The sequence below is a fragment of the Mesorhizobium australicum genome (genome assembly GCF_900177325.1).
Classification (GTDB): Bacteria; Pseudomonadota; Alphaproteobacteria; order Rhizobiales; family Rhizobiaceae; genus Mesorhizobium_A; species Mesorhizobium_A australicum_A.
Map to the genome: position 1 here is coordinate 3672312 of NZ_FXBL01000004.1, position 53404 is coordinate 3725715.

At 65.2% G+C, this 53404-nt stretch carries 60 protein-coding genes and 1 tRNA gene (2 of these 61 only partly in view); 25 read left to right on the forward strand and 36 right to left on the reverse strand.

Features of this window, described 5'->3' with window-relative positions; genetic code table 11:
• From B9Z03_RS20575 to B9Z03_RS20595, 5 genes are all read left to right on the forward strand, one after another.
• Positions 1-270: the end of a cytosine deaminase gene (locus B9Z03_RS20575; protein ID WP_085465915.1), read on the forward strand. 1047 nt of this gene lie to the left of the window's left edge; the window shows 270 of its 1317 coding nt (coding positions 1048-1317); its start codon lies off the left edge, out of view; its stop codon occupies positions 268-270.
• The gene (locus B9Z03_RS20580; RefSeq protein WP_085465916.1) at positions 270-1667 is read left to right on the forward strand and encodes an FAD-binding oxidoreductase; all 1398 of its coding nucleotides are present in this window, start codon (positions 270-272) and stop codon (positions 1665-1667) included. The genes B9Z03_RS20575 and B9Z03_RS20580 overlap by 1 nt, the downstream gene beginning before the upstream one ends.
• Before the next feature lie 8 nt (positions 1668-1675).
• The gene (locus B9Z03_RS20585; protein ID WP_085465917.1) at positions 1676-2257 is read left to right on the forward strand and encodes an NAD(P)H-dependent oxidoreductase; all 582 of its coding nucleotides are present in this window, start codon (positions 1676-1678) and stop codon (positions 2255-2257) included.
• A gap of 7 nt (positions 2258-2264) precedes the next feature.
• Positions 2265-2852 carry an NAD(P)H-dependent oxidoreductase gene (locus B9Z03_RS20590; protein WP_085465918.1) on the forward strand — a complete coding sequence of 196 codons (588 nt, stop codon included), beginning with the start codon at positions 2265-2267 and terminating at the stop codon, positions 2850-2852.
• A gap of 93 nt (positions 2853-2945) precedes the next feature.
• The gene (locus tag B9Z03_RS20595) at positions 2946-4142 is read left to right on the forward strand and encodes a winged helix-turn-helix domain-containing protein (RefSeq protein ID WP_085465919.1); all 1197 of its coding nucleotides are present in this window, start codon (positions 2946-2948) and stop codon (positions 4140-4142) included.
• Between the two features lie 6 nt (positions 4143-4148).
• Here the strand turns inward: B9Z03_RS20595 and B9Z03_RS20600 are convergent, their stop codons facing one another.
• The 5 genes from B9Z03_RS20600 to B9Z03_RS20620 form a co-directional block, all read right to left on the reverse strand.
• A complete protein-coding gene (locus B9Z03_RS20600) occupies positions 4149-6197 on the reverse strand; it encodes an NADH:flavin oxidoreductase (RefSeq protein ID WP_085465920.1) in 2049 nt (682 codons plus the stop codon).
• 89 nt (positions 6198-6286) lie between these two features.
• On the reverse strand, positions 6287-6583 hold the full coding sequence (locus B9Z03_RS20605; RefSeq protein WP_085465921.1) for a type II toxin-antitoxin system RelE/ParE family toxin: 297 nt from the start codon (positions 6581-6583) through the stop codon (positions 6287-6289).
• Complete coding sequence (locus tag B9Z03_RS20610) at positions 6580-6801, reverse strand: hypothetical protein (RefSeq protein ID WP_085465922.1); 222 nt, start codon at positions 6799-6801, stop codon at positions 6580-6582. Before B9Z03_RS20610 ends, B9Z03_RS20605 begins: the two co-directional genes overlap by 4 nt.
• Positions 6802-6842: 41 nt before the next feature.
• Complete coding sequence (locus B9Z03_RS20615) at positions 6843-7304, reverse strand: DUF3828 domain-containing protein (protein ID WP_085465923.1); 462 nt, start codon at positions 7302-7304, stop codon at positions 6843-6845.
• A 22-nt stretch (positions 7305-7326) separates the two neighbouring features.
• Positions 7327-8880 (reverse strand): trimethylamine methyltransferase family protein, encoded by a 1554-nt coding sequence (locus tag B9Z03_RS20620; protein ID WP_085465924.1) that lies wholly within the window; start codon positions 8878-8880, stop codon positions 7327-7329.
• A gap of 177 nt (positions 8881-9057) precedes the next feature.
• On the opposite strand from B9Z03_RS20620, the gene B9Z03_RS20625 reads away from it, so the two are divergent.
• Positions 9058-9429 carry a DUF305 domain-containing protein gene (locus B9Z03_RS20625; protein WP_085465925.1) on the forward strand — a complete coding sequence of 124 codons (372 nt, stop codon included), beginning with the start codon at positions 9058-9060 and terminating at the stop codon, positions 9427-9429.
• Positions 9430-9453: 24 nt separating this feature from the next.
• On the opposite strand, the gene B9Z03_RS20630 is transcribed toward B9Z03_RS20625, so the two are convergent.
• From B9Z03_RS20630 to B9Z03_RS20640, 3 genes are read right to left on the reverse strand one after another with little or no spacing between them, the layout of a single operon-like run.
• Entirely contained in the window at positions 9454-9885 is a 432-nt protein-coding gene (locus tag B9Z03_RS20630) for a DUF6691 family protein (RefSeq protein WP_085465926.1), read from the reverse strand.
• 2 nt (positions 9886-9887) lie between these two features.
• On the reverse strand, positions 9888-10316 hold the full coding sequence (locus tag B9Z03_RS20635; protein WP_085465927.1) for a YeeE/YedE family protein: 429 nt from the start codon (positions 10314-10316) through the stop codon (positions 9888-9890).
• A gap of 39 nt (positions 10317-10355) precedes the next feature.
• The gene (locus tag B9Z03_RS20640; RefSeq protein ID WP_085465928.1) at positions 10356-11243 is read right to left on the reverse strand and encodes an MBL fold metallo-hydrolase; all 888 of its coding nucleotides are present in this window, start codon (positions 11241-11243) and stop codon (positions 10356-10358) included.
• 170 nt (positions 11244-11413) lie between these two features.
• On the opposite strand from B9Z03_RS20640, the gene otsB reads away from it, so the two are divergent.
• From otsB to otsA, 3 genes are read left to right on the forward strand one after another with little or no spacing between them, the layout of a single operon-like run.
• Positions 11414-12199 carry a trehalose-phosphatase gene (gene otsB / locus B9Z03_RS20645; protein ID WP_176247576.1) on the forward strand — a complete coding sequence of 262 codons (786 nt, stop codon included), beginning with the start codon at positions 11414-11416 and terminating at the stop codon, positions 12197-12199.
• Positions 12196-13995, forward strand: coding sequence for a glycoside hydrolase family 15 protein (locus B9Z03_RS20650; protein WP_085465930.1), 1800 nt, complete (start codon positions 12196-12198; stop codon positions 13993-13995). Before otsB ends, B9Z03_RS20650 begins: the two co-directional genes overlap by 4 nt.
• Positions 13992-15377, forward strand: a complete 1386-nt coding sequence (otsA, locus tag B9Z03_RS20655; RefSeq protein ID WP_085465931.1) for an alpha,alpha-trehalose-phosphate synthase (UDP-forming) — start codon at positions 13992-13994, stop codon at positions 15375-15377. The genes B9Z03_RS20650 and otsA overlap by 4 nt, the downstream gene beginning before the upstream one ends.
• Before the next feature lie 7 nt (positions 15378-15384).
• On the opposite strand, the gene B9Z03_RS20660 is transcribed toward otsA, so the two are convergent.
• The 5 genes from B9Z03_RS20660 to B9Z03_RS20680 form a co-directional block, all read right to left on the reverse strand.
• Complete coding sequence (locus B9Z03_RS20660; protein ID WP_085465932.1) at positions 15385-16017, reverse strand: helix-turn-helix domain-containing protein; 633 nt, start codon at positions 16015-16017, stop codon at positions 15385-15387.
• Positions 16018-16098: 81 nt separating this feature from the next.
• The gene (locus B9Z03_RS20665) at positions 16099-16434 is read right to left on the reverse strand and encodes a response regulator transcription factor (protein WP_085465933.1); all 336 of its coding nucleotides are present in this window, start codon (positions 16432-16434) and stop codon (positions 16099-16101) included.
• Positions 16435-16566: 132 nt separating this feature from the next.
• Complete coding sequence (fixJ, locus tag B9Z03_RS20670) at positions 16567-17175, reverse strand: response regulator FixJ (protein WP_085467790.1); 609 nt, start codon at positions 17173-17175, stop codon at positions 16567-16569.
• Positions 17168-18688 (reverse strand): PAS domain-containing sensor histidine kinase, encoded by a 1521-nt coding sequence (locus B9Z03_RS20675; RefSeq protein ID WP_432417010.1) that lies wholly within the window; start codon positions 18686-18688, stop codon positions 17168-17170. Before B9Z03_RS20675 ends, fixJ begins: the two co-directional genes overlap by 8 nt.
• 318 nt (positions 18689-19006) lie before the next feature.
• A complete protein-coding gene (locus tag B9Z03_RS20680) occupies positions 19007-19654 on the reverse strand; it encodes a phosphoribosyltransferase (protein WP_348529050.1) in 648 nt (215 codons plus the stop codon).
• Positions 19655-20178: 524 nt separating this feature from the next.
• On the opposite strand from B9Z03_RS20680, the gene B9Z03_RS20690 reads away from it, so the two are divergent.
• Complete coding sequence (locus tag B9Z03_RS20690; RefSeq protein WP_085465936.1) at positions 20179-20523, forward strand: BRA0787 family protein; 345 nt, start codon at positions 20179-20181, stop codon at positions 20521-20523.
• Between the two features lie 14 nt (positions 20524-20537).
• Entirely contained in the window at positions 20538-20696 is a 159-nt protein-coding gene (locus B9Z03_RS29930) for a hypothetical protein (RefSeq protein ID WP_176247577.1), read from the forward strand.
• 108 nt (positions 20697-20804) lie between these two features.
• Here the strand turns inward: B9Z03_RS29930 and B9Z03_RS20695 are convergent, their stop codons facing one another.
• The 3 genes from B9Z03_RS20695 to B9Z03_RS20705 form a co-directional block, all read right to left on the reverse strand.
• Positions 20805-21254 carry an RrF2 family transcriptional regulator gene (locus B9Z03_RS20695; RefSeq protein WP_085465937.1) on the reverse strand — a complete coding sequence of 150 codons (450 nt, stop codon included), beginning with the start codon at positions 21252-21254 and terminating at the stop codon, positions 20805-20807.
• A gap of 296 nt (positions 21255-21550) precedes the next feature.
• Positions 21551-22300: a right-handed parallel beta-helix repeat-containing protein gene (locus tag B9Z03_RS20700; protein WP_085465938.1), complete on the reverse strand. Its 750-nt coding sequence runs from the start codon at positions 22298-22300 to the stop codon at positions 21551-21553.
• 509 nt (positions 22301-22809) lie between these two features.
• Positions 22810-22885 (reverse strand) — tRNA-Ile (locus tag B9Z03_RS20705).
• A gap of 124 nt (positions 22886-23009) precedes the next feature.
• Here B9Z03_RS20705 and B9Z03_RS20710 point away from each other — a divergent pair.
• Entirely contained in the window at positions 23010-23735 is a 726-nt protein-coding gene (locus B9Z03_RS20710) for an SIMPL domain-containing protein (RefSeq protein ID WP_085465939.1), read from the forward strand.
• Positions 23736-23805: 70 nt separating this feature from the next.
• Here the strand turns inward: B9Z03_RS20710 and B9Z03_RS20715 are convergent, their stop codons facing one another.
• Together B9Z03_RS20715 and B9Z03_RS20720 are read right to left on the reverse strand one after the other, a co-directional pair.
• A complete protein-coding gene (locus B9Z03_RS20715; RefSeq protein WP_139832348.1) occupies positions 23806-24177 on the reverse strand; it encodes a hypothetical protein in 372 nt (123 codons plus the stop codon).
• A gap of 165 nt (positions 24178-24342) precedes the next feature.
• Positions 24343-24789 (reverse strand): YcgN family cysteine cluster protein, encoded by a 447-nt coding sequence (locus B9Z03_RS20720; RefSeq protein ID WP_085467791.1) that lies wholly within the window; start codon positions 24787-24789, stop codon positions 24343-24345.
• Positions 24790-24961: 172 nt separating this feature from the next.
• Here B9Z03_RS20720 and B9Z03_RS20725 point away from each other — a divergent pair, with 172 nt between their 5' ends.
• The 4 genes from B9Z03_RS20725 to B9Z03_RS20740 all read left to right on the forward strand — a co-directional run bounded on the left by B9Z03_RS20725 (position 24962) and on the right by B9Z03_RS20740 (position 29971).
• Positions 24962-27106: an OmpA family protein gene (locus tag B9Z03_RS20725; RefSeq protein WP_244561802.1), complete on the forward strand. Its 2145-nt coding sequence runs from the start codon at positions 24962-24964 to the stop codon at positions 27104-27106.
• A 178-nt stretch (positions 27107-27284) separates the two neighbouring features.
• Positions 27285-29396 carry a DUF294 nucleotidyltransferase-like domain-containing protein gene (locus tag B9Z03_RS20730; RefSeq protein ID WP_085465941.1) on the forward strand — a complete coding sequence of 704 codons (2112 nt, stop codon included), beginning with the start codon at positions 27285-27287 and terminating at the stop codon, positions 29394-29396.
• Between the two features lie 48 nt (positions 29397-29444).
• Positions 29445-29681 (forward strand): type II toxin-antitoxin system ParD family antitoxin, encoded by a 237-nt coding sequence (locus B9Z03_RS20735; protein ID WP_085465942.1) that lies wholly within the window; start codon positions 29445-29447, stop codon positions 29679-29681.
• Complete coding sequence (locus B9Z03_RS20740) at positions 29678-29971, forward strand: type II toxin-antitoxin system RelE/ParE family toxin (RefSeq protein ID WP_085465943.1); 294 nt, start codon at positions 29678-29680, stop codon at positions 29969-29971. The genes B9Z03_RS20735 and B9Z03_RS20740 overlap by 4 nt, the downstream gene beginning before the upstream one ends.
• Before the next feature lies 1 nt (position 29972).
• Here the strand turns inward: B9Z03_RS20740 and B9Z03_RS20745 are convergent, their stop codons facing one another.
• The 4 genes from B9Z03_RS20745 to B9Z03_RS20760 form a co-directional block, all read right to left on the reverse strand.
• Positions 29973-30845 carry an SDR family oxidoreductase gene (locus tag B9Z03_RS20745; protein ID WP_085465944.1) on the reverse strand — a complete coding sequence of 291 codons (873 nt, stop codon included), beginning with the start codon at positions 30843-30845 and terminating at the stop codon, positions 29973-29975.
• A gap of 55 nt (positions 30846-30900) precedes the next feature.
• Positions 30901-31296, reverse strand: coding sequence for a (R)-mandelonitrile lyase (locus B9Z03_RS20750; protein ID WP_085465945.1), 396 nt, complete (start codon positions 31294-31296; stop codon positions 30901-30903).
• 16 nt (positions 31297-31312) lie between these two features.
• Positions 31313-31597 carry an HlyU family transcriptional regulator gene (locus B9Z03_RS20755; RefSeq protein WP_085465946.1) on the reverse strand — a complete coding sequence of 95 codons (285 nt, stop codon included), beginning with the start codon at positions 31595-31597 and terminating at the stop codon, positions 31313-31315.
• 82 nt (positions 31598-31679) lie between these two features.
• A complete protein-coding gene (locus B9Z03_RS20760; protein WP_139832349.1) occupies positions 31680-31904 on the reverse strand; it encodes a hypothetical protein in 225 nt (74 codons plus the stop codon).
• Between the two features lie 175 nt (positions 31905-32079).
• On the opposite strand from B9Z03_RS20760, the gene B9Z03_RS20765 reads away from it, so the two are divergent.
• Positions 32080-32418 carry a hypothetical protein gene (locus tag B9Z03_RS20765; RefSeq protein WP_085465948.1) on the forward strand — a complete coding sequence of 113 codons (339 nt, stop codon included), beginning with the start codon at positions 32080-32082 and terminating at the stop codon, positions 32416-32418.
• A gap of 86 nt (positions 32419-32504) precedes the next feature.
• Here the strand turns inward: B9Z03_RS20765 and B9Z03_RS20770 are convergent, their stop codons facing one another.
• On the reverse strand, positions 32505-33116 hold the full coding sequence (locus B9Z03_RS20770; RefSeq protein WP_085465949.1) for a LysE family translocator: 612 nt from the start codon (positions 33114-33116) through the stop codon (positions 32505-32507).
• Positions 33117-33147: 31 nt separating this feature from the next.
• A complete protein-coding gene (locus B9Z03_RS20775) occupies positions 33148-33576 on the reverse strand; it encodes a VOC family protein (protein ID WP_085465950.1) in 429 nt (142 codons plus the stop codon).
• A 71-nt stretch (positions 33577-33647) separates the two neighbouring features.
• Here B9Z03_RS20775 and B9Z03_RS20780 point away from each other — a divergent pair, with 71 nt between their 5' ends.
• Positions 33648-34238 carry a TetR/AcrR family transcriptional regulator gene (locus tag B9Z03_RS20780; protein WP_085465951.1) on the forward strand — a complete coding sequence of 197 codons (591 nt, stop codon included), beginning with the start codon at positions 33648-33650 and terminating at the stop codon, positions 34236-34238.
• An 8-nt stretch (positions 34239-34246) separates the two neighbouring features.
• On the opposite strand, the gene B9Z03_RS20785 is transcribed toward B9Z03_RS20780, so the two are convergent.
• The 7 genes from B9Z03_RS20785 to B9Z03_RS20815 form a co-directional block, all read right to left on the reverse strand.
• Positions 34247-34546, reverse strand: coding sequence for a helix-turn-helix domain-containing protein (locus B9Z03_RS20785; RefSeq protein WP_176247578.1), 300 nt, complete (start codon positions 34544-34546; stop codon positions 34247-34249).
• Positions 34547-34613: 67 nt separating this feature from the next.
• Positions 34614-35036 carry a secondary thiamine-phosphate synthase enzyme YjbQ gene (locus tag B9Z03_RS20790; protein WP_085465953.1) on the reverse strand — a complete coding sequence of 141 codons (423 nt, stop codon included), beginning with the start codon at positions 35034-35036 and terminating at the stop codon, positions 34614-34616.
• On the reverse strand, positions 35033-35653 hold the full coding sequence (locus tag B9Z03_RS20795; protein WP_085465954.1) for a GyrI-like domain-containing protein: 621 nt from the start codon (positions 35651-35653) through the stop codon (positions 35033-35035). Before B9Z03_RS20795 ends, B9Z03_RS20790 begins: the two co-directional genes overlap by 4 nt.
• Before the next feature lie 118 nt (positions 35654-35771).
• Entirely contained in the window at positions 35772-37040 is a 1269-nt protein-coding gene (locus B9Z03_RS20800; RefSeq protein ID WP_176247579.1) for a TRAP transporter large permease, read from the reverse strand.
• Between the two features lie 5 nt (positions 37041-37045).
• The gene (locus B9Z03_RS20805) at positions 37046-37549 is read right to left on the reverse strand and encodes a TRAP transporter small permease (RefSeq protein WP_176247580.1); all 504 of its coding nucleotides are present in this window, start codon (positions 37547-37549) and stop codon (positions 37046-37048) included.
• The gene (locus B9Z03_RS20810; protein WP_085465957.1) at positions 37546-38541 is read right to left on the reverse strand and encodes a TRAP transporter substrate-binding protein; all 996 of its coding nucleotides are present in this window, start codon (positions 38539-38541) and stop codon (positions 37546-37548) included. Before B9Z03_RS20810 ends, B9Z03_RS20805 begins: the two co-directional genes overlap by 4 nt.
• 50 nt (positions 38542-38591) lie before the next feature.
• A complete protein-coding gene (locus B9Z03_RS20815) occupies positions 38592-39725 on the reverse strand; it encodes a M24 family metallopeptidase (RefSeq protein ID WP_176247581.1) in 1134 nt (377 codons plus the stop codon).
• 229 nt (positions 39726-39954) lie between these two features.
• Between B9Z03_RS20815 and B9Z03_RS20820 the strand changes: the two genes are divergently transcribed.
• Entirely contained in the window at positions 39955-40467 is a 513-nt protein-coding gene (locus B9Z03_RS20820; RefSeq protein WP_176247582.1) for a winged helix DNA-binding protein, read from the forward strand.
• A gap of 40 nt (positions 40468-40507) precedes the next feature.
• Here B9Z03_RS20820 and B9Z03_RS20825 read toward each other — a convergent pair whose 3' ends face one another.
• Positions 40508-41596 (reverse strand): citrate synthase/methylcitrate synthase, encoded by a 1089-nt coding sequence (locus B9Z03_RS20825; protein WP_085465960.1) that lies wholly within the window; start codon positions 41594-41596, stop codon positions 40508-40510.
• A gap of 75 nt (positions 41597-41671) precedes the next feature.
• Here B9Z03_RS20825 and B9Z03_RS20830 point away from each other — a divergent pair, with 75 nt between their 5' ends.
• Positions 41672-42883 carry a citrate synthase family protein gene (locus B9Z03_RS20830; protein ID WP_085465961.1) on the forward strand — a complete coding sequence of 404 codons (1212 nt, stop codon included), beginning with the start codon at positions 41672-41674 and terminating at the stop codon, positions 42881-42883.
• 116 nt (positions 42884-42999) lie between these two features.
• Positions 43000-43614, forward strand: a complete 615-nt coding sequence (locus B9Z03_RS20835; RefSeq protein WP_139832350.1) for a hypothetical protein — start codon at positions 43000-43002, stop codon at positions 43612-43614.
• A gap of 164 nt (positions 43615-43778) precedes the next feature.
• Here B9Z03_RS20835 and rpoD read toward each other — a convergent pair whose 3' ends face one another.
• Complete coding sequence (rpoD, locus tag B9Z03_RS20840) at positions 43779-45797, reverse strand: RNA polymerase sigma factor RpoD (protein WP_085465963.1); 2019 nt, start codon at positions 45795-45797, stop codon at positions 43779-43781.
• Positions 45798-46171: 374 nt separating this feature from the next.
• Positions 46172-48082 (reverse strand): DNA primase, encoded by a 1911-nt coding sequence (gene dnaG / locus B9Z03_RS20845; protein WP_085465964.1) that lies wholly within the window; start codon positions 48080-48082, stop codon positions 46172-46174.
• Between the two features lie 129 nt (positions 48083-48211).
• On the opposite strand from dnaG, the gene B9Z03_RS20850 reads away from it, so the two are divergent.
• The 3 genes from B9Z03_RS20850 to B9Z03_RS20860 all read left to right on the forward strand — a co-directional run bounded on the left by B9Z03_RS20850 (position 48212) and on the right by B9Z03_RS20860 (position 50095).
• The gene (locus tag B9Z03_RS20850) at positions 48212-48505 is read left to right on the forward strand and encodes a BrnT family toxin (protein WP_085465965.1); all 294 of its coding nucleotides are present in this window, start codon (positions 48212-48214) and stop codon (positions 48503-48505) included.
• Positions 48471-48806: a BrnA antitoxin family protein gene (locus tag B9Z03_RS20855; RefSeq protein WP_085465966.1), complete on the forward strand. Its 336-nt coding sequence runs from the start codon at positions 48471-48473 to the stop codon at positions 48804-48806. The genes B9Z03_RS20850 and B9Z03_RS20855 overlap by 35 nt, the downstream gene beginning before the upstream one ends.
• Before the next feature lie 104 nt (positions 48807-48910).
• A complete protein-coding gene (locus B9Z03_RS20860) occupies positions 48911-50095 on the forward strand; it encodes an MFS transporter (RefSeq protein WP_085465967.1) in 1185 nt (394 codons plus the stop codon).
• Between the two features lie 56 nt (positions 50096-50151).
• Here B9Z03_RS20860 and B9Z03_RS20865 read toward each other — a convergent pair whose 3' ends face one another.
• On the reverse strand, positions 50152-50493 hold the full coding sequence (locus tag B9Z03_RS20865) for an RcnB family protein (RefSeq protein ID WP_085465968.1): 342 nt from the start codon (positions 50491-50493) through the stop codon (positions 50152-50154).
• A 293-nt stretch (positions 50494-50786) separates the two neighbouring features.
• On the opposite strand from B9Z03_RS20865, the gene B9Z03_RS20870 reads away from it, so the two are divergent.
• The gene (locus tag B9Z03_RS20870; protein WP_085465969.1) at positions 50787-52445 is read left to right on the forward strand and encodes a Na/Pi cotransporter family protein; all 1659 of its coding nucleotides are present in this window, start codon (positions 50787-50789) and stop codon (positions 52443-52445) included.
• A 217-nt stretch (positions 52446-52662) separates the two neighbouring features.
• Here the strand turns inward: B9Z03_RS20870 and B9Z03_RS20875 are convergent, their stop codons facing one another.
• On the reverse strand, positions 52663-53404 hold the 3' portion of the coding sequence (locus tag B9Z03_RS20875; protein WP_085465970.1) for an aminotransferase-like domain-containing protein. Its footprint extends 647 nt past the window's final position; only the last 742 of its 1389 coding nucleotides appear in the window; its start codon lies off the right edge, out of view — the gene reads right to left on this strand; its stop codon occupies positions 52663-52665.

Genomic DNA, 53404 nt, shown 5'->3' on the forward strand with positions numbered 1-53404 from the left:
CGCATGGCGACGCGCATTCTTCAGTTCGACCATCCCGTGGCCGACTGGCCGCGCGCCGTCGGCGCCTTCCCGGCGAAGGCGATGGGGCTGGACGATGCCGGCACGCTCAAGGCAGGTGCCGGCGCGGACCTCGTCATCTTCCGCGGCCGCTCCTGGACAGAACTGCTCTCGCGTCCGGAAAGCGACCGCACAGTCGTGCGCGCCGGCGCTGCCATCGAGCGCATCATTCCCGATTATTCCGAACTCGACGACGTGGTGGGACGACCCTGATGGACATCGCTGCGCTGAAGGCCGATCTCGCAGGCATCAAGGTCGAGGACAACCCGGCCATCGTCCAGCAGAAGAGCCGCGACTTCTACTGGTACAGCCCTGTCCTGAAAGCCCAGCTCGAACACGTCACCGCTGACCTCGTCGTCTCGCCGAAGACCGAGAGCGAGCTAATCAGCGTGCTGAAGGCCTGCTATCGCCTCGGCATTCCGGTCACGCCGCGCGGCACCGGCACCGGCAACTACGGCCAGGCCATGCCGCTCTCCGGCGGCGTTGTGCTGTCGCTCGCGGACATGAACGAGATCAGGGTAATCGCCCCTGGCCGCGTCGTCACCGGTCCCGGCGCCGTCATTTCGGAGATCGACAAGGCCGCGCGGGCTCATTCCGCGCAGGAACTCCGCATCCATCCCTCCACCTACCACACCGCCTCGATCGGCGGCTTCATCGCCGGCGGCTCCGGCGGCGTCGGCTCGATCAACTGGGGCGGCCTGCGCGACTTCGGCAACATCATCCGGTTACGTGTGGTGACGATGGAAGAGGAGCCACGAATCCTTGAGCTGACGGGGGAAGATCTGCACAAGGTGACACATGCCTACGGCACCAACGGCATCATCTCCGAAGTCGAGATGCCGCTGACGGCTGCGTACGACTGGGTCGACGTCATCGTTGGCTTCGACACATTCATGGACGCCGCCCGCTACGGCAACGCACTCGGCCTGCAGGATGGGCTGCTGACCAAGCTGATCTCGCCGATCGCCGCTCCCGCCCCCTTCACCTATTTCAAGCGGCACCAGAAATTCTTCCGCGACGGCCAGAGCATCTGCCTCGTCACCGTCGCGCCGCACTCGCTCGACGCTTTCCTTGCCTTTACCCGCCGCTGGGGCGCCGAGATCGTCTTCAATGCGGTCACCGAGACCGACCTCAAGGGCCTGCCGCCAAACTTCGAGCTGTCCTGGAACCACACGACGCTGCGGGCGCTCCGTGTCGATCCGGCGATCACTTATCTGCAGGTGTTATATCCCTTCCCGCACCAGATCGAACGGATCGAGAAGATCCATGCACTGATCGGCGACGAGATGATCGGCCATCTCGAATTCGTCCGCTTCGACGGCAACGTCACCTGCTTCGGCCTGCCGATGATCCGCTACACCACCGAGGAGCGGCTGGAGGAGATCATCCGCCTGCACGAAGAAAATGGCTGCCCGATCTTCAACCCGCACCGCTACACGCTGGAAGAAGGCGGCATGAAGCAGACCGACGAAATCCAGCTCGCCTTCAAGCGCGAGGCCGACCCGAAGGGCCTGCTCAACCCCGGAAAGATGATTGCCTGGGAGAACCCGGCCTACGACTACAAGTCCGGTAAGCTGTTTCTCTTCAAGGGCTTGCAGCAGGCAGGTTGAATCGGAACATGAGAGCCCTCGTCCTTCACGCCCATCCTGTCGAGACGAGCTACAACGCCGCCCTCCACCGGCTGATCGTCGAACGCCTCTCGGCGCGCGGCTACGAGATCGACGACTGCGACCTTTACGCGGAGGGCTTTGACCCGCGGCTCACTCGCGAGGAGCGGCTTGCCTATCACGACATCGGGCCCAACCTCGCCGGCGTATCGGATTATGTCGAACGCGTACGACGTGCCGAGGCGCTCATACTCTCCTTCCCCGTCTGGAACTTCGGCTACCCGGCGATCCTGAAGGGCTTCTTCGACCGTGTCTTCGTCCCGGGCGTGTCGTTCCGCATGGTCGACGGCAAGGTCGAGACCTGTCTCGACACGATCCGCAAGGTCGCCACCGTCACCACCTATGGTGGGCCGCGCTGGCGCGCCTTCGTCATGGGCGACCCGCCGCGCAAGCTCGTGACCCGGCTCCTGCGTGCCACGGTAAAGCCCGGCGCGCCCTTCACCTACCTCGCCCATTACGACATGAACCGCTCGACGGACGCGACCCGCGCCACCTTCATGCGCAAGGTCTCGTCCGCGATGGACCGCTTCTGACAGACGCATGCGCATTCTGCTCGTCTACTGCCACCCGGTCCCCGAGAGCTACGCAGCCTCGATCCGCGACGAGACCATCGCGTCGCTTGAGGCGCGCGGCCATGAGGTCCGCCTGCTCGACCTCTACGCCATCGGCTTCGACCCGGTGATGGGCGCCGAAGAGCGCCGCCGCTACAACCATCTCCCTGCCGATCAGCATCCTCTGCCCGAGCACATCGCACATCTGCGCTGGGCGGAAGGGCTCGTCTTCGTCTACCCGACCTGGTGGTATGGTCTGCCTGCCATGCTCAAGGGCTGGCTCGATCGCGTCTGGGCGCCTGGCGTCGCTTTCTCCATGCCGGAGCCGAACGCCAAGATCGGCCCGCTGATGACCCACATCCGACTTCTCGGCGTCATCACCACTTGCGGCGCGCCGATGTGGTGGTCCTATGTCGTTGGACATCCCGGCCGCCGCACCATCACCCGCGGCATCCGCGCGCTGTGCGCCCGCCGCTGCCGCACCTTCTTCATGGCGCACTACCTGATGGATTCATCCACCGACACGACGCGGCGCAATTTTCTGGCGAAGGTGCGCAAGAAACTCGCGAAGGTGTGAACCTGCAGCCTGTCAGCAGTATGTTCGGTCCGGCGCTTTTCGGGTTGCCGCCCGTCGCGCTTTCCTGAAAATCTCTGCCTTCAGGAGATTCCGTTGCGCGAAAAACTGTCCCTTGCCACCGCCCGCCGTGTCGCGCTCGCTGCCCAGGGCTTTGCCGAGCCCCGCCCCGGCAGCAGCCTCACCCGTCGCCATTTCAACAAGGTTCTCCATCGCCTCGGCCAGTTCCAGATCGATTCCGTCTCGGTTGCGGTGCGCGCCCACTATATGCCGCTGTTCTCCCGTCTCGGCCCTTATCCGATGGCGCTGCTGGAGAGCGCGGCGACGCCGAAGCAGCGACTGCTCTTCGAATACTGGGCGCACGAAGCGTCTTTTCTGCCGATCGACGCATGGCCGCTCTGGCAATGGCAGATGCGCCGGGCCGAACGAGGCGAGAGCATCTACACGGGCCTCGCGAAATTCGGCCGCGAGCGGGGCGATCTGATCGCCGAAATGCAGCGCCGCGTCGCAACCGATGGCCCGCTCGCCGCCTCCGACATCGAAGGTCAACGCGGCCAGGGCGGCTGGTGGGGCTGGAGCGATGCCAAGACCGCACTCGAATGGCTGTTCTGGGCCGGCCGCATAACCGCCCGCGAGCGCAAGCCGAGTTTCGAGCGCATCTACGACCTGCCCGACCGCGTTATCCCGCAAGCGGTTCGGGACCTGCCCGTGCCCGATGAGGAAGAGGCGCACCGGCAACTGACCCGTATGGCCGCCTCGGCGTTAGGGGTCGCAACCGCTGGCGACCTGCGCGACTATTTCCGCCTCCCTGCCCCGAACTACAAGGATCGCCTCGCCGAACTGGTCGAGGCCGGCCATCTCCTTCCCGTCAAGGTCGAGGGCTGGTCGCAGCCGACCTATCTCTCGCTCGACGCCCGCTTCCCTCGCCGTGTCGAAGCCCGCGCCCTGCTCTCGCCCTTCGATCCGCTGGTGTGGGAACGCTCCCGCGCCGAACGCCTGTTCGACTTCCGCTATCGCATCGAGATCTACACGCCGGCGGAGAAGCGCATCTACGGCTACTATGTCCTGCCCTTCCTGCTCGGCGAGCGCATCGTCGCCCGCGTTGACCTCAAGGCCGACCGAGCAGGCTCTGTCCTGCGCGTCCAGTCGGCCCACGCCGAACCGCTCGCCCCACCGGAGACGCCCGCGGAACTGATGGCCGAGTTGAAGCTCATGGCGGAGTGGCTCGGCCTGGAACGTGTCGAGATTGCCGGCGCCGGCGACCTTGCGCCGGCGCTCGCGGCGGTGGGATGAAAGCCCTTAGATCCTGATCCCGAAGCGGATTCCGTCATACACCGCCGCATGGATGTTGCGGCTCGCCACAGCATCGCCGATCCTCAGCAGCATGAAAGCCGCATCAGCCTCCCTTTCGGGAAACACCTCACCACCCGCGACGAGCCGCTCGTAGTCCACCTCGCCCCGGTTCCGCGACAGCGGCTTGAGCCTGAAATAGAGCTCGTCCAGCGGCAGCGTCCCGTGCTCGACCACCACCTGGTCGACCCGCCGCTCCTCGGCAAAACCTTCAGCGAAATCTGAGCCGAGCACAGCCACCAGCTTGTTGCCCTCGCGCCGCACGGCCTTGAGCCGGGTGTTGATGGTGATGCGCACGCCCGTCTCGTGGAACGCTTTCATGTAGGGCACATGGTTCATGCCGCCCATTTCCGGCGCGAAGAAACGCTCCGGCGTGACGAGCTCCACCGCAGCCCCTGCCCGCCCCGCCATTTCCGCCGCAGTCATCCCGGCATGACTGCCATTGTCGTCATAGAGCAGCACGCTCTCGTCCGGTTTCACCGCGCCCGAAACGATGTCCCAGCTCGATGTCACGAGATCGCTGCCCGCCTCCAGCGGCGGGTTCTGCGGCAGGCCGCCGGTGGCGACGATCACCATGTCGGGACCGAGCCCCGTCACGTCGCCCGCCTCCGCCCAGGTGTCGTAGCGCACCTCGACGCCCAGCCGCTCCAGCTCCGCCACCCGCCAGTCGATGATGCCGATCAGTTCCTTGCGCCGCGGGTTCTGCGCCGCGAGCCTCACCTGCCCGCCCGCTTGGCTCGCCGCCTCAAGCACGGTGACGCGATGCCCGCGTTCCGCCGTCACCCGCGCCGCTTCCAGCCCCGCTGGCCCCGCGCCGACCACCACGACATGCTTCAGCGGTCCGTCGGTTCGTGCAATCACGTGAGGGATCGTTGCCTCGCGCCCGGTCGCCGCATTATGGATGCACAGCGCCTCGCCGCCCTCGTAGATCCGGTCAAGGCAATAAGTCGCTCCGACGCAGGGGCGGATTCGGTGCTCCTCGCCGGCCATCACCTTGCGCACGATATGCGGCTCGGCGATATGCGCCCGCGTCATGCCGACCATGTCGAGCTTACCTTCGGCGATGGCATGTCTTGCCGTCGCCACGTCCTGGATACGCGCCGCGTGGAACACCGGGAATTTGGTCGCCGCCCTGACCTCGCCCGCGAAGTCGAGATGCGGCGCCGAGCGCATGCCGGTGATCGGGATCACCTTGGTCAGCGCCGCATCCGTCTCGATCGAACCGCGGATGATGTTCAAAAAGTCGACCTTGCCGCCGGCCGCCAGCCGCCGCGCGATCTCGACGCCCTCGTCCCGCCCGAGCCCCGACGCAAGGTCTTCGTCCGCCACCATACGGATGCCGACGATGAAGTCCGGTCCGACCGCCTTGCGCACTGCGTCCAGCACGCGGTTGGAGAACCGCAGCCGGTTGTCCAGCGAGCCGCCATATTCGTCGTCGCGCGCGTTGGTCGCCGGTGACCAGAATTGGTCGAGCAGATGGCCGTAGGCCTCGAACTCGATCCCGTCGAGCCCCGCCTGCTGCATGCGTTGTGCCGCGCTTGCATAGTCCGCGACGATCCGGTCGATGTCCCAGTCCTCCGCCGTCTTCGGAAAGGCCCGGTGCGCCGGCTCCCGCACCGGCGACGGCGCCAGCACCGGCAGCCAGTCGGCCTTGTTCCAGCCCGTGCGCCGCCCGAGATGGGTGAGCTGGATCATCACCTTGCAGTCGTGCTCGTGGCAGGCGTCGACCAGCTCCCGCATCCAGCGCACGATCTCGTCGCGATAGGCCTGCAGGTTGCCGAACGCCGCCGGGCTGTCGCGCGATACGATCGCGGAGCCCGCCGTCATCGTCAGCGCCATGCCGCCCCTTGCCTTCTCGGCATGGTAGAGCCGGTAGCGCGCCTTCGGCATGCCGTCCTCCGAATAGGCCGGCTCGTGACTGGTCGACATGACGCGATTCTTGAGCGTCAGGTGCTTGAGCCGGAACGGCTGGAGAAGCGGGTCGTTGCTGGCGGTCATGGCTGGCCCCGGATGATGCACCAGCCTCGCCTTCGCTGCGAAGGCGCGCAAGCGCCCGCAGCGGCAAATGATTGGATCAGAGCGTCATCTCAGCGCGGTCGGGCGGGCATTGAGCGTGGATCGCGGGCGCCGTGGCGGATGGCGACGATTTCGATCTCTGCCCGCAGAGCACGGTAGTAAACGAGATAAGGATAAGGCTCCGTATTCATGAGCCGAGTATGCCGACGGTTGGTAGCTCTGCCTGCCAGCGGATAGCTGGCGATTGTCATCAGCACTTCGTCCAGCCGGGTTGCGAATCCAACCTCCGCCGAGGGAGATTCAACTGCGAGATAATCAAGGATCGCGTCGATCTCGCGAGAAGCCCGCGGCGCGATCCGCACTTTCATGCTCGATGTTTCGCGAGGCGCTCCCGCACCTCCTCAAGCGTGAAGAACTCGCCTCGTTCGATCTCAGCGATGCCTTCGTCGATGTCCGCCTCTTCCTCCTTCGACAAGACGTAGACGCTCTTGTCGACGATCGCGCTAATCGTCTGCGCAAGTTCGTCTTGCTCACTCGGCGAAAGAAGCTTCGCCTTGGCAATTGCCTCGTTCAGAGCTTTGGTCATGGATATACCATAGCACGTTCGCGTCCCGCATGCATCGCTGCCTACCCCTCCGGCAAACACTCCAGCCCCGAGAGCTTCCAACCGCTCGACACCGACACGATGTCGGTGATCTTCCATGTGCCACCCTCGTTGACCAGCAGCCACTGCATCTCGCGCTTTGCCTCGTCCGAGTGGTCGGGGAACAGAGTAAACGTCGCCGTCACCGTCGCGGTGTCGCCCTGCACGTCCTCAGACAGCTTCAGCGTCTTCTTGATCGTGTCGTCGTCATAGTCCTGCGCGTCGATGCCCGGGCCGAAGTCGATGCAGCCGATCTCGCCCTCGGGCATCTTGTCGTTGAGGTCGAACAGCTTCTTCGCCGGCCCGGTGAAACGGTCGCGGAAGTCCGGGTCGGCTTCCCACTTCACCGGCACGTAGAAGAAGCGCACCGCGTCCGACGCCGGCCCTGCGATGGCGGGCAGAGCATGGAAAGCCAGGACGGCAGCGAGAGCGGTCTTGCGGAACATGGCGAATCCTCCGTTTCGGCCCTCAATACCACGCATCGTCCATAGATGCCTTCCTGCGCGCGATGAAATCCTTCAGCGCTTCGTCTATCCCCTCGTCCAGCGGCGGCGCCTCGTACTCGGCCAGCATCTTCTTCCATTTGCCATTGGCGCGCGTCGCAGCGTCGACGCTGCCCGCCGCCTCCCATTTCTCAAACGGCTCGTTGTCAGCCATCTCCGAATCCCAGAACGCCGTCTCGTAATTCGCCAGCGTGTGCTGCGAACCGAAGAAATGGCTGCCCGGCCCGACCTCCCGGAAGGCGTCGAGCGCGAGCTGGTTGTCGTCGATCGTCACCCCGTCGAGATAAGTGTGCAGCGCGCCGCAGAAGTCGGCGTCCATGACGAACTTCTCGTAAGACATCGACAAAAGCCCATCGAGGAAGCCGGCCGAATGCAGGATAAAGTTGGCGCCGCAGTGCACGGCGGCCAGCATCGACATCGTTCCCTCGTTCATCGCATGCGCGTCGGGCAGTTTTGATGTCGTGAAATTGCCCGAACAGCGCAGCGGGAGGTTCAGGCGCCGCGCGAGCTGCCCCACCACCATCGAGCCGATCGCGGGCTCCGGCGTCCCGAAGGTCGGCGAGCCGGAGCGCAGCGACATCGACGACAGGAAGTTGCCGTAGATCACCGGCGCACCCTTGCGTTCGAGCTGTGTCAGCGCGCAGCCCGCCATCGTCTCGGCATGCGCCTGCGCGATCGCGCCGGCATTGGTCACCGGCCCCATCGCCCCGCCAAGGATGAACGGCACGATCACCGCTGCCTGGTTCGCGCGGGCATAGGCGCGCAGCGCCGCCGTCATCGTCGCGTCCCATACCAGCGGCGAGTTGACGTTGACATTGCCGAGGATAACGCAGTTCTGGTCCACGAAGTCACGGCCGAACACCAGCCGCGCCATGTCGATCGAATCCTCCGCCCGGCTCTCCGCGGTCACCGAGCCCATGAAGGCACGGTCGGAATACTTAATATGGCTGTAGACCATGTCGAGGTGGCGCTTGTTCACCGGCACGTCGACCGGCTCGCAGATCGTCCCGCCCGAGTGATGCAGCCAGGGCGAGGCCTGTGCCAGCTTCACGAAATTGCGGAAATCCTCGATCGTTCCGTAGCGGCGCCCCTTGTCGAGATCCATCACGAAGGGCGAGCCATAAGCGGGCGAGAACACCACCGACTTGCCGCCGATTTCGACCGATCGCGCCGGGTTGCGCGCATGCTGGATGAAGCTCGCCGGCGCGCTCCTCAGGATCTCGCGCAGCATGCCGGGCTCGAATCTCACCAGCACCCCGTCGACCATCGCGCCCGCCCGCCTCCAATGGTCGAGCGCGACCGGGTCGTCTCGGAACTCGATGCCGATCTCGGCAAGAATCCGGTCGGCCGTCTCCTCGATGCGGATTAGGCTCTCTTCGCCGAGAATGTCGTAGGTCGGGATGTTGCGGACGATGTAGGGTCGGCCAAGGCCGCGCGGCCCGTGCGAGCGCTGCTCGCGCCGCGCGCCTCGCCCTGCCCGCTCCCGTTTCGGCTGTGCCGTGTGCTCGAGCACGTCCATGGCAACCTCCCAGGCTTTGCGCCAGCCTAGCGCTCTTGATTGCCCGCCCGCCAGCGGCGGGTGCGTCACCCTCTGGCGCATCCGCGCCTCTGGCCCGTCCACGATGTGTCGATTGCCTGTTGACCTTCCACTAGCTGGAAGGACTACGCGGCTCTCGTCCAATAGAGGAGACCAACCATGTCCACTGCAAAGACCCGCGCCGCCGTTTTGGCGCTCGTCACCTCCTTCGCGCTGTTCCACTCGCCGGCATTCGCACAGATGGACCATTCGAAGATGGGCGAAATGAGCCCGGCATCCACCGCCTATATGCAGGCGATGACGAAGATGGATACCGACATGAAGGCGATGCAGATGACCGGCAAGCCCGGCGCCGACTTCGCCCTGATGATGATCCCGCACCACCAGAGCGCCATTGACATGGCCAAGGCCTATCTGGAAAGCGGCGAGAACGATCCGGAGCTCACCAAGCTGTCGCGAGACATCATCGCCGCCCAGGAGAAAGAGATCGCTTTCCTCAAAGGCTGGCTTGAGAAGAACGCCGGCAAGTAGCCCTTCTCCGCGAAGCCGCCCGCCTTACGTCGCGATCAGGCTCGCCGGCCGCGTGCCGGCCAGCCGCGCGGCCCACATGCCGACGAACATGGCCGGCACGAAGACCAGCGTGCCGGGCGCCGCGAGCCCGATCGCCGTCAGCGCCGGTCCGGGGCAGAAACCGGACAGGCCCCAACCGAAGCCGAAGATTGCCGGACCAACGAAGATTCTCGGCTCCAGGTCCGTCCGGCTGGGTATGTGAAACTTCGACCCGATCACCGGCCTATCGCGCTTCAGCACCAGCCTGTAGCCGAAGAACGCCACGATCACCGCGCCACCCATCACGAAGGCGAGCGACGGATCCCATGGTCCGGCCAGATCGAGAAAGTTCAGCACCTTGGCGGGATCGGACATGCCCGAAATCACCAGTCCGACGCCGAAGAGCAGGCCAAGGAGCAGATTGACGACGAAGGTCATCATCAGCCTCCGAGCAGGTGGCGGGTGACGAAGACCGTGACGAACGCCACGGCCATGAACACGCCCGTCGCCACGGCGGAGCGCAGAGACAGCCGCGACAGGCCGCACACGCCGTGGCCGCTGGTGCAGCCATAGCCCCAGACCGAGCCGAACCCGATGATCAGACCTGCAGCGGCCATCAGCGGCAGGTTGCCGGACACGGTCTGCGTCACAGGCTCGCCCGTCACCGCCTGCATGACGAAAGGCGCCGCGACGAGGCCGATCACGAACCCGAAGCGCGACAGGAACGCGCCGTCGCGATAGGGCGGCAACAGCCGGCTCGCTATGGTGCTGATGCCTGCGACCCGGCCCTCATAGGCCATCAGCAGAACCGCCGAGAGCCCGATCAGCGCCCCGCCAATCAGGGAGGTGAGTGGGGTGAATTCCGTCACGTTCCGTCTCCTTTCAAGCCCGGCCGGCCTCTGGAAGCATCAGCCCCAGGGACCGCCGGTCAAAAGGTCGAGCGGGATCTTGAGATAGCGCTTCCCGTTCGCCTCCGGCTCCGGCAGCCGCCCGCCATTGATGTTCACCTGCAACGCATGAAGGATGAGCTTCGGCATCGGCAGCGTCCGGTCGCGCGCATCGCGCACCTCGCAATAGTCTGCCTCGGACTTCGCCCTGGAGATATGGGAGTTCGTTGCTTTTTGTTCGGCAACCGTGGATTCCCATTGCGGTTCGCGGCCCCCGGGCTGGTAATCGTGTCCTGTGAACAACCGCGTCTCATCCGGCAGGGCCAGGATGTCCTGGATCGAGCGCCACAGCCGCTTCGAGCTGCCGCCCGGAAAATCCGCGCGCGCCGTGCCGGAATCCGGCATGAACAGCGTGTCGTGCACGAAGGCCGAGTCGCCGACCACATAGGTGATCGAGGCCAGCGTGTGGCCCGGCGAAAACATCACGCGGCCCTTCAGCTCGCCGATCGAGAATGCCTCGCCCTCCGCGAACAGCTTGTCCCACTGCGACCCGTCCGCCGGGAAGTCCGGCCAGTTGTAGAAGTCCTTCCAGAGCTTCTGCACCTCGACAATGTGATCGCCGATGGCCGTCGGCGCGCCCGTCTTGGCCTTCAGATACTGCGCGGCGGAAAAATGATCGGCATGCGGATGCGTGTCGAGGATCCACTCCACCGTCAGCCCCTTCTCGGCGACGTAGTCGAGGATCTTGTCCGCGTTCCAGGTCGCGGTCTGGCCCGACTTCTCGTCATAGTCGAACACGGGATCGATGATCGCGCAGTGCTTCGTCGTCGGGTCCGACACGACATACTGGATCGAGAAGGTCCGTTTGTCGAAGAAGGCTGCGACATCGGGTTTGGCGGTGCTGTGCATGGCGGGTCCTGATTTGGGCCGGACTCAATGTCTCGACATTGGCGGCCGCGGAAGAGGGCGATTCCTGCATATTGGCGAAAAAGCGATCCTGCAATCGACCCCGATATGAAATCCTATTCCGAAGCGTTTCAGCGGTTGCCATGAGGCCGTCACTGACTATGTTCGGTCCCATGACGGACTTGCAGGCAACGCCAGCGGCACCCGCCACCCATGCCCAGCCCTCCAGGCACGGCGACCTTCCGGCAAGCGTCGAAGGCCGGGCCCTCTTTCTCGACGTGGACGGCACGCTGCTCGACATCGCCGACCGGCCCGAAGATGTCCTGGTTCCGCCTCGTCTGCTGGACGATCTTATGCGGCTTTCGGTTCGCATCGAGGGGGCGCTGGCGCTGGTTTCAGGCCGCAGCCTCGCCCGTCTCAGGCAGTTCTTCCCCGATCTTCCCTGCGGTCTCGCCGGCCTGCATGGCGCGGAAATCGCCTATCCGAACGGAACCCATGCTGCAGTGCAGCGTTCGCCTGAGCTGCAAGGCGCGATCGAGGCTCTGTCGCGCATCTCGGCGGCTTGGCCCGGCGTCGAGATCGAGGACAAGGGCGGCGCCTTTGCCGCCCATTATCGCCTCGCACCGCGATTCGCGTCGGCGGTCGAGATCGAAATGGAACGGCTGGCACGCCAGCTCGGGGATCAGGTGGTAGTGCAGAAAGGGAAGTGCGTGATCGAGATCAGGCCGGCGGGGCACGACAAGGGGACGGCGCTGCTGGGATTCATGTCGCAGGCGCCTTTCGCGGGCCGCACGCCCGTCGCGGTGGGCGACGACCTGACCGACGAGGCAATGTTCCGGGTCGCCAACGAACTGGGCGGCCTGTCTGTGAAGGTTGGTGCGCCGGGCGGCACCCTCGCCCGCGGCATCGTTTCCTCTCCCGATGACGTTAGGGCCTGGATCGGGAACGTCGCCCGATGAGCCCGATCTCTCTCGACCTCGGCGTGATCGGCAATGCCGCCGCCGCGGCGCTCGTCGACCGCGCCGGCTCGATCGTCTGGATGTGCGCGCCGCGCATGGACGGTGATCCGGTCTTCTGCCGGCTCCTCGGCGGCGAGGACGGAACGACGGCCGGCGAAACCGGCGACTGGTCGATCCGCATCGAGCGTATGGCGTCGAGCCGCCAGTCTTATGTGCGCAACACGGCGATCCTCGAGACCGTGCTGGAGGACGAGGACGGCAATGGCCTGCGCATCACCGATTTCGCGCCCCGCTTCAAGGCGGCTGGGCGCATGTTCCGGCCTCTCACCCTCATCCGCATCATCGAGCCGCTGAAAGGCGCACCCCGCGTGTCGGTCCTCATGCGGCCGAGGTGGAACTACGGCGCGCATGCGCCCGAAACGACGCGCGGCTCGAACCACATCCGCTTCATCCTGGGCGAGCAGGTGCTGCGGCTGACGACGAACGCGCCGGTCGAGTTCGTCCAGCGCGGCACGCCCTTTCTCGTCGACCGTCCCTACGCCTTCGTCTTCGGCCCTGACGAGCGGCTCGCCGCGCATCCGCTGGACACGGCGCACTCCCTCCTGCGGGAGACGCGCGACTACTGGATCGACTGGGTCCGCAGCCTGCACCTGCCCGCAGATTGGCAGGACGTCGTCATCCGCTCTGCGATCACCCTCAAGCTGTGTTCGCACGAGGAAACGGGGGGCATCGTCGCGGCACTCACCACCTCCATCCCCGAATACGGCGCGACCGGCCGCACCTGGGACTACCGATTCTGCTGGCTGCGCGATTCCTTCTTCACCGTGAAGGCGCTCAACGCGCTGGGCGCCACGCGGACGATGGAGGATTATCTCGGCTATGTCTCGAACATCGCCGCCGCCTCGCCGCAGGGCTATCTGCAGCCCCTCTTCGGCATCGGCCTGGAGCGGCGGATCGACGAGGAGATTGCCGGGTCTCTCGATGGTTACCGCGGCCTCGGCCCCGTACGCCGCGGCAATGCGGCCTACAGCCAGGTGCAGAACGACGGCTACGGTTCGGTCATCCTGTCGGTCATCCAGTATTTCTTCGACGAACGCCTTCCGGGCATGGGCGAGGAATCGCTGTTCCGCCGGCTGGAGCCGCTGGGCGAGCAGGCATTCGCCCGCTGGGACGTGCCGGATGCCGGCCTGTGGGAGTTCCGCACCCGCAATTCGGTGCACACCCATTCCAGCCTGATGTGCTGGGCCGCCTGCGACCGGCTTGCGCGCATCGCCGCCAAGCTCGGGCTCGCCGATCGCGTCGACTTCTGGCGCGGCCGGGCCGACACGATCCGCGACGGCATCCTTGCCCGAGCCTGGAACGAGGAACAGAAAGCCTTCGTCTCGACCTTCGAGGGAAGCGACCTCGATGCGAGCCTGCTGCTCATCCCCGAGATCGGCCTGCTGCCGGCCGACGACCCTCGCTTCCTGTCGACGCTTGCCGCCATCGAGAAGCACCTGCGCTTCGGGCATCATCTCTACCGCTACCGCGCGCCGGACGATTTCGGCGAGCCTGAGACGGCCTTCACCGCCTGCACCTTCTGGCTGATCGACGCGCTCGCCCGCGTCGGCCGCGCAGATGACGCACGCGCCATTTTCGAGGACGTCCTGGCACATCGCAACCATCTCGGCCTGCTGTCGGAAGGCATCCATGTCGATACCGGCGAGCTATGGGGGAACTACCCCCAGACCTATTCGATGGTCGGTCTCATCAATGCCGCCATGCGCCTGTCGCGGCGCTGGGAGGACATGCTGTGAGCCGGCTCGTCGTCGTCTCGAACCGTGTCCCTGCGCCTGGCAAGGGCAAGGCCCAGGCCGGCGGGCTGGCCGTGGCTTTGCAGGCGGCACTCGCCGCCAAGGGCGGGCTGTGGATGGGCTGGTCCGGCGCGTCGAGCGGCGCGCGCGATCCCGGAGCCATGACCTTCCGCGAAGATGGGCCGATCACCTATGCGCTGACGGATCTGAGTCGCAAGGACATCGACGAATATTATGCCGGCTTCGCCAATTCGACGCTCTGGCCGCTCTGCCACTACCGCCTCGACATCACCGACTACGCGCGCAAGGACATGGCCGGCTATTTCCGCGTCAACCGCTTCTTCGCCCGGCAGCTCGCGCCCAATCTCCTGCTCGACGACCTGATCTGGATCCACGACTATCACCTCATTCCTCTCGCCGCCGAGTTGAGACAGATGGGGGTGAAGAACCGCATCGGGTTCTTCCTGCACATCCCCTTCCCGCCGCCGGACGTGTTTTTCGCGCTTCCCGTGCACGCCACCATCCTCGCCGGGCTCTCCGCCTATGACATCGTCGGCTTCCAGACCCGCTACGACGCCGACAATTTCTGCTCCTGCCTCGAGCGCGAGGGCATCGGCCGCCGCGTTTCCGACGACTGGATCAAGACCAGCAGCGGTCATTTCCGGGTGGGTGTTTTTCCGATCGGCATCGACACCGCCGGCTTCGAGAGGGCGGCGCAGGACGCCGAGCATAACCCGGCGGTGCGCAAGATCGCACGATCGCTGGTCGACCGCGACGTCGTCATCGGCGTGGACCGCCTCGACTACTCGAAAGGCATCCCTCAGCGCTTCCAGGCCTTCGACCGCTTCCTGAGGGACAATCCCGCCCACAAGGGCCGCGCGACGCTGCTGCAGGTGACGCCTAAATCGCGCTCCGACGTGCCGCATTATCTGGAGATGCAGCGCGAGGTGGCCGAGCTTGCCGGCCGGGTCAACGGCGAACTCGCCACGCTCGACTGGACCCCGATCCGTTACGTCAATTCCTCGATCGGCCATTCCATCCTGGCCGGCCTCTACCGCATTGCCCGCGTCGGCCTCGTGACGCCGATGCGCGACGGCATGAACCTGGTGGCGAAGGAATATGTGGCGGCGCAGCGGCCCGTCGATCCGGGCGTGCTCGTGCTGTCGCGCTTCGCGGGGGCGGCGCGCGAGATGGACGGCGCCATCCTGGTCAACCCCTACGACACCGAGGCGGTCTCGCAGGCGATCGCCCAGGCGCTGACGCTGCCGTTGGAGGCCCGTCGCGAGCGACACGCCGCGATGCTCGATCACCTGCGGCGTCACGATATCGGCGCCTGGTGTGGCGCCTTCCTCGAGGCCCTGCGGGAAGGCGGGCAACCGGGCTGACGACAGCCTATTCGCAGAGGGCGCGCAGCACCCCCGGCTTTTTCATTTCGACGGTGCGCAGGCTGACCAGTCTGATCACGCCCTGCGCGCGCAGCTTCGAGAAGACGCGGGAGACGGTTTCGATCGTAAGCCCGAGATAGTCGCCGATGTCGGTGCGCGACATCGGCAGGTCGAACTGTTCCAACCCGCCTTGCCGTTCGGCCATGTCCAGCAGGAACGCGGCGATCCGCTCCACTGCGTTCTGGCGTCCGACGACCAGCAGATGCTCCTGGGTGCGCACGAGGCAGCGCAGCGCGAACTCCATCACCTCCGGCGTGACGCCGCCGGCGCTGGCCCGCGGCATGACGCGCAGGCCGGTCGCACCGACCGCGTCGGCGAAGAAATGATGCACGCCGTCAGCCTGGAACCCGAACACTTCGCCCGGCAGGTGGAAGGCCGAAATCTGCCTGCGCCCATCAGCCAGCAGCCTGTAGACGCGTACAGCGCCGAACTCCACGCGATAGAGCCGATCCGCCCTGTCGCCCTGGGCGTAGATCTCCTCGCCGTTGGTGAAGAGCATCGGCGCAGGTGTGGTGGCGATCGATCTCTCGGCAACGGAGCCGCGATCGGGTGAAATCAGGAAGATCGGAGCAGTGGTCATCGCGGTTCCCTCTTGGAGTGACGGGAACATCAATCGCTCAAATCGCGACGCCGCAGAATCCGGTTACCTCCCTACGGAATTCTACGTAGAGAGGCCCGGATGCTGAAGAAGGGCATCGCGCACGGCCTGTACAAGATTCTGGCCAAGGAACGGCTTTTCGACCGCTCGAACGACGGGATCCGAGGGCAATGCCCCGGTTCGGTCGAGCAGCAGGACGATCGTTTCCGAAATCTCCTTGAGGCGGTCCCACGCCTGCGAATCGCCGACCGTCGCGTCTTCGTCGACAACCGCGCAGCGTCGCCGCTCTATCCCGCCAACGCTGGGCACCGACTCATAGGCGCTCACATCAAAGCCTTCTGCTTCGAGGAGGAAGGCGATCGAACGCCGGAGTTCCTTGTCGCGTGCGATGACGAGCACTTTCTTATCGATTCCCAGGTTCGTTTTCCCGGCGCCATGCGAAATGGCAGCGATGGGACAGCGAACGACGCTATCTCCGCCGGGCGTTCGACTCCTTGCGGGAAATCAATTCGACTTCGTCAGAATGGAAGATTATTGGTCGAGGACCCCGGCGGCGATCGCCATCCGAACCAGCTCGGCGAGGCTCCTCGCCTCCATTTTCGACATGATGTTGGCACGGTGCACCTCGACGGTGCGCGGCGAGATGTCGAGGTCATAGCCGATGGTCTTGTTCGGCAGACCCGCGACGATGCCTGACAAGACCTCGCGCTCGCGCTCGGTCAGCATGGCCAGCCTGCTGGCGATCGAATGGACATCGTTGAACGCGACCTTCTCGATCTCCTCGGCCGCGCGCTTGATGCTGTCGATCAGGATCTGGTCCTCGAACGGCTTCTCGATGAAGTCGAGCGCCCCCGCCTTCATCGCCGCGACCGCCATCGGCACATCGCCGTGGCCGGTGATGACGATCGCCGGGATCCTGCGCCCCTGCTCGCGCAGGCGGCGCAGCAGTTCGACGCCGTCGATGTCAGGCATGCGCAGGTCCGTGACCAGGCAGGCATTGCGTATATCGGGCGCGGCCCTGAGAAAGGCGGTGGCTGATTCGTGCAGCCGCACGGTGAAGCCCTCGATCGTCAGCAGGAACGCCAGCGACTTCCGCACCGGCTCCTCGTCGTCCACGATGTGAACGACGTAGTCACCTATCGTCATTGCTCTGCGTCTCCGTGTCAGCGGGCAGCGTGAAGCGGAACGTGGCGCCGCCCGTTTCGTTACGCGTAACGGAGATCTCGCCGCCATGCGCCTCTATGATGCGTCGCGAGATGGAAAGGCCTATGCCCATCCCGCCCGATTTGGTCGTCACGAACGGCTTGAACAGCCGCTCGGCGATCTCCTCCGAAATGCCGGGCCCGGTATCGGTCACCTCAACGACCGCGAAACGGTCGTCCGGATAGGTGCGCACGGTCAGTTCCTTGCGCTCGCTCCCGCGCATCGCCTCGGTGGCATTGCGCATCAGGTTGGTCAGCACCTGCTGGATCTGTACCCGGTCGGCAAGGACGAAATCCGCGCCGGTGTCGAACTGAAATACGACCCGGACCCCCTGCTCGCGCGATCCCACCAGCGCCAGCGCGCCGGCCTCTTCCACCAGCTTGCGGATATCCTCGCGCGTCTGCTCGGTCTCGCCGCGCATGACGAACTCGCGCAGGTGTCTGATGATCTGGCCTGCGCGCAGCGATTGGGCGGCGACTTCCTCCAGCGCCTCGCGCAGGCGTGACGCGATCGCCTCGGGCGCGTCGCGCAGCATCCGCACGCAGCCTTGCGAATAGTTCGCGATCGTTGAGAGCGGCTGGTTCAGTTCGTGCGCAAGCGTGGACGCCATCTCGCCGAGCTCGTTCAGGCGGGCGAGCCGCGCCAGTTCCGACTGCACTTCGCGCAGCCGCGCCTCGGACTCCTCGCGTTCCGTCAGATCCCGGATGAAGCCGGTGAAGAAGAGGCTGTCGCCCGACCGCATCTCGCCGACTGCGAGCTTCATCGGAAAGGTCGAGCCATCCTTGCGGGATCCCACCACCACGCGATCGATGCCGATGATGCGTCGTTCGCCCGTGTCCAGATAGCGGTTGATGTAGCCGTCATGCTCCCGCTGATAGGGCTCTGGCATCAGCATGCGCACGTTGCGGCCCACCACCTCGCTCTCGCTGTAGCCGAACTGCCGCACGGCGGCGGCGTTGAACGACATGATGGTTCCCTTGCGGTCGATCACCACCGTCGCGTCGGGCACCGTGTCGAGGACGGAACTCAGATGCGCCTCACGCAGCCTGAGCTGCCTCTCCGTCTCCGCCATTTCCGCATAGGCGGCGCGCAGCACCTCGCCCAGCCAGGCGATGATGCCGCCGGCCACGGCGAAGATACCCAGCCCGAGCCAAGGGCCCTCGGTGAACTGGCTCGAGAGGCTGATGAGCACATAGGCACTCACCAGCGACGCAGCCACGCTGAACAGACCCGGACCCAGTCCGCCCAGGATCGAGGCGAGCACGATCGCCGGCGCGAACACGATCAGCAGAAGCGGGCCGTTCCAGACCTCCTGAACGAAGACCTGCAGCACGAATGTCACCAGGACCGCGACGATCGCGATCACATAGCGCGCAAGCGGGCGATTCTCCCGTGCGAACAAATCCGCCAACAACCTCCCGCTTCGGGAGGCGACGGGCATCGGTTTCATCTATGGACTCTGGCGAGGGCCGTTGGTCGTGCTTGGTTAAGGTGTGACCAATACACCACACTCCGCGCTTTGCGAAGCACGGATGGAGCATACCGACAGCGCCGAACCGGTGCGCCATGTCGCCCGGCCCGATGGCGTAGACGAGTTTCGGCGACACGACGATCGCGGTGATCGACAGGGTCGTGCTTGCTGCCGTCCATGATGGTCGAGAACCGGTCGCTCGGCTTCATGGCCTGCGGCTTGGCGAAGCTTTCGAGCATCGATGCGACATCCTCCCTGCCGGATGAAGCAGCCGATGCCTTGACGCGCATCAGATCACTATGTCTGGCCCGGCGCGGCGCCCCGCCCCTTCCTGTGGCGGGAAGCGGCCTTTGCGAGCAGGTCGAGCACCTCGGCGTCATCCAGCTGATGGAACTCGCGGTAGTGGTAGCCGAGCGCCCTGAAGTGTGGTGGCTGCGACAGGCACACGACGCGGTCGGCCTCGTGCGACAGCTCCATCACGGCCTCTTGCGAGGCCACCGGCAAAGCGACGATGATTTCGGCCGGCGAACGCCGCCGCAGCGCACGCACCGCCACCTTCATGGTCGTTCCCGTCGCCGCGCCGTCATCCACCAGGATCACAGTCTTGCCGCGCACGGAAACCGGCTGCCGCGTGCCGAGATAGGCGGCGCGGCGGCGTTCGAGCTCCGGCCTCTCCTGCGCGATCAGCCCGGCCAGTTCCTCCTCTTGCAGGTTGTAGGCCTCGACGATCTCGCGGTTGAGCACCACGTCCGGCGGGTTGCCGTCTACGATCGCCGCCACCGCCAGTTCGCGATTGCCGGGCGCGCCCACCTTGCGCACGATAACGAGATCGAGCCGCGCCCCAAGCGCCCGCGCCACCTCGTCGGCGACCGGCACCCCGCCCCGCGGCAGCGCGAGCACCACCGGCTCTCGCGGCGCGAGCGCCACGACTTCGGCAGCGAGCATTTCGCCGGCTTCTTTGCGGTCCCGGAACATCGGATCAGTGCACTGCCCGACGCCGGAGCGGCGCGCAGATCCGGTCGCATGGATGCCTCATCTCTTCCCTCGCCGACCCAATGAAAACGATGCAAGAATCTCCGCTCGCCCGCGGTTCCGCCTTGATGCGGATCAAGGGGCCGCGACCGCCACGGAATTCGGCTGCCCACTTCATATTCCACAAAATTAGTAGACATTATTGACATTATCGGTGTTCGGCACATACTGCCTCTGCACGAGTCAGGAGGTCGAAATGAGGATTTTGTCCTTGCCCCCGTTTCGGGCGCTGATGTCAGCCCTGCTCCCTCGCTTCGAGGGACCGACTGAGTTTTCGCAAACCAGGTCGGACCGTGGTGACCGGGCATCTGGCGAGCGCGGGCCGGAGCGGCTCGACGGCTTCTATTGGACCTGGTGCATGCATGGCCACTGGTAGACGACGGAAATGATCGAGCTGCCGCTTTCCATGAGAACGGCCACGACCTGAGGAGATCGTCATGACGCGTTTGCTTCCCCCGCTGCACGAAGGCCATGCACCGATTTTCCTGCACCTCGCCTTCGACGAGGCTCTCGAAGCCTATGACGAATGGGGCCTTGCCCAGCCTGAGCCCACCGTGGAATTCGAGGGCCTACAGGTCCCGATCAGCTCGCTGTTCGGCCGGATGCGCTCCTGCACCGACATCCTGCCCGGCCGGGTGGTCGACCGCGTGAGCGAGCTTCTCGGCCCCGGCTGTGTCACGGGCTCCAGCCCCACCTACGCCGAGGCGGCGGTCGCCATGCGCGCGATCTGCGTTGAGCGGCTCAAGGGCGGCGTGCCTCTGCGCCTTGCGATGTCGAATTGACGGAAAGAGCAGTCATGTCGGCAATTGATCGATCCAACAGTCCGCCCCGCGGCCGCGCCGCCCAGCGGACCATTGCCGAGCGCGCCCTGCCCGCTGCGGTCGGCACCCTGCCTTATCTCATGTTCTTTGTGTCGATCGGCTTCGCGACCGGCATTATCCTGGGTCTCTTCTGAATCTGCGATGCCCGAGATGAGAACGGTTCACCGTTGGATCGCGCAGGCTCAAACCGCTCGCGCGCCGGCAGGTGAAACGATGTCCAAGCCGGACAGACGTCCCCAGGATCAGGCGAGGATCTGATGCGCCGGGGGCAGGTCGTCGTTGGCTGCATCCCGCATCTCGGCGAGGCTGCGTTTGTCCAGCACTTCGGCGATTGCCTGGCGAACGTCGAGCATGATGTGACGGACCTGGCATGTGGCCTCGTCGCAGTCGTCGCAGGCCTGGTATTGCGTGCGGCTGGCGCAAGGGATCGGCGCCAACGGACCGTCGAGGACACGCACCACATGACCGACCTTGATCTCGGTCGCAGGACGCGCGAGGCGGTAGCCGCCATCCTTGCCCTTCCGGCTCTGGACGAAACCGGCATTGCGCAGTTCGCTCAGAATGGCGTCCAGGAACTTCTTCGGAATATTCTGGTCGCGGGCGATCTCGTTGACGAATGCCAAATCCCCGACCGGCAGCTTCGCGAGATACACGAGCGCCTTGAGGCCGTATTTGCCTTTTCTGGTGAGCATTTCCGATGCTTTTCTGGCTCGCCGCCTGACGTGCTGCGGTCTGACTGGCGCCTTCGCACGGCGAATCCCAGCAGGCACCTAAGACAATAACGAATAAATTCTACTGACTTTATAAACAAGCCCGGAAAAATTGATTTTCCGTTATTTGCTTCGTGTCATTTGCATGAACTGGGATGAAGGACGAGGCCGCACGGCAGGTAACAAAGCTCCTGCGCACGCTTGGCACGTAACTTCAGGCGCCGCGCTGTGGGCGCGGCGCCTGTCGATCAGGCAAGCAGAGTGCTTGCTCTATCCGCTTACAGCGGGTTCACGTAGTCGCCCGAGACGGACGTGCAATTCAACAGGCCGAGCGCCGTGCCCAGCAGGCCGGTTCCCAGGATGGTGTTGTCACGCGACGCCCCGTTGAGGATGAGACCGTCGCCGCAGCGAAGCCCCGCCTCACCCGCGATCAGGTTGCCGTCCATCACGATGGTGTTTCCAAAGATGGTATTGTGGGCACCGTTCTGGTTCCAGATGCCGCGCCGGGCGCCGCTTCCGGCCTTTGCGAGGTTGCGCACGATGTTGCTGCCGACCGTGCTCGCGCTCGAATTCTCGGTGCGAATGCCATAAGCGTTGCCGTTGGTGGTCGCGGTAGCGGTGACGCCGTCGACCAGATTGCCGTTGATGTCGACGTCGCCGCTGACATTGATGCCGTGGAAATCCGTCAGGGCAGGAATCGTGCTGCCGCCCGTCGAGATGACCTCGTTATTGCGGACGGACGAGCCGTCGCCGCTGACGAAGATGCCGGTCTGCCTGTTGAAGTCCAGCACGTTGCTTTCGACCCGGTAGGCGCCGTCCGAAAGCTGCACGCCGGTGCGCCAGCCGCGGATACCACAGTTGCGAACTATGACATTGTTCCGTCCGGTCGCACTTATCCCGACCGCGGTGTTGCTCGCGCCGGCCGCGAGATTGCCGAGCTTGAAGTTGTTGCAGTCGATGGTGACGTTGTTGACGGTGACGGTGATGCCGGCGCCCGACGCGAGGTTCGTGGGCAGGTGCTGCTTCATGCAATACACGCCTTGGGTGCTGATGGTCGCCGGAACCGACGTAATGTTGGTACACTCGGTAATCTCAGCCGCCGCGGGGGAGGCGTAGATGACACCAACAAGAATTCCAAGACCGACCGCATTTCGTATGTATGCAAACATTCTCATTTCACCGCTCCTCCAAGAGCAATCTTGCTTTGACTCCCTCCGACGACTCCCACAACGCAATTATATTATCATCTAGTACAGAGTTGCGCGAGAGAACAGTTAGATTTGAATATTATTAACTTCGGTTAATATTAACGCTTGTTAACGAATTGCGAGGAATCGACATCCGGCAGTTCGTCGGTCGCACAACCGGTCAGTCGCCTTGAAAGATGAAATGCCCCGCACGGCGGCGTCATTTGCCGGAGCCGCGGCCCGCGCCATGTAGAGGGAGAACGTCACGACTCGGCCGCCTCGCGATGCACGCGAGCGACAACGCCTGAAGTCGGGCAGTCCGACAAATCGTCGGCCAATTGGTTTGATTCTGGTGGGCCCGGAGGGACTCGAACCCCCAACCAAGCGGTTATGAGCCGCCGGCTCTAACCATTGAGCTACAGGCCCCACGGCGGCTGGATTAGTGACTTTTGCCGCTTCGCACAAGCAGGCCTGGGCTCACGCCGCAGATTTGCCTTAGAACCGCGCGAACACCCTTCCGCATAGGGGCAGAAACGACCACGGAGCCATCATGAAGAAATCCACTCTCAAGGCCGCGCTTGCGGCGCTTGCGTTGCCGGCATTCGCGCATTCGGCCGCTTTCGCCCAGGAGGCGCCGCGACCCGCGCCGCGAATCGTCGTCACCGGCCAGGGCGAGGCGGCGATCGCTCCCGACATGGCGGTGCTGACGCTGGGCGTAATGCGCCAGGCCGACACCGCGCGCGCGGCTCTCGACGCAGCGAACGCGGCGATGGCCGAGGTTACGGCGGCGATGAAGGCGGAAGGGGTAGCCGATCGCGACCTGCAGACCTCCAACTTCTCCATTTCGCCGGTCTACGCCTACCCGACCTCCGACCAGCAGGGCCAGCCGCCGAAAATCACCGGCTACGAGGTCAACAACACGCTCACGGTGCGCCTGCGCGAGATCGCCAAGGTCGGCACCGTGCTCGACAAGGCGGTGACGCTCGGCGTCAACCAGGGCGGCGGCATCTCCTTCACCAATGACGATCCGTCCGCGGCCCTCACCGAGGCCCGCATCAAGGCGATCAAGAATGCGACGGCCAAGGCCAAGACCCTTGCCGAAGCGGCAGGCGTCGGGCTCGGCAAGGTGATCGAGATCTCGGAACAGAGCTACATGCCCCAGGCCGTTCCCTATGCGATGAAGGTCCGCGACGCCGCGGCAGCGAGCGTTCCGGTCGAGGCCGGCGAGAACGCTTACCGGGTCGACGTCAACGTCACCTTCGAACTCGGCCAGTAAGCGCCGGACACCGCGCACGAAAAAAGGCCGGAGGGGTGACCCTCCGGCCTTTTTGATTTCAGCCTGCGGATCAGTAGATCAGCGGGCAGCCCGGGGCGCGGGCGAAGGACACGCGCACGCGCTCGCCATACTTGCGGCCGCGCACGTCGACCGAGCGGCGGTCGATGTCGACCACGCGGGCGTGGCGGATACCCATGCGCTCGGCCTTGTTCAGGGCTTGGCCGGCCGAGCAGCCGCGGCGGTGCTCCCAGCGCCGGTCGTGGCGGCGATCATAGCGGCGGTAGGAATGGCCGCTGTCGCCAAACCAGACGCCGACGCTCGGCCCGTGATGGCCGCCACCGAGACCAAGATAGACGCCCGACTGGGCGGAAGCCGGTGCCGCGCCGAGCGCGCCGAGGCCGATGAGAGCGGAAAGGAATGCGGTCTTGAGGAGGTTGGCCATGGAAATTCTCCGTTTGCTGGGGCTTCGCTGAATTTCGATCGCCGAAGCGATTGCACGAAGATGCGCCGGCCGGCCTGAACGACAGCGGAACCTGCCGTTCATCTGTCATTCATGGATTACCGCCATGATTCTTATGGATTTTTTCCGGAAAGACGCGCCGGAAGGTCACGGCTCGTCGGCAAGCATGTGGTCGAAATAGTCCTCCGGCTCGGCCAGATCGCTCTCGTTGGCGGTGACTTTGCCCCGCACGGAGATGCCCGCTTTGTGCACCGTGTCGGCGCGGCCCGAGACGAGCGGATGCCACCAGGCAAGGTCCTGCCCGGTCGCCACCAGCCGGTAGGCACAGGTCGACGGTAGCCAGGGGATCGTGCGCACGTTCTGCGGCGTCAGCTGCACGCAGTCTTCCACTTTCTTCTGCCGGTTGGCGTAGTCGGTGCAGCGGCACGTGCCGGCATCAAACAAGCGGCAGCCGACGGAGGTGAAGTAGATGTCGCCGGTGTCCTCGTCCTCGAGCTTGGACAGGCAGCACTTGCCGCAGCCGTCGCACAGCGATTCCCACTGCGCGGCGGTCATCTCCTCGAGGGGAACGGTCTTCCAGAACGGTTGCGACATGGCGCGCATGTGTCCCCTGCCATCGTCCGGGTCAAGGCCGGCGCCGCAATTCCGGCGCGCCGCGCCACATCCTCTCCCACAATTCGCCCCGGTTGGATGGTGGAAGGAACCAAAGCCCCAGCAGAGGGTTTGCGTGCCGAAGGGCCGTCCAATACGGAATAAGGAGTCTGCCTTGAACAAGCTCAAAACAAAGATCGCCGCGGCGACCGCGCTTGGCCTCTTGATGGCCGAAGCAGCACCCGTGGCCTACGCCGCGCAGGCCGGCGGGGAGAACTCGTCCATCGACCGCATCGTCACCGGCCCGGTTCCCCAGGACACAATACTTCTGGCGCAGGGTGCAGCGGGAAGCTCCGAAGAGAGCGAGCAACTTCTGCCCCGCCAGCGCCAGGAACGCCAGAACCAGAAAGCCCGGCAGGCCCAGCCCGAACAGGCGGCGGAGGAACCCGCGCCACGCCGCAAGGGTCAGCGGCAGGATGCTGAACAGCCGGCGGAAGAGGCCCAGCCGCGCAACAATCGTCGCGCCCAGCAGCCTGCCGAACAGCAGGAAAAACCGGTGATCCGCCGTGCCGAGCCTGAAAAGCCTGCCGAGGCGCCGCCACGCCGGGAGGCGCAGCCCGCGGAAGAGACACAGCCGCGCAATAACCGCAAGGCGCAGCAGCCGGCCGAACAGGCGGAAGAGCCTGCAGCCCGTCCTGCCAAGCCCGAGCAGCGCGCTCAGCCGGAACAGCCGGCTGCGAGCAAGGGCGAAGGTCAGGCCTCGCGCGAGGAGCGCCTGCGTCAGCGCCGCGAGGCGCTCAAGAAGCTTCAACAAGGTCAGGACAACGGCGCCGATACGGGAAGCTCCGAACAGAAGCCGCCCCAGCGCGCCGAACCTGCCCAGCCCGCGCAGCCTGCCCAACCTTCTCAGGAGGCTGAGCCTCCGCGTCAGGCCCAGCCTGCGCAGCCGGCCGAACCGGCACAGCCTCCCCGCCAGGCGCAACCGGCCGAGCCGCCGGCCGCCGGCGCCGGTGAGGCGGAGCAGGCCAAGCCCAACGAGACCGATCGCGAGCGCCGCCTGCGCGAACGCCGCGAGGCGCTGCGCAAGCTGCAGGGCGAACAGCCGGCGGCTGAGGGCGGCACGGTGGAAGGCGGTCCCGCGCGCCAGCCGGGCGCAACGGAGCCCCCGCCCCAGCAGGCGGGCCAGCCCGGCGCCATTGAGGGCGCGCCCGAGAATGCGGCTCCGATCCTCGACAGCCAGAAGCCGCGTCGCCGCGGCGACGGCCGTCGCGATGTCGGTCAGGGCAACGAACCGGTTGCGCCGCCGATCGCGCGTTCGCCGACCCCGCCGCCGGCCAATGACGAGGATGCGCAGGCCAATGCGCCGCGTGTGGACGACCTTCCGTCCGTCCGCGACGAACAGGGCCGCCGCGTCGAAGGTCGTCCACGCCGCTACGAGCGGCCGGAAGGCGCGGACGTGCTGAAGGAGATCGGCAGCCGCGTCATCTTCGAGCTCGGTAACCAGCTCCTGATCGAGAACAACGATCGTTCCCGTCTCACCCGCGACTCGCGCGACGTCTACTATGAGGAGCTGCCGCGCGGCCGCACCCGCGAGACGATCGTGCGCCCGAACGGCGTGACCATCGTGACCATCCGCGACCGCTACGGCGAGGTGATCCGTCGTTCGCGCATCATGCCGGATGGCCGCGAATATGTGCTGGTCTATGTCGACGAGGACCGGCTTGATCGTGGCGGCCGCGGCGAATGGCGCGATCCGGGCGACGACCTGCCGCCGCTGGTCATCACCATGCCCTACGAGCAGTATGTCTTCGACGCCGAGCGGGTCGACTACAACGACGACGAGGCCTATTACGAGTTCCTCGAACAGCCTCCGGTCGAGAAGGTCGAGCGCCTCTATTCGGTGGACGAGGTGAAGCGGTCGGCCCGCGTGCGCGACAGCGTGCGGCGCATCGACCTCGACACGATCACCTTCGACACCGGCTCGGCTAACATCGACGACAGCCAGGTGGAAAAGTTGGACGGCGTGGCGAACGCGATGCTGCGCCTCCTGGAAAAGAACCCGGCGGAGACCTTCCTCATCGAAGGCCACACCGACGCGGTCGGCTCCGATCTGTCGAACCTGACGCTCTCCGACGAGCGCGCCGAGGCAGTTGCCTCGGCCCTCACCGAGGTGTTCCAGGTCCCGGCAGAGAACCTCACCACCCAGGGCTATGGCGAACAGTATCTGAAGATCGATACGCCGGCGGCCGAGCGCGAGAACCGTCGCGTTGCGATCCGCCGCATCACCCCGCTCGTCGCCCCCGTGGCGAGCGCGCAGTAGCAGATCCCTGCCCCGTCCCCCGATAGGGTGGACAGGACACCTGCCCGGCCGGCACCCACCGGCCGGGCTTTTTATCGATCTCCTGCCTGAGGAACGATGACCGCAGACGAAGGTCTGGTGTCGGCGCCCTTCTGTCTTTCCGCGTCATCGGCTAGCTTTGGCGCGGAGGAGAATGGAGATGAGGCCCACAACGGGCGCCACGCCGCTGGCCGCGCTCGACGCGGTGGCGATCGACACCGAGACGACGAGCCTCGACACGTCGGTGGCGCGCGTGATCGAGATCGGCGCCGTGAGGCTCGCCGGCGGTGAGGAATTCGCGACGCTGGTGGACCCGGCAATGACGATACCGCCGGCCTCTTCCGCGATCCACGGCATCAGCGCCGAGACGGTCGCCGGCGCGCCGCCTTTCCCGGAAGCCTATGCCGCCTTTGCCGCCTTTGCCGGACCGCGCGTCCTGATCGGCCATTCGATCGGCTATGACCTCGCCATTTTCGAACGCGAGGCCGCGCGCGCCGGGATGCGCTGGGCCAAGCCGCGCTCGCTCTGCGTGCGCCTGCTCGCCACCCTCGCCAGCCCGGCCCTTCCCGACTATTCGCTGGACATGATCGCGGCATGGCTCGGCGTGCCGATCGAGAGCCGCCACCGCGCGCTCGGCGATGCGAGGGCCGCGGCCGCCATCTTCGCCGCGCTCCTGCCGCGCCTGTCCGAACGCGGTGTGCGCACGCTTGCCGAGGCCGAGCGCGCCTGCCTGTCGCTGACCGCGGAACTGGAGACGCATCATCGCGCCGGCTGGGCCGAGCCGGTCCGCAGCCCCGCTGAGGCGCCGGCCCTTCTGCGCGCGGTCGATCCCTATGCCTACAACCATCGCGTGGCCGACATCATGTCCTCGCCGCCCGTCATTCTGCCGTCCTCGGCAACGCTTGCTGACGCGGTGGCGACGATGTCGGAACGGCGCATCAGCTCTGTCTTCGTTTCCGATCACGCCGCCCCCGCTGCGCCGCTCGCCGACTACGGCATTCTGACCGAGCGTGACGTGATGCGCCACATCGCCCGCGGCGGTGCGGCCGCGCTCGAACGACAAGCGGGTAAAACCGCGACGCGACCGCTGGTCTCCGTTCGCGAGAGCGCCTTTGTCTACCGCGCCATCGGCCGCATGGCGCGGCTGAAGATTCGCCATCTTGCCGTGCGCACCGAGGAAGGGCGCCTCAGCGGCATTGTCTCCGCCCGCGATCTGCTCAGGCTGCGCGGCGGAGCGGCCGTCAGCCTCGATGATGCGATCGAGGAGGCCGATACGGCTCGGCACCTGGCTGCCGCCTGGGCAACGCTTCCTTCGGTCGCGGAGGCGCTGATCGCCGAGCAGATCGACGCGCGCCAGATTGCCGGAGTGGTCAGCGAGGAGCTGAGGGCCATGACCCGCCGGGCGGCTGCGCTCGGCGAAGAAACGATGATCAGCGAGGGTCTCGGCTTCCCGCCCTGCCCTTACGCCATCCTCGTGCTCGGTTCCGGCGGGCGCGGCGAAAGCCTGCTCGCGGCGGACCAGGACAACGCCATCGTCTTTGCGCAGGGCGCACCCGGCGGACCGGAGGACCTCTGGTTCGCCGAACTCGGCCACCGCATGGCCGCGATCCTTGATCAGGCGGGGATTCCGTTCTGCAAGGGCGGCGTGATGGCGAAGAATCCAGAGTGGCGGGGCTCGGTGGCAACTTGGCGCGACCGCGTCGGCGAGTGGATGTCTCGCTCGCGCCCCGAGGACCTGCTCAATGTCGATATCTTCTTTGACCTGTACGCCGTCGCCGGCGACATCGACCTCGCCAACAGCCTGCATGATTTCGCCTATTCCGAAGGGCATCGCGCGACCGCCTTCGCGAAGCTTCTGGCCGGGCAGCTCGACGCGCTCGGCTCGCCCTTCGGCTTTCTCGGCAACCTGCAGACGGAAGACGGCCGCATCGACCTGAAGAAGGCCGGCCTGTTCCCGATCGTCTCGGCCGCACGCACGCTTGCCATCCGCCACGACATTCGCGCCCGTGGCACGCGCGACCGGCTGGAGGGACTGATCGCGAAACGCGTCGGCGCCGAGGCAGATCTCCGCGCGCTCTGCGATGCCCACGGCCTCATCCTGCGCCTGATGCTTGCCCAGCAGAGCAGCGACCTGCACGCCGGCATACCCGTGTCCAACAAGGTGGAACTTGCCCGCCTCTCGCGCGGCGACGTCTCGGCCCTGAAGGCGGCGCTGAAGCGCGTCCAATCCGTCCCCACGATGGTGCGCGACCTGATGTTCGGCGATGCTTGACAACAGGCAGCCCTAAATTACCATCTATTGGTAATTCAGGAGCATGCCATGACCAAGAACACCTCCATCTCCCTCGGCGCGCCCTATCTCGAATTCATCGACCGCCAGATTGCGAAGGGCCGCTTTGCCACCGCCAGCGAAGCCGTGCGCGCCGGCCTGCGTTTGCTGGAAGAACAGGAGATCGCACTGGAAAAATTGCGCGCGGCGATTGATGAGGGATATAGCTCCGGCGCGCCCGAGCCGTTCGACGTCGAGGATTTCCTCACTGAAATGAACGCCGAATGAAGCGGGCGTTACGCCTCCGGCCAGCAGCCAGGAAGGATATTCGCGAAATCTGGGACTACACGTCCAGAACATGGAGCCGCGCCAAGGCGAATGAATATGTGAGGATGCTCACCGGCTCATTGAACGTTGTCGACGTCAATCCCGGTCTGGCGCGACCGGCCGGCATCGGCGAAGCGGGCCTGCGCAAGTTCGTCGCCGGATCGCACGTGCTGTATTTTCACATCGAGCCGGAGAGCATCGACGTGGTTCGCATCCTGCATGGCAGCATGGATCCGAAACTCCACCTCTGACCTACCCCGGCAGCGCCTTCGCCACCTTGGTGGGGCTTTTTGCGAACGCCTCGTCCGGCACGAAGAAATCGCCCGCCAAAGGCCCTTTTGCGCCCGGCGCATAGGCCGAGAAATCGCTCACGCCCTCCTCGCGCAGCACAAGCTCGTCGATGAAGAAGTTGCCGGTGCAGTCGCGGGACGGCCTGGTCAGGATCGCATGCGCGGCGTCCGCCATGATGGCCGGCAGGCGGCTCATCGAGGCCACCGCCTCGCCGCCGAGCAGGTTGCGCACCGCGGCGGTGTCGATCGCGGTCAGCGGCCACAGCGAGTTGACCGCGATGCCGTCCTTCGCGAATTCCGCGCTCATGCCGAGCGTGCACATGGACATGCCGAACTTCGCCATGGTGTAGGCGACGTGGTTCTTGAACCATTTCGCAGCCATGTCGAGCGGCGGCGACAGGTTCAGGATATGCGGGTTCTGCGCTTTTTTCAGGTGCGGAATGCAGGTCTTGGAGACGAGGAACGTGCCCCGCGCATTGATCCCGTTCATCAGGTCGTAGCGCTTCATGTCGGTCTCGAGCGTGCCGGTCAGCTGGATCGCGCTCGCATTGTTGATGCAAATGTCGATGCCGCCGAACCGCTCGACCGTTTTCTCCACCGCCGCGGCCACCTGCGCCTCCTCGCGAATGTCGCACAGCACCGGCAGCGCCTTGCCGCCCGCGGCCTCGATCTCCTCAGCCGCCGTGTAGATCGTGCCGGGCAGCTTCGGATGCGGCTCCGCGGTCTTGGCCGCGATCGTCACGTTGGCGCCGTCCTGCGCTGCCCGCAGCGCGATCGCGAGCCCGATCCCGCGCGATCCGCCCGAGATGAAAATCGTCTTGCCTTTCAGCGACATGCCGCCCTCCCCCGATTCTGTCCGCGAACGACGTGATTCAACGCATCAAGCCGGCTCAACCACCATATTGCGCGTCCGTCACCGGCTCCAGCCAGTCGACATGCACTCCGTCAAGCGCCTCGTGAATCGCGATATGCGCCATCCGGGTCGTGGGTGTCGCCCCGTGCCAGTGCTTCTCCCCCGGCGGGATCCACACCGTGTCGCCAGCCTTGATCTCGTGGATCGCCTGTCCCCAAACCTGTGCAAGCCCCGCGCCCGACACGACATGCAGCGTCTGCCCAAGCGGATGCGTGTGCCAGTTGGTCCGCGCGCCAGGCTCGAACGTCACCATCGCCGCCCGCACGCGCGCCGGGTCGGGAGCCTCGACGATCGGCTCCTGCCATACCGTGCCGGTAAAATAGTCCGCCGGCGGCTTCTTGGATGCGGATGCGCCACAAGGTGTGATCTTCATGATTCCGTCCCGCCTCTCAGTCGAACATCCGGTCGCCCTGCTGGTCGATGATCTGCCGGCCTTTGACGATCGCGTGCTCGGCCGCCATGTCCTGCGAGGGAAAGCGGTCGGCGCGGATGAAGCGGTGCTCGCGCACGGTGCCGTCGATCTCGCGGGTGACGACGCCGCTCGTCTGCCATTGCCCGTTCTCCTGGAACGGCGTGGCGCGGATCAGGTATCCCGCGTGCTCCACTTCCTTCGCAGGCGCCGCGGGCGCGGCCGTGCCGCCTCCACCGCCGAACAATCTCTTCAGAAACGACATGCCCTGTCCTTCGCACATTTGCTTTGGCGCGAGCATAGGGCCGATCGCCGGCAGGCGCGAGTGCCGGAGCGGGATTCACCGTCTATTTGGCTGCGACAGACTTCTTTCTGACCTTATCGGGCTCGCCGCTCTTGATTGTCGGGCTCGCCACTGCGACGGGGTCGCTGGCAGGAAAGCTGTCTTCGAGGCCGCGCTCCAACTTCTCCTCGGCGGTCTTCTTGCCCTCATGGCGCTGTTCGGCCTGCTCCTTCCGCAGCGATTTCACCGCGGGCGATTTTTCGGTCTTCTTCATGTCGGCGGTCATCATGTCCTGGCCTCCTTCGGACAAACGAAACGTCCTGGCAGTTCGCAGGTTCCTCCGGTGTTGACGTTAGGTGAACTTCAGATGAATGCCTGGTTCGAAACCGGTTCAGGCTCGCTGCTTCATACCGTCCTCACTGCCGGCGAATGGTTCGCACGGCAGCCGACCAAAGGAGGACTACATGTTCAACAAGACCAAGACCCTCGCCCTCTCCGCTCTCATCGCGTTCTCGGCTATCGCGGCCGCTCCGTCCGCGGCCAGTGCGGGCGACATCAAGATCGACGTCCATTTCGGCACAGGCTTCGGTTCCGGGTTCGGCTACGGCCCGGGCTATGGATATGGCTACAAGCACTGCAGCCCCGGCAAAGCCCTCTACAAGGCCAAGTCCATGGGCCTGAAGAAGGCCTACGTCTCCAAGGCAAACTGGAAGGGCGTGACCGTGAAAGGCAAGAAGTTCGGCCAGAAGAAGATCGTCGCCTTCGGCAGCGCACCCAATTGCCCGGTGAAGTACTGGCAGTGATGCGCTGGCGGTAGTCGTCGGGCAGGACTGCCGCCAAGCCCCCGAGGCGCACGCGCCCGGGGGCTTTGCCGCGTCTATGCGAGCGTCTATCGTTCCGTCAGCGCCAGCCTTGCGCCGAGCGCGACGAAGGCGGCGGCGAATGTCCGCCGCATCCAGGCCATCGCCGTCGCACTGCCCAGTACCTTGTCGCGCATGGCCGCAGCGAACAGGCCATAGATCGCGAAGATGACGAAGGTCGCGGCCATGAACACGCCGGACAGTTCGAGCATCCGGGCCAGCACGTGCGGTTCGTCCGCCGCAATGAATTGCGGCAGGAAGGCCACGAAGAAGATCGACAGCTTCGGATTGAGCAGGTTGAGCAGGATGCCGTCGACGATGATCTGACCTGCGCTGCGCGCATCCGCCTCCGGATCGATGCGCATCGCACCGCGTTCCTTCAGGGTCGCCCAGGCCATGTAGAGCAGATAGGCGACGCCCGCATATTTGACGAGTTCGAACAACAGCGCCGAGGTGTGCAACAGCGCCGCGACGCCGGACAGCGCCGCGACAAGGTGCGGCACGATGCCCAGCGTGCAGGCGAACGCCGCCCACACACTCGTCCGCGCGCCCCGCGTCAGGCCCGCCGCGATCGTATAGACCGCGCCCGTTCCCGGCGAAGCGACGATGATCAGCGTGGTCAGCAGGAACTCGATGCTCATTCGCCATAAAGGCCAGTCGCATCGCCGTCTGTCAACGATCCGGCAACGCCTCGCCGGCGTATTGCGCCGCGAACTCCGCGCTCGGCGGGATCGGCTTGATCACGTCGATCAGCACGCCGTTCGGATCGCGGGTGATGAAATGGCGCTGTCCGAACGGCTCGTCGCGCAGCGTGCGCAGGATCGGCAACCCCGCCGCGACCACGCGTTCATAGACCGCATCCGGGTCCTTGACCTCAAAATTGATCAGGAGGCCCGACGCCTTGCCCCTGCCCTCCGGCGGCACGGTCTCGTGGTCGCCCGCGACGATGCCGAGGTTCACGCGCCTGTCGCGGGCCGATTGCAGGTGCACGTACCAGTCGCTCTCGAACAGCGGCCGGAACTCGAAATGCTCGACGTAAAATGCGGCCGTGCCGGCCACGTCGTCCGTCATCAGCACCGGATAATAGCTGGTCGTCTTCATCGCTCTTCCCTTTCCCAATCAACATACATACAATCTGTATGTCGAATTCAATTAACATACAGGCTGTATGTATGCAACAAGAGAACACGCGCCGCTCCAATGCCGAACGCAGCGAAATGATGCGTGCGACGCTGATCGAAGCGGCCCGCAGGCTCTTCACGGAAAAAGGCTATGCCGCTACCGGAACGCCGGAACTGGTTGAGGCGGCGGGGGTGACGCGCGGGGCGCTCTACCACCACTTCGCCGACAAGCAGGCCCTGTTCGCCGCCGTCGCCGAGGCCGAGAGCGCAGCCGTGGCCACCGAGATCGAAACGGCTGCGCCCGCGTCCCTCAAGCCCGCCGACGCATTGGTCGAAGGCTCCATGGCATATCTGCGCGCCATGCGTACGCCCGGCCGCACCCGCTTGCTTTTGCTCGATGGACCGGCGGTGCTCGGTCGTGGCGCGATGGACGAGATCGATGCCCGCCACGGCAACCGCACACTCCGCGAAGGCCTTGCGGCCGCCATGCGCGCAGGCGCTATCCGCCGGCTTCCGCTCGGTCCCCTCACCTCGATGCTGGGGGCCATGCTCGACCGCGCCGCGCTCGATTGCGAGAACGGCGTCGGCGAGCAGGAAGCAAGACAGGTCGTCGAGGCGCTGTTCGCCGGACTCGTCGCCTGATCCCGGGGTTACGGCACGTCGTCGTCCGCCGCGATCCCGCCCTCGCTTTCGAGAACCGACAATCGCCTCGTCTCGGAACGGGTGAATTTCAACCGCACGCCGGCGCCGCCGCCATTCTCGGGAATGAACACCGCGCCCGCCGCTTCGAGCGCGGCTTGCAGCCCCGCCTTCTGGCGAGCATCCAGCTCTCCCAAGCCCCGCTCGAAGGCGCGGATCGCCTCCACGTCGAGCCCGCACTGCGTGGCAAGCTGCTCGCGGGTCAGTTCGACGAGGGCGCGCGCGGCGCGCGACAAGGGTCCGGTGAGCATCATCCTGCCTCCTGCGGTGTCAGCCCAGTGAGACACAAGGCGGCCGGCATGAAAAGCCCCCTGATGCTCAGGCCGACAGGTGCAGCACGATCTCGCGGCGATGCGGCCGGTCGCGATGCTCGAACAGGTAGATGCCCTGCCAGGTGCCGAGCGCCAGCCGCCCGTCCGCAACCGGGACGGAGATCGACACCGCCGTCAGCGCCGCCTTGATGTGCGCCGGCATGTCGTCCGGACCTTCCGTCGTATGCACGATCCAGCGCATCGACGGATCGTTCGACGGCGGCACGAGACGGCGGAAGAACGCGTCGAGGTCGCGCCGCACGTCCGGATCGGCGTTTTCCTGGATCAGCAGCGAGCAGGAGGTATGCCGCACGAACAGCGTCAGCAGTCCGGTCTCGACGCCTGCCTCGCGCACGAAGCCCGCGGCCTCGCGAGTAAACTCGTAGAGCCCCTGCCCGCTTGTCGCGATGGAAATCGTCCGCTGCCTCATGACAGCCGCCGCACAGGCTGCCGCAAGACAGTGCGCAACTTTTCCGGCGCCGTCTTGCGCGGATCGCCGAGATAGATCTCGTGGTGGTGCCCTGTCTCCTTCAGGCCCTGCTGCGGCAGGTATTCGTCGTGCAGCCTCGCCAGCACCGGCCCCTCGTCATCATAGGAGCCTATATGCATGGTTTGCACGCACAGGCCTTCCTCAAGCCGTTCCAGCCGCAGGCTTGCCGGCCGCGGGCCAAGCTTGGCGCTGGCCTTGGCGGCCGCCGCGTCGACCATCTCCGCCGTGATCCAGTCCGGCTGCAGGATCATCATGGTCCAGGACCACTTGTCCTTCGCCCGCGACAGGAAGGTCGACATGTCGTCGGCCCACCACAACCCTTCCAGCGGCATCACCGCGTAGTCGCGCCCGAGTTCCCTCTTCGAGGCGAACTTGAGCGGATAGCTGACCGAATAGAGCCATTCGACCGCCGATTTATAGGAGGCCGCCGTGTTCGGATCGCCCGCGCCGTCGACCATCAGATAGGAGAGCGGCGGCACGTCCACCTCGACGAAGCGCCCGGCCGGCGGCGCATAGAGCGCCTTCATGCTCTTCTTGAAATCGATCTTGTCGGCCATCCGCTTCACCGCGCAACGTCGCGGCCTGTACTGCCACGCGGCCGATGCGCCGACAAGCACGGAGAGGATAGCGACCGCCGGCCCATGCCCCTGGGCCGGCGGTCAGGTCGCCATCTCCCTACATGATGACGCCGGGTAGCCAGGTCACGAGACCGGGCAGGAACACGATCGCCAGCACGACGACGAGCATGATCGCCACGAACGGCCAGATGTCGACCTTGAACACAGAGAGCTTCGCGATGTCCGCCGCGATGAACAGCTGCAGCCCGACCGGCGGCGTGATCGTGCCGATCAGGAGCGTGATGATCACGATGATAGCGAACTGCAGCTGGTCGATACCGAACTGCTGCACAAGCGGCATGAACACCGGCACGAAGATCAGCATGGCCGCTGTGCCTTCGACGAACAGCCCGACGAGCATGAAGATGATGATCACCACCAGCAGGAAGGCGGTCGGCCCTTCCACCAGTCCCGTCATCATGTCCTGCACCATGAAGCCGAAGCCCGACATGGTGAGGGCGAAGCCGAAGACCGAACCTGCGCCGATGATGTAGACCGGAACCGCCGTCGCCTCGACCGTCTCGGCCAGCAGCGGCATGATGTCCTTCACCTTCAGCTCGCGATAGACGAAGAAGCCGAGCAACAGTCCATAGACACAGGCGATCACGCCTGCCTCGGTTGGCGTGGTGGCGCCGGTGAAGATGCCTCCGAGGATGATGACGGGCGCAAGCAGGGCCGGGAACGCGGTCCAGATCGGACGCCAGCGATCCTTCCAGGGCATGTAAGGCTGGCGCGGATAGCCGCGGCGCGCCGACAGGAACGTCACCATCGCCATCAGGGCGAGCCCCACCAACAGTCCTGGGATGATGCCCGCCAGGAACAGCGCGCCAACCGAGATGTTGGTGACAGAACCGTAGATCACCATCGTGATCGACGGTGGAATGATCGCGCCGATCGTGGCGGAGGCCGAGTTCACGCCCGCGGCGAAGCTGGCGTCATAGCCTTCCTTCTTCATGTGCGGGATGAGGATGCGCCCCTGCGAGGCGGCATCCGCCGTCGCGGATCCGGACATTCCAGCGAAGAAGATCGAAGCCAGCACGTCCACCTGCGCGGTACCGCCGCGGAAATGTCCGACAAAGCAGCGAGCGACCTCAAGAAGCCGGTCAGTCAGCCCGCCACGGTTCATGATCACCGCTGCGAAGATGAAGAAGGGCACCGCGAGCAGCGTGTAGGAATTGATGCCGGAGAGTACGCGCTCCGCCATGATGGTCATGGGCAGGCCGTTGACCAGCAGCGAGAGAACCGCCGAGACGATCATCGCCGACGCGACGGACGCGCCGAGGACCAGGAACAGGATGAATGAAGCGAGGAGGACGAACAGTTCCACGGCCGTTATGCTCCCCGCCTGCGTTTCCAGCGCGCGACGCCGCGCAGCACGTAGAAGAGCGCGAATGCCGACCCGACCGGCACTGCCAGGTAGAAGATGACCTGCGGCACGTCAGGCATCGTGTAGAATTTCGCGTTGCGATGCTTCCAGGCGACGAGCATGCCCGAGTAGAGCAGCGCCGCTACGCCCGCGAGTTCGATCAGCCTGCGGATGAGGTCTGCGCCGCGCGCTACGCCCTCGCCGAACAGCGCCATGACCGCGTCGACGCGAATATGCGTATCGCGCGAAAACGCCGCCGCCGCGCCGAGGAACGTGATCCAGATGAAAAGATAGCGGCCGACTTCCTCGACCCAGGTCTGGGGGATGTTGAAGACATAGCGCAGCACGACCTGCGCGAAGGTGAGGCCGACGGTAGCCGCGACCAGCAGCGACGCGATCAGCGTCAGGAGCCGCAGGTCGAGGCTTTCGCGCCCCGGCCCGCTCCCCTGCCCCGGCTGGTGTCCGGTCATTCGGCCGACTTGGCCATCTCGATGAACTTGTCGGCACCGGGATTGCGCTCGGCGATCTCGGCCTGGAGCGGCGCCATCGCGTCGCGCCATTCCTGCGGATTTGCAGGCTCGACCACCTTGATTCCGGCCGCCTCCAGCTTGCCATAGGCGGCGTTCTCGGCCGGGATGTTGACCTCGAGATCGACATAGTCGCCGGTATCGACCGCGGCCTTCTTGATGATCTCCTGCTTCTCAGGCGACAGCGCGGCGAGCTTGGCCTTGTTCATCGCAAACAGCATCGAGCCGAACATATGCTGCGTCTTCAGCAGCGAGCTCGTCACCTCGTTGAACTTCATGTCGAGCCCGGCCGCCGCCGACGTGTCGAGGCCTTCCGCCACGCCGGTCTGCATGGCGGTGTAGACCTCGCCCCATGTGACGGGTGTGGGCTTGGCTCCCATCAGCTCGAACATGCGGATCCAGACGAAGTTCTCCGGCGAACGCATCCGCTTGCCCTGCATGCCGGCCAGCGTCGTCGGCGCGTCTCCCTTGAACATCAGGTCGCGGAAGCCGAGATGGATGAAGCCGAGCACTTCGACGTCGCTGTTGTCGCGAACCCCGGCGATCAGCCCTTGCCCGAACTCGCCCTTGTAGAGCTTGCGCGCTTGCTCCCAGCCCTTGAAGATCAGCGGCGTCGAGGTCGCCGCCATCGGCGGATAGAGCTTGTCGAGGATTGGGGTCGAGGTGATCGAGATGTCGATCGCACCCTGGTTCGCGAGATCGAGCGCCTCACGCTCCTGGCCGAGCTGCGCGGCCGGGAAGACCTGAACCGTGATCTCGCCTTTGGAATACTCTTTCGCAAGTTCGGCGAACTTCTTCGCCGCGATGTCGACCTGCCCGCCCACCGCGTGGTGGTGGGCAAGCCGGAGGGTCTCGGCAAGTGCCGCGCTGCCGGGCAGCGAGATTGAACCGACAACCGCGAGTGTTGCGGCAACTAAGATTGAAGGCAGTTTCATGACGTAGCTCCTAGTGTTCCCTTGTTGTTGTGACCCCTCCCAAGGTCGCGTCAGTAATTGATCGTCTGCCCGATCACCGGCAGCTCCTCGGGAGCCAGCCCGAGTGTCAGCAACCGGTAGCCCGTCTCGGTGACGAGCACGAGATCCTCCGTGTGGTAGGTCCCGGTTGCATGCTTCACCATCGGCTCGATGTTGATCACCATGCCGGCCATGAGCGGCGTCTTGTCGCCGGGCCTCAGCATCGGGTTCTCGTGCAGCTCGACCCCGAAGCTGTGCCCGATATGCGGCATCGTAAACGGCAGGCCGTGCTTGGCGTAGAGATCCTTGCAGAGGAAGAAGAGGTCTTCGGCCAGCACGCCCGGCTTCACCGCGGCGATCGTCTCGCGCTGGATGCGGATGAGTTTCGCGTAGACGTCCTTCTGCTCCTCGCTCGGCCGGCCCGCGGAATAGGTGCGCGCAAAGTCGCTGGCAAAGGCGCCGTAGGTTCCGCCGACGTCGAAGCGGATGATGTCGCCCGGCCTCGGCAGGACGTCCGACTGCGCGGTCGTGTGCGGATGTTTGGTTCGCTCGCCGGACGCGAACGCCATGAACAGCGTGCCGTCGGCGCCGTAATTGATGATGTTGTTGGCGATCTTCTGGGCCATGTCCGCCTCGGAATCGCCCTGGTTGCTGGCCTCCATCGCGTCGAGAACGGCCTTGTGCGTCTGCCGGGTGGCGGCTTCGATCAATGCGATCTCGCTCTCGCCCTTGATCACCCGAACCCCTGTGACAGTCTCGGTCGTGTTGACGAACTCGGCGTCCGGCAATGCGGCGGTCAGCGCTTCATAGGCCGAGACCGGCAGGTAATCGAGGTCGATGCCGAGCTTGCCGCTGCCCAGGCCTTCCTTCTTCAGTTCGCGCGCCAGCACCTCCACGGGGATCTCGGCAAACTCGGTGTAGGTACGCACATCCGGAATCCAGCTCTCCGAGCGCGTCAGGCTTTCCTCGATCGAGCAGACGATGTTGAAAGGCTCGCCCTTGGCCGGGAACACGGCATAGGCGTGACGGGGCCGGATCAGCCGAACCGTCGAGATATAGGCGCCGGATGCGTAGGCGAAATTCTCCGGGCTCATCGCGATCACCGCATCGAGACCCTCTTTGGCCGGAAGCGCCTTGATAGCCTCCGTATTGGGCGTGAACTGCATTTCGGAACCACCTCTCCACAATCGCATGTCAGCCGAGAGGCGGCACGGCCATCATGGCCTCGCTGTTCATTTCCCCTCAACTTGACGACAGATTGTCATCATTTTATCGCCACTTCAACGGTCTTTTTCTGCCGTGTAAATGATAAAATGCCGACAAATTAGGCATGGCATTGCCCCATTTTCCGGGACAGGCTAGATGGGAATCAGAAAGTGCTGCGGAGAAGACGCCGTGAACAAACCGCTCGACGACAAGGATACGGGCCAGATCGTGGATAGACTTGCGCCCCTCATGACCCAGTTCGAGCTGGCGATGATCGTCGCGCGCAATGCGCAGGAACAATGGGTCCTGCGCTGCGCAGCCGCGGCGGGGATGAAAGGCTATTCGACGACCGACTTGCTCGTCCTGCACATGGTCGGCTACGGGCCGAAGCGGCTCGCGGACATCTGCTTCAGCCTCAATATCGAGGACACCCACATCGTGTCCTACGCGCTCAAGAAGCTGCAGCGCGCCAGGCTCGTCGAGAGCGCGCGCATCGGCAAGGACACCTTCTTCCAGCCGACGGAAGAAGGGCAGAAGTTCATCGACGACTACAAGGCGATGCGAAAGCGCTTCCTGATCCGCGCGCTCGCCAAGTTCTCCAGCGGAGAGCTCGAGCTTGAACAGCTCGCCGAGATGCTGCGCGTCCTGTCCGGCCTCTACGAGCAGGCGGCCCGCAGCGCCGAGAACTCGATGGCGGTGTGACGCGCCGCGGCCTGCCGCCGACGCGTCTCCACCTTCACCGTCAGCCCGGCATCGCGCCCGTATAGATCGACGACGGCCTCAGGAGCCGCCCCGTCCGCTGCTGTTCCAGCGCATGCGCCGTCCAGCCGGCGGTGCGACCCACGGCGAAAATCGGCGTGAAGGCGCGCCGGGGGATCTTCAGCGCATCGAGCAGGATCGCAGTGTAGAATTCGACATTGGTGTCGAGCCTGCGGTCCGGCTTCGCCACCTCCAACGCCCGCCGCGCATAGGCCTCCACCTCCGCGGCGAAGCCGAGATCGGTGCCGCGCCCGCCCAGCCGCTCCACCGCGCGCTTCAGCACGTCGGCGCGCGGGTCGCGCACCTTGTAGATGCGATGGCCGAAGCCCATCAGCCGCTCGCCGCGCGCCAACGCTTCATCGATCCAGCTGGCGATGCGGTCCTGCGTCGCGATCGCGTCCAGCATGTCGAGCACCGGCTCCGGCGCGCCGCCATGCAGCGGCCCGGTCAGCGCGCAGTAGCCCGCGGTGACCGCCATGAACAGGTTCGCCTGCGTCGACGCCACGACACGCGCAGCAAAGGTCGACGCATTCATGCCGTGGTCGGCCACCGTGACGAGATAGGCGTCGAGCGCCTTCGCCTCCTCCACGCCGGCCTCCTCGCCGCGCATCATCCTCAGCAGGTCGGCCGCATGCCCGAGCGCCGGATCAGGCGCGACCGGCGCCTTGCCTTCCGCCTGCCGCACCAGCGCCGCCGCGAACACCGGCATGGCGCCGACGATCGCCGCCTCGGAGGCAAGCCCGTCGATCGGCGCGATTGCCGCCACGGCGACGCGGAAGGCGTCGATCATCGGCAGGCCCGCGGTCGCCGGAAGGATCGCCGGCAGGCGCTGGAATGCTGCCACCCGCGCCTGTCCAAGCCACCGCCTCGCCTCTGCCGCGTCGACCTCCCGCGCCATCGCAGCCGCCCACACCCGCGCCGTCAGCCCTTCGAAATCCGTATTCTGCGCAAGCTCGCCGATCCGCATGCCTGCCACGATCAGCTCCCCCTTCTCGCCGTCGACATGCGACAGCGCCGTTACCGCGGCTGCGACCCCGTCGAGGCCGGCGGCCGGATTGGAATGGATCGTCATGGTTTTATCTCCTGCTGCACTGCAAAAAGAGTAGGCCTCTTCCATCATTGATCAATCTTGATTAGCTTGATCAATATGAAAGCGATCTCTGCTCCTGCCTTCCTCACCGCCCGCGAGGCCGCCGCCGAGCTGTCGGTCTCGCTCGCGACCCTCTACGCCTATGTCAGCCGCGGCCTGGTCCGTTCGGAGCCGGTCGGCGACGGTCGCGCGCGGCGCTACAGGGCGGACGACATCCGGGCGCTGCGCCAGCGCCGCCGCGCCTCGGGTGCGGTGCAGCCCTCCGCCGAGGCGGCGATCCCGGTTCTCGACACGACCGTGTCGACCATAACCGAGGCCGGTCCGATCTATCGCGGCGTGCCGGTGGTGGCGCTCGCCGAGGCCGCGACCGTCGAACAGGCCGCCACGCTGCTATGGGACGTGCGCCGCGCCGATCCCTTCGAGCCCGCCAACATACCGGTCGTGGACGCTCCGATGCAGGCGATTTTCGAAGCCGCCCGCGATGCCAAGCCTCTGCCGCGCGCGATCGCCGTTCTGGCGCTCGCCAGCGATGCGGACCCGCGCGCCCACAACCGCTCCGCCGAGGGCCGCGCAGCGGCTGGCGCGCGGGTGATGCGGCTGGTCACGGCGGCGGTGCTTGGCGCCGCCCCCTCTCCCTTGCCGATCCACCGCCAGGTGGCGCAGGCCTGGGCGAAGGACCATCCCGCAGCCGAAGACTTGCTGCGTCGCGCGCTGGTGCTGCTCGCCGACCACGAGCTCAACGCTTCGACCTGGACCGCGCGCTGCGCGGCTTCCACCGGTCTCAACCTCTACGACGCGGCCATCGCCGGCCTCGCCGCGCTGAAAGGCCCGCGCCATGGCGGCGCCGGCCCGCTCGCCGCCCGCATGGTCGCCGAACTCGGCGACGGCGACATCGCGGCGGCGATAGCGGACCGCGTAGCGCTCGGCGAGCCGATCCCCGGCTTCGGCCACACCGTCTATGTCGATGGCGATCCCCGCGCCGACGTGCTCCTGCGCGCGCTCGCCGCCGCGGGCGCCGACCCGCGCCTGGCCGTCGAGTTGCCTCGCCTCGTCACCGAGGCGACGGGACTCTACGCCAACATAGACTATGCGCTGGCCGTGCTGATGCGCACGCTGAACCTGCCCGTCGGCCACGAAACCGCGCTCTTCGCCATAGCCCGCGCCTCAGGCTGGATGGCGCACGCGATCGAGCAGCTCCAGTCCGGCCTCCTGATCCGCCCCCGCGCGCGCTATGTCGGGCCGGAGGCAGGGCGAACGAACAACATTTAGGGTTCAAATACCCGCACAGCAGTCGCTATCGGCCTGCACCGCAAGACTTCATTCAATCACAGATTGAAAAACAAAGTTCGACGTGCAGTTATGTATCTGCATCGGGGGATTGCAGAATGGGCGACGTGCTCACCATCAACTATGGCTATTGTGCGAACGACAGTTTGACCTGTCATATCACAATAGCAGCGATGACGACGTGGGTTCCAGCCATGCTGGCAGCTCTTATCGCATCGTTTCTGACGGTGCGGCGATATTGGCGACAGCAAAGCCATCGCAACACGCATGTTCTTCATGCGCTCTGGGAGGAAACACGAACGGTGTGCTTCGACTGCCAACAATGGATCGACTACAATTCGATCCTTTCGGCCAAGAGAAGAGCCCAGACCGAGCCGGGATACAGGCCCTATACGGTCGCCTTCGTCACCAGCAGACGCAATGTGGAAGCACTAATATCCGACATGCCGGGGATAAATCCTGAACTTGCCAGATGTGGATTCCGCTTCCACTACCGCGACACAATAGCCATCGAGTTCACCAACGCAGTCATTTCCGACAGGTGGACAACGCTGGCCGAAGACCAAAAGCTCTTTGCGCTCGACGATTTGGATATGGCAATACGCGAACTACGAATCGCCGCCAAGGAACTGCACTACAAATTGGCTGAATTGCTGGGTGTCCAGCCAGATGAGAACGTAATGCGAAATACCGTTCCGATCGGCTTCCACTAGGACGGTCTAGATAAGGGGGCGAACAGGTCCGATTCTCATTTCAGTCTCCAGTTTCGCCGCAATCAAGCATCCAGACTACGCGCGAACAGTGAATACGCCGTTAGCATTCCAACCGCAAGCCCGCCGGGCGACGCGCTGCAACGCCGCCGCGGCTTAACTGGGCCTCAGCTATCCAGGAAGCTCCTCAGCTTCCTCGACCGCGACGGATGCTTCAGCTTCCGCAGCGCCTTTGCCTCGATCTGGCGGATACGCTCGCGCGTCACCGAGAACTGCTGGCCGACTTCCTCCAGCGTGTGGTCGGTGTTCATGCCGATGCCGAAACGCATGCGCAGCACGCGTTCCTCGCGCGGGGTGAGCGAGGCGAGCACGCGCGTGGTGGTCTCGCGCAGGTTCGCCTGGATCGCCGCGTCGATCGGCAGGATGGCGTTCTTGTCCTCGATGAAATCGCCGAGGTGCGAATCCTCCTCGTCGCCCACAGGCGTCTCGAGCGAGATCGGCTCCTTGGCGATCTTCAGCACCTTGCGCACCTTTTCGAGCGGCATGGCGAGCTTTTCGGCCAGTTCCTCCGGCGTCGGCTCGCGGCCGATCTCGTGCAGCATCTGGCGGCTCGTCCGCACGATCTTGTTAATCGTCTCGATCATGTGCACCGGAATGCGGATCGTGCGCGCCTGGTCGGCGATCGAGCGGGTGATCGCCTGCCGGATCCACCACGTCGCATAGGTCGAGAACTTGTAGCCGCGACGATACTCGAACTTGTCCACCGCCTTCATCAGGCCGATGTTTCCTTCCTGGATCAGGTCCAGGAACTGCAGGCCGCGGTTGGTGTATTTCTTGGCGATCGAGATCACCAGGCGCAGGTTCGCCTCGACCATCTCCTTCTTGGCGATCGCGGCTTCCCGCTCGCCCTTCTGGACCTGGTTGACGATCTTGCGGAACTCGCCGATCGAGATCGCGGTCTCGGTCGCGAGGTTCTGGATCTCGGCCCGCAGATCGCGGATCGCGTCGCGCTCGTTCTTGGTGAATTCCTTCCAGCCGCGCGAAACCAGGTTCGCGATCGACTTGATCCAGTTCGGATCGAGCTCGGAGCCGTGGTATTCGCGCAGGAACTCCTCGCGGCGCACGCCATAGCTCTCGGCGAGGCGCAGCAGCTTTCCCTCGTTCTGCACCAGCCGCTTGTTGATGTCGTAGAGCTGCTCGACCAGCGACTCGATGCGGTTCTGGTTGAGCGACAACGACTTCACCGCCGTGATCAGCTCGTCCTTCAGCTGCTTGTAGCGGCGCTCCTGGCCGGACGACAGCGCGCCCATGGCAGCGAGACGCTGCTCGACCTGCTGGTCCTGCAGCTTGCGCAGCTTCTTGTAGGTGTCGGCGATGACGTCGAGCGTCGCCATGACCTGCGGGCGGAGTTCCGCCTCCATCGCGGCCAGTGAAAGGTTCTGCTCGTCCTCGTCCTCTTCCTCGTCCTCGACGCGGTTTTCGCCGCCGACATTGGTGATGTCGTCCTCGTCGTCGCGGCCGCGACGTGCCTGGCGCGGCTCTTCCTTCGGCTTGGCGTCCTCGTCCACGCGCTCGACGATCGGCGCCTGCTTGGCCTCGGGGCCGGCATAGGTCGCCTCGAGATCGATGATCTCGCGCAGCAGGATCTTGCCTTCGTTCAGCTCGTCGCGCCAGATGATGATCGCCTGGAAGGTCAGCGGGCTTTCGCACAGGCCCGCGATCATCGTCTCGCGGCCGGCCTCGATACGCTTGGCAATCGCGATTTCACCCTCGCGGGAGAGCAGCTCCACCGAGCCCATCTCGCGCAGATACATGCGCACCGGGTCGTCGGTGCGGTCTGTCGGCTCTTTCTTGGTGACGGCGGCGACCGCCGTGCCGGTCTGTTCGGCCAGCTCGTTCGCCTCTTCCTCGCCGTCGGAACCCGAATCCGCCTCGGCCTCGTCGTTCTCGCCATCCTCGACGACGTTGATGCCCATGTCGTTCAGCATGGCATTGACGTCTTCGATCCGGTCGGGATCCGTCTCCTCGGAGGGGAGCACGGCATTGAGCTCGTCAAGGGTGACATAGCCGCGCTTCTTCGCGAGCTTGATCATCTTCTTGACGGCATCGTCGGACAGGTCGAGCAGAGGCCCGTCGGGGGCGCCTTCGCGTTCGGTCTCCGCCTCTTCCTTTTCCTTTGTCGCCATTCCTTGCATCTCCAAACGCAGGCCGCCTGCTTCCGTCCCTACTAGATAGGGCGCGTATTGCATCTTGCCGAGGATCGGGTACGGATACGGTCTGATTCCGCTCCCTTCGGAGCAGCTATCAAGGTTCCGCTTAATGTCCGATTAACCCTGTTACCGGGAACGGGAGATATTATCCCGTCAGCGGCCAGCGCTCCGTCCTGTTCCTCGGCCTTCCGGCCAGTCCATCGTCTCGCGGTTTCCCGCTGATCAGCCAGTGTTGAACCGTCGTGATTCCGACAATTGTACCGAACGTCAAGCGGCTCAAACCTGATTCGTGGCGAAAAAGCGAATCAAATTCGCACCTTCGCCCGATTCGCTGATTCGATACGCGACGTTCAGTTCCTGCCAGCCCGTCCCGACTGCACGCCAAAGCCTTCGATCAGCGCTTCGGTCGCCTGCATGTCACGGAACTGGGACTGTATGTCGAGAAGGCGCATGAAATTCTCTTCCGTCGATTCCGACGCGAGCGCGATTTCGGCCGCCTTCAGCTCCTTATGTAGAGTGCGCTGGCTGCGGTGCAAGTGGAGCGCCTGCGCGAAGGCGTCGCGGGCATCATCCAGCGCAGCGTCCTCCAGCGCGGTCCAGTCGCGCACCCGCCGCACCAGCTCCGTCGCCTCCTGCCACACCGGCTCCAGGCCCGCCTCGCGCACCACGTCGAGCAGGCTGTCGCGGTCGCCCGCCGCGTCATGCGCCAGCGCGTCGAGCAATGCGGCATGCAGTTGCACCAGCCGCGGATTGCTGAGATCCAGCATCTCGATCAGGTCGTAATTCTCCTCGATCAGCGTCGGATGGCTGATCAGCGCCACCATGATCGCCGCCTCGCGGATCGGCATCGCACCGCCTTTCACGAGCGCGGACCGCGTCAGGCTGTCGCTGAACGCCATGCGCCCATCGGCCGGTCCGCCGCGCCACTGCTGCCCGCCCTTGCGGAAGTCGCCGCGCTCGCCCCGCGCCGCGCGGGTCGAGCCGAAGAACACCTGCACCCGCTCGCGCATTTCCTGTTGGTAGTGGAAGCGCACGCTCTCGTCCTTGATGCGCGACGTCGCCTCGCGCAGCGTCTTTTCCAGCTCCGCCCGCTTCTCTGGGGTATCGAACACCCCGCCGGACGTCTCGCGCATCCAGATCAGGTCGGCGAGCGGCCGTGCCTCGGAAAGCACCTTTGAAAACGCGTCCGGTCCTTCCGTCCGCACGAGGTCGTCCGGGTCCTTGCCCTCGGCCAGCAGGGCGAAGCGCACGGTCTTGCCAGCTTGCACCAGCGGCAGCGCGAGGTCCGCCGCGCGCCATGCCGCCTTCAGTCCCGCCTTGTCGCCGTCGAAGCACAGCACCGGCTCGCCGGTCATCCGCCACAACAGCTCAAGCTGGTTCTCGGTCAAAGCCGTGCCGAGCGGTGCCACCACATTTTCGAAACCCGCCTGCGACAGCGCGATCGCGTCCATGTAGCCTTCGACGGCGATGATCGTGCCCTCGCGCCCCTGCGCCTTGCGCGCCCTGGCGAAGTTGTAGAGCACGTTTCCCTTGTGGAAGAGCTCGGTGTCCGGCGAGTTCATGTATTTCGCCAGCGCATCCGAACTCAGCGCCCGCCCGCCGAAGGCGATCACCCGCCCCTGCCGGTCCTCGATCGGGAACATGATCCGGTCGCGGAAGTAGTCGTAGGAGACGGCAATGTCGTCGCCGTGCCGCACCAGCCCGCAGGCCTCGATCTGATCCTTGGTGATCCCCTTCGAGGCGAGAAATTCCTTCAGCGCATTGCGGCTTTCCGGCGCGTAGCCGAGTCGGAACGTCTGCTGCGTCACCGAAGTGAGCCCCCGGTCGCGCAGGTAGGCCCTCGCCTTGGCGCCCTCCGGCCCCTGCAGTCGCTCCTGAAACCAGCGCGTCGCCATCTCCATCACGTCGGTCAGGCTGGCGCGCTGCTGCTCCCGGCGCTCCTGCTGATCGTCGCGCGCCGGCATCGCCACGCCCGCCATCCCGGCAACGCGTTCTACGGCCTCGGGAAAGGACAGTCCCTCAAGCTCGGTCAGGAAGCGGAAATGGTCGCCCGACACCCCGCAGCCGAAGCAGTGATAACGGCCCTTGCGGTCCTCGCAGTGGAAGGACGGCGACTTCTCGCCATGGAACGGACAGCAGGCCCAGTAATCGCCCTTCGACGCGTTCGTCTTCTTGCGGTCCCACGAGACTCGGCTCGCGATCACCGAGGATATCGGCACGCGGTCGCGGATCTCGTCGAGGAAGGCGGGCGGAAAGCGCATGAGCCATATGTATGTCGCCCCGCCCACGCACGCGAGAGGGAGGCTCGCCTTTCACCGGGTTTCACAGGTTGCATCAGATGAAATACGAATGTATATACACAACGCGATTGACGCACCAAGAAGGAGACCATGAAACGTGTAGAAGCGATCGAGTTCTCTGAATTCGATTGGGATCCGACCAAATACCAGAAGGTTCTGGTTACGCGAGAGATCGATTTCTTGCAGATCGCCGCGGCTTTGTTAGGGCCGCATTTGAGTCAACGTTCAGACAAACAAGGAGAAGACCGCACACTGGCCATTTGCATGATCGAGACCCAGATTGTCCGCGTGATCTACACGTCTCGCGGAAGTGTGTGTCGTATCATCACGGCCATGGCGGCAAGAAGGAATGAGCGAGAAGAATATCGTCAGATATTCGGCTGATGAAATCCGGGAATTGGTCCGGCAGGGCAGAGGCCGAACCAATCTTGAGCGGCTGGAAAGTATTACCGACGCCGAGATCGAAGCGCAGATGCGCGACGATCCCGACTGGGCCGAGTTCATGGACATCGACTGGTCGAAGGCAACGATCGTCGTTCCCGTCCCCAAGGATGCGATCTCGATCCGCCTCGACAAGGACGTGCTCGACTTCTTCAGGGCGACCGGAAAGGGCTACCAGACGCGCATCAATGCCGTGCTGCGCCACTACATGCAGGAACGTCAGAAGGTGGACAAGGCCGGGTAACGCCGCCGCCCGTCCAGAAAAACTGCACCCCTGTCGCGCAGAACTCGATTGCCGCGCGCGGCGATTCGTGGTGCTACGGACGCCGTTTCCAACCGGTCAGCCGCATGCCCCTCCCCATAATCGCCCTCTTCGTCACCGCCTTCGCCTTCGGCACCACCGAATTCGTCATTGCCGGCATCCTGCCGCAGCTTGCCGAAGGCCTCGGCGTCTCCGTGCCGGCCGCGGGCTATCTCGTCTCCGGCTATGCGCTGGCCATCGCCGTTGCCGGGCCGCTGCTGACCATCCTCACCACCGGAGTGCCGCGCAAGACGCTGCTGATCGGCCTGTCCCTGGTCTTCGTCGCCGGCCAGCTGGCCTGTGCGCTGGCGCCGGGCTTTGCCTCGATGCTCCTGTTCCGCGTCATCGTCGCCGGCGCGCACGGCGTCTATTTCGGCGTCGCCATGGTCGTCGCTATCGGCCTCGTCCCGCCGGAGCGGCGCGGCATGGCCGTCGCCGTCGTCCTCGCCGGGCTCACCGTCTCCAACATCGTCGGCGTGCCGATCGGGGCCGCCATCGGCAATGCCTTCGGCTGGCGCGCGACCTTCTGGGCGATGTTCGGCCTCGGCATCCTCACGCTCGCCGCGATCCTGGCGCTGCTGCCCAACCGGGAAGGCCCCCGCGCCGAGCCGCCCCATCTGTCGCAGGAGATCGGCGTGCTCGGCCGCCAGCAGGTCTGGACCACGCTGATCGTCATGCTGATGCTGATGATGTGCCAGTACGTGCCCTTCACCTACATCTCGCCCTTCCTGCAGGAGGTGACACGGCTCGACGCTTCGACCATCCCGTGGGTGCTCCTGATCAACGGCCTCGGCGCGACGCTCGGCGTCTATCTCGGCGGCAGGCTCGCCGACTGGAAGCTGATGCCCTCCCTCATCGCGCTGCTCGTCATCCAGTCGGTGGTGGCCGCCCTTCTCTACCTGCTCAGCCCCTGGCCGCTCGCGATGGTCATCCTCGTTCCGCTCTGGGGCTGCATCAACTTCTCCATCGGCACGCCGCTTCAGACGCGCATCCTCTCATGGACCGCCGATGCGCCCAACCTCGCCTCCTCGCTTATCCCGGCCGGCTTCAACCTCGGCATCGCGATCGCCGCCTTTGTCGGCGGACTGATCATTACCAGCGGCCTTGGTTACCGCGCGCTGCCGCTGGTCGGCGTCGCCTCGATGCTGATCGCCGCGGTGGTGGCCGCGCGGTCGTGGTCGGTGGAAAAGCAGAGCGGCGCGCTCCCTCCGCTGCGCGCCGCCGAGGCTTGACTGTTTGGGGCGATCACTGGGGCGACCATCGGGCCGCCCCATCTTCGGACCTCTTCCTACCGTCCGGCGATCACGCCCGCGATGATGCCGCTGGCGATGGTGATCAGCATGTAGTCGTTGCCGACGCGGATCCAGCGCTGGCCGTGGCCAGGCTTGCGCAGCCCGTGCCGCTTCCAGTCGCGCGCCTCGTAGCGCTTCCAGTTGGTGAAGCGCTGGCCCCGCTCGTAGCGGTGGTGCTTCTCGACCTTCCGGCGCACGGAATAGCCCTGGCTGGCGCCCGGACGGCCCCTCTGGTCCTCGATGCGCGGCTCGTGGCTGCGGGTCGACGCGGCCTGGGCCTGCGCCATCGGCGCGGCGAGGATCGCGAGCGCCAGGGCGGAAAGAACAATGCGTTTCATCTCTGTCTCCTTGTAATGGACACGGCGACCCTAAGGTGGCGCGGATGAACGAGCGATGAACCGTCAATTACAATTATGTAATAATTACAAATACTTATTACATTTCCGTAATGTTCCGGACGCCGGATACCGTTACGCGCGGCATCCTGATCCCGACACCGGGCGTCGGCGACACACGCTGGAAACCGCAGCCCGCCACACTATTATCCGGCTAATCTGTTTACTGGCCGAATCGGTCTCGGAAGCGAAGGAATTCACGGACATGGCTCACAGGAAGATGGTCTAGCTCTGCGATGAGCGGCACCATCGTTCTCCTCAACCTCGCCGGCGCGGTCGCACTGCTCCTCTGGGCGACGCGGATGGTCAAGACGGGCGTGGAGCGCGCCTATGGCGACACGCTGCGCGGCCGGCTGCGCTCCACGCTCGGCAATCCCCTGCTCGCCGTGATCACCGGCGCGGGCCTCGCCATCGCCTTCCAGAGCTCCACCGCGGTCACCCTGCTGATCGCATCCTTTGCCGGTTCCGGCGTGGTCGGCGGGATGGCGGGGCAGTTGGCCGTGCGCGGCGCCGAGGTCGGCTCGGCCCTGCTCGTCAAGCTCCTGTCCTTCGATCTCAGGCTGCTCGTTCCGCTCTGCCTCGTTGCCGGAACGAGCTTCTTCATGGCGACCGAGCGGCGCGAGTGGCGCCAGCTCGGTCGCATCCTCGTCGGCATCGGCCTGATGATCCTGTCGCTGGAGATGATCGGCACGGCCGCCGAGCCCCTGCGCGATTCGAGACTGCTGCCTGTCATCATCGGCTACTTCTCGGGCGATCCGGTCACCGCCTTCCTGATCGCGGCGCTGATGACCTGGCTGTTCCATTCCAGCATCGCGGCAGTCCTGCTGCTCGTCGCACTCGCCGGCCGCGGCCTCATCCCGGCCGAGCTCGGCGTCGTCCTGGTGCTCGGTGTCAACCTTGGCAGTTCGGTGATCGCGCCCCTTTTGACGCGCGGTGCAGCCCCCGCCGTCCGGGTCGTGCCGATCGGCAACCTCCTGATGCGCGGCGCGGGCTCCTTGGTCGCGCTGACGCTGCTGCTCACGTTCAAGCCCCCGCTCGCCCTCCTCGGCACGACGGTGCCCGACCAGATCGTCCACGCGCACATCCTCTTCAACTGCGTGATCCTGCTTGCCGGCATTCCGCTGGCTGGCCTGGTCTACCGCGCCTCGAAGGCGCTCGTCGCCCTCAGCAGCCCGACCGTGCCGGAAGTCGCGCCGGCCGAACGCAGCGCGCTGGAGGAAGATGCTCTGGACAGGCCCTCGCAGGCGCTCGCCAACGCCACCCGCGAGGTGGTGCGCATCTGCGAGACGATCGAGATCATGCTGGTGGAGATCATGGATCTCTACCGCAATCCGGACAAGGCGCGCATCGATCATCTCGCTGCCCTCGACGACCGCGTCGACCGCTGGCACGCGGCCATCAAGATCTACCTCGCCAAGGTCACCGCGCACCAGCTGAGCGAATCCGAGGCCATGCGCTGCCAGGAGCTCATCGGCGCCTGCATCAAGCTTGAGCAGGTCGGTGATATCATCGTGCGCAACATGCTGGTCCACGTCCGCAAGAAGATGGAGCGCAAGCTCGAATTCACCGAGGACGGCTGGCGCGAACTCACCGCCTTCCACGCCTCGGTCCTTGCCAATGCGCGCCTCGCCTTCAACGTCCTTGTCAGCCGCGACCGCGAGACCGCCCTCCAGCTCGTCCAGGAGAAGGATCGGCTGCGCGACCGCGAGAAGTCCTCGACGCAGGGCCATTTCGAGCGCCTGCGCGCCGGCACGGCCCGCAGCGTCGAGACGAGTTCCATCCATCTCGACACGATCCGCGACCTGAAGCAGATCAACTCCCTCCTCGCCTCGATCGCCTATCCGGTCCTCGAGGAACAGGGCCTCCTGCGCGGATCGCGGCTGAAAGCGTCGTGAGAAAGAACGTCCCTGCCGTCAATTCGCCGGAATCCCGGCATGATCGGGCCGAATTGCATCGCTATCCGTCTCCTCGAAGGGGATAGTCATGCACACGTTCAAGTCCGATCTGTTTCTGTTTGCCGCCGGGGTGATCGCCGTAGTTTCGGTCGTCGGCGTCGACACGGCCGGGTTGGTGAACGCTCTTCACGCGCTGTTTGCGTAGCCGGCAGGCCCTTCAGACGACCAAGCCGACCCGCTCGCGGCTCTCCGACAGGATCGACACCAGGCTTCGCAGCCCCTCCTTCAGCCGTTCGCGGCTGGCGGCGGCACCAAGCGCAATGCGCACCGCATTTGCGGCGCCTCCGCTCACGGCGAACTCCTCGCCCGAGCTGATCGCCAGCCCGCGCCGCCGCGCCAGCCGCACCAGTTCCTCGGCGCCAATAGCATCCTTCAGCGGCAACCAGATATTCAGGCTCGCCTCCTGCGCCACCGCGCCTGCCGGCAGCATGCCGGCCGCGATCCGCTGCCGCTCGACCGCCTCCGCACGCACCGCGACGGCAATCTCTCCCGCCGTGCCGCTCCGAATCCATTCGGCGGCGAGGCCCGTCATCAGCGGCGGCACCATCTGCGTGATGCCGCGAAGCGCCGCGGCGATGCGTTCGGTCGTCTCGGCCTCCGGCGCGACGAGGAAGGCGGTACGCAAGAAGGGCGAAATGCATTTCGCCAGTGTCGCCACGTAGATTGTCACGTCTGGCGCGAGCGACAGCAGGCTCGGCGGCGCGTCCGGCAGGAACCTGCTGTACGGATCGTCCTCGACGATCGTCAGACCCGAGCGCCGCGCCGCGGTCACCAGGTCTTCCCGTCGCGCCTGCGGCATGACCAGCGTCGTCGGATTGTGCAGCGTCGGGTTGAGATAGACCAGCCGCGCAGAGCAGTGCCGCGCCTGCATTTCCAGCGCATCAGGCAGCATGCCGTCT

Excerpts from the sequence above, each read along its gene's own strand:
- B9Z03_RS20580 (WP_085465916.1), top strand. The coding sequence starts at position 270 with ATGGACATCGCTGCGCTGAAGGCCGATCTCGCAGGCATCAAGGTCGAG.
- B9Z03_RS20585 (WP_085465917.1), top strand. The coding sequence starts at position 1,676 with ATGAGAGCCCTCGTCCTTCACGCCCATCCTGTCGAGACGAGCTACAAC.
- B9Z03_RS20590 (WP_085465918.1), top strand. The coding sequence starts at position 2,265 with ATGCGCATTCTGCTCGTCTACTGCCACCCGGTCCCCGAGAGCTACGCA.
- B9Z03_RS20600 (WP_085465920.1), bottom strand. The coding sequence starts at position 6,197 with ATGACCGCCAGCAACGACCCGCTTCTCCAGCCGTTCCGGCTCAAGCAC.
- B9Z03_RS20605 (WP_085465921.1), bottom strand. The coding sequence starts at position 6,583 with ATGAAAGTGCGGATCGCGCCGCGGGCTTCTCGCGAGATCGACGCGATC.
- B9Z03_RS20610 (WP_085465922.1), bottom strand. The coding sequence starts at position 6,801 with ATGACCAAAGCTCTGAACGAGGCAATTGCCAAGGCGAAGCTTCTTTCG.
- B9Z03_RS20615 (WP_085465923.1), bottom strand. The coding sequence starts at position 7,304 with ATGTTCCGCAAGACCGCTCTCGCTGCCGTCCTGGCTTTCCATGCTCTG.
- B9Z03_RS20620 (WP_085465924.1), bottom strand. The coding sequence starts at position 8,880 with ATGGACGTGCTCGAGCACACGGCACAGCCGAAACGGGAGCGGGCAGGG.
- B9Z03_RS20625 (WP_085465925.1), top strand. The coding sequence starts at position 9,058 with ATGTCCACTGCAAAGACCCGCGCCGCCGTTTTGGCGCTCGTCACCTCC.
- B9Z03_RS20630 (WP_085465926.1), bottom strand. The coding sequence starts at position 9,885 with ATGACCTTCGTCGTCAATCTGCTCCTTGGCCTGCTCTTCGGCGTCGGA.
- B9Z03_RS20640 (WP_085465928.1), bottom strand. The coding sequence starts at position 11,243 with ATGCACAGCACCGCCAAACCCGATGTCGCAGCCTTCTTCGACAAACGG.
- otsB (WP_176247576.1), top strand. The coding sequence starts at position 11,414 with ATGACGGACTTGCAGGCAACGCCAGCGGCACCCGCCACCCATGCCCAG.
- B9Z03_RS20650 (WP_085465930.1), top strand. The coding sequence starts at position 12,196 with ATGAGCCCGATCTCTCTCGACCTCGGCGTGATCGGCAATGCCGCCGCC.
- B9Z03_RS20660 (WP_085465932.1), bottom strand. The coding sequence starts at position 16,017 with ATGACCACTGCTCCGATCTTCCTGATTTCACCCGATCGCGGCTCCGTT.
- B9Z03_RS20675 (WP_432417010.1), bottom strand. The coding sequence starts at position 18,688 with ATGAAACCGATGCCCGTCGCCTCCCGAAGCGGGAGGTTGTTGGCGGAT.
- B9Z03_RS20680 (WP_348529050.1), bottom strand. The coding sequence starts at position 19,654 with ATGCTCGCTGCCGAAGTCGTGGCGCTCGCGCCGCGAGAGCCGGTGGTG.
- B9Z03_RS20690 (WP_085465936.1), top strand. The coding sequence starts at position 20,179 with ATGACGCGTTTGCTTCCCCCGCTGCACGAAGGCCATGCACCGATTTTC.
- B9Z03_RS29930 (WP_176247577.1), top strand. The coding sequence starts at position 20,538 with ATGTCGGCAATTGATCGATCCAACAGTCCGCCCCGCGGCCGCGCCGCC.
- B9Z03_RS20695 (WP_085465937.1), bottom strand. The coding sequence starts at position 21,254 with ATGCTCACCAGAAAAGGCAAATACGGCCTCAAGGCGCTCGTGTATCTC.
- B9Z03_RS20700 (WP_085465938.1), bottom strand. The coding sequence starts at position 22,300 with ATGAAGCAGCACCTGCCCACGAACCTCGCGTCGGGCGCCGGCATCACC.
- B9Z03_RS20710 (WP_085465939.1), top strand. The coding sequence starts at position 23,010 with ATGAAGAAATCCACTCTCAAGGCCGCGCTTGCGGCGCTTGCGTTGCCG.
- B9Z03_RS20715 (WP_139832348.1), bottom strand. The coding sequence starts at position 24,177 with ATGGCCAACCTCCTCAAGACCGCATTCCTTTCCGCTCTCATCGGCCTC.
- B9Z03_RS20720 (WP_085467791.1), bottom strand. The coding sequence starts at position 24,789 with ATGTCGCAACCGTTCTGGAAGACCGTTCCCCTCGAGGAGATGACCGCC.
- B9Z03_RS20730 (WP_085465941.1), top strand. The coding sequence starts at position 27,285 with ATGAGGCCCACAACGGGCGCCACGCCGCTGGCCGCGCTCGACGCGGTG.
- B9Z03_RS20735 (WP_085465942.1), top strand. The coding sequence starts at position 29,445 with ATGACCAAGAACACCTCCATCTCCCTCGGCGCGCCCTATCTCGAATTC.
- B9Z03_RS20740 (WP_085465943.1), top strand. The coding sequence starts at position 29,678 with ATGAAGCGGGCGTTACGCCTCCGGCCAGCAGCCAGGAAGGATATTCGC.
- B9Z03_RS20745 (WP_085465944.1), bottom strand. The coding sequence starts at position 30,845 with ATGTCGCTGAAAGGCAAGACGATTTTCATCTCGGGCGGATCGCGCGGG.
- B9Z03_RS20750 (WP_085465945.1), bottom strand. The coding sequence starts at position 31,296 with ATGAAGATCACACCTTGTGGCGCATCCGCATCCAAGAAGCCGCCGGCG.
- B9Z03_RS20755 (WP_085465946.1), bottom strand. The coding sequence starts at position 31,597 with ATGTCGTTTCTGAAGAGATTGTTCGGCGGTGGAGGCGGCACGGCCGCG.
- B9Z03_RS20760 (WP_139832349.1), bottom strand. The coding sequence starts at position 31,904 with ATGATGACCGCCGACATGAAGAAGACCGAAAAATCGCCCGCGGTGAAA.
- B9Z03_RS20765 (WP_085465948.1), top strand. The coding sequence starts at position 32,080 with ATGTTCAACAAGACCAAGACCCTCGCCCTCTCCGCTCTCATCGCGTTC.
- B9Z03_RS20770 (WP_085465949.1), bottom strand. The coding sequence starts at position 33,116 with ATGAGCATCGAGTTCCTGCTGACCACGCTGATCATCGTCGCTTCGCCG.
- B9Z03_RS20775 (WP_085465950.1), bottom strand. The coding sequence starts at position 33,576 with ATGAAGACGACCAGCTATTATCCGGTGCTGATGACGGACGACGTGGCC.
- B9Z03_RS20780 (WP_085465951.1), top strand. The coding sequence starts at position 33,648 with ATGCAACAAGAGAACACGCGCCGCTCCAATGCCGAACGCAGCGAAATG.
- B9Z03_RS20785 (WP_176247578.1), bottom strand. The coding sequence starts at position 34,546 with ATGCTCACCGGACCCTTGTCGCGCGCCGCGCGCGCCCTCGTCGAACTG.
- B9Z03_RS20790 (WP_085465953.1), bottom strand. The coding sequence starts at position 35,036 with ATGAGGCAGCGGACGATTTCCATCGCGACAAGCGGGCAGGGGCTCTAC.
- B9Z03_RS20795 (WP_085465954.1), bottom strand. The coding sequence starts at position 35,653 with ATGGCCGACAAGATCGATTTCAAGAAGAGCATGAAGGCGCTCTATGCG.
- B9Z03_RS20805 (WP_176247580.1), bottom strand. The coding sequence starts at position 37,549 with ATGACCGGACACCAGCCGGGGCAGGGGAGCGGGCCGGGGCGCGAAAGC.
- B9Z03_RS20810 (WP_085465957.1), bottom strand. The coding sequence starts at position 38,541 with ATGAAACTGCCTTCAATCTTAGTTGCCGCAACACTCGCGGTTGTCGGT.
- B9Z03_RS20815 (WP_176247581.1), bottom strand. The coding sequence starts at position 39,725 with ATGCAGTTCACGCCCAATACGGAGGCTATCAAGGCGCTTCCGGCCAAA.
- B9Z03_RS20825 (WP_085465960.1), bottom strand. The coding sequence starts at position 41,596 with ATGACGATCCATTCCAATCCGGCCGCCGGCCTCGACGGGGTCGCAGCC.
- B9Z03_RS20830 (WP_085465961.1), top strand. The coding sequence starts at position 41,672 with ATGAAAGCGATCTCTGCTCCTGCCTTCCTCACCGCCCGCGAGGCCGCC.
- B9Z03_RS20835 (WP_139832350.1), top strand. The coding sequence starts at position 43,000 with ATGGGCGACGTGCTCACCATCAACTATGGCTATTGTGCGAACGACAGT.
- rpoD (WP_085465963.1), bottom strand. The coding sequence starts at position 45,797 with ATGGCGACAAAGGAAAAGGAAGAGGCGGAGACCGAACGCGAAGGCGCC.
- dnaG (WP_085465964.1), bottom strand. The coding sequence starts at position 48,082 with ATGCGCTTTCCGCCCGCCTTCCTCGACGAGATCCGCGACCGCGTGCCG.
- B9Z03_RS20850 (WP_085465965.1), top strand. The coding sequence starts at position 48,212 with ATGAAACGTGTAGAAGCGATCGAGTTCTCTGAATTCGATTGGGATCCG.
- B9Z03_RS20855 (WP_085465966.1), top strand. The coding sequence starts at position 48,471 with ATGAGCGAGAAGAATATCGTCAGATATTCGGCTGATGAAATCCGGGAA.
- B9Z03_RS20860 (WP_085465967.1), top strand. The coding sequence starts at position 48,911 with ATGCCCCTCCCCATAATCGCCCTCTTCGTCACCGCCTTCGCCTTCGGC.
- B9Z03_RS20865 (WP_085465968.1), bottom strand. The coding sequence starts at position 50,493 with ATGAAACGCATTGTTCTTTCCGCCCTGGCGCTCGCGATCCTCGCCGCG.
- B9Z03_RS20870 (WP_085465969.1), top strand. The coding sequence starts at position 50,787 with ATGAGCGGCACCATCGTTCTCCTCAACCTCGCCGGCGCGGTCGCACTG.